The organism is Rhodothermus bifroesti, from assembly GCF_017908595.1.
Taxonomy (GTDB): Bacteria; Bacteroidota; Rhodothermia; order Rhodothermales; family Rhodothermaceae; genus Rhodothermus; species Rhodothermus bifroesti.
Map to the genome: position 1 here is coordinate 721,459 of NZ_JAGKTL010000001.1, position 56,108 is coordinate 777,566.

The 56,108-nt window shown below is 56.3% G+C and carries 53 protein-coding genes (1 of these 53 running past the window's edge); 23 read left to right on the forward strand and 30 right to left on the reverse strand.

Annotated features, from left to right (window positions below):
• The 7 genes from J8E65_RS03090 to ybeY form a co-directional block, all read left to right on the forward strand.
• Window positions 1–90, forward strand: the end of a protein-coding gene (locus J8E65_RS03090; RefSeq protein WP_210373895.1) for a cytochrome c oxidase subunit 3 family protein. The gene continues 591 nt to the left of window position 1, outside the view; the window shows 90 of its 681 coding nt (coding positions 592–681); the start codon falls outside the window, past its left edge; the stop codon is at window positions 88–90.
• 13 nt (window positions 91–103) lie between these two features.
• Window positions 104–475 (forward strand): cytochrome C oxidase subunit IV family protein, encoded by a 372-nt coding sequence (locus tag J8E65_RS03095; protein ID WP_210373896.1) that lies wholly within the window; start codon window positions 104–106, stop codon window positions 473–475.
• Window positions 476–588: 113 nt separating this feature from the next.
• Window positions 589–876 (forward strand): hypothetical protein, encoded by a 288-nt coding sequence (locus J8E65_RS03100; protein ID WP_210373897.1) that lies wholly within the window; start codon window positions 589–591, stop codon window positions 874–876.
• Between the two features lie 159 nt (window positions 877–1,035).
• A complete protein-coding gene (metF, locus tag J8E65_RS03105; protein ID WP_210373898.1) occupies window positions 1,036–1,992 on the forward strand; it encodes a methylenetetrahydrofolate reductase [NAD(P)H] in 957 nt (318 codons plus the stop codon).
• Window positions 1,993–2,215: 223 nt separating this feature from the next.
• Complete coding sequence (locus J8E65_RS03110; protein ID WP_210373899.1) at window positions 2,216–2,512, forward strand: cold-shock protein; 297 nt, start codon at window positions 2,216–2,218, stop codon at window positions 2,510–2,512.
• A 77-nt stretch (window positions 2,513–2,589) separates the two neighbouring features.
• Window positions 2,590–3,060, forward strand: coding sequence for a hypothetical protein (locus J8E65_RS03115; RefSeq protein ID WP_237181569.1), 471 nt, complete (start codon window positions 2,590–2,592; stop codon window positions 3,058–3,060).
• Complete coding sequence (gene ybeY, locus J8E65_RS03120; protein WP_210373900.1) at window positions 3,057–3,491, forward strand: rRNA maturation RNase YbeY; 435 nt, start codon at window positions 3,057–3,059, stop codon at window positions 3,489–3,491. The genes J8E65_RS03115 and ybeY overlap by 4 nt, the downstream gene beginning before the upstream one ends.
• Window positions 3,492–3,494: 3 nt before the next feature.
• Here the strand turns inward: ybeY and J8E65_RS03125 are convergent, their stop codons facing one another.
• The 5 genes from J8E65_RS03125 to J8E65_RS03145 form a co-directional block, all read right to left on the reverse strand.
• Window positions 3,495–6,350, reverse strand: a complete 2,856-nt coding sequence (locus J8E65_RS03125; protein ID WP_210373901.1) for a protein O-mannosyl-transferase family — start codon at window positions 6,348–6,350, stop codon at window positions 3,495–3,497.
• 65 nt (window positions 6,351–6,415) lie between these two features.
• Complete coding sequence (gene rtcA, locus J8E65_RS03130; RefSeq protein ID WP_237181571.1) at window positions 6,416–7,546, reverse strand: RNA 3'-terminal phosphate cyclase; 1,131 nt, start codon at window positions 7,544–7,546, stop codon at window positions 6,416–6,418.
• Window positions 7,501–8,235, reverse strand: coding sequence for a 16S rRNA (cytidine(1402)-2'-O)-methyltransferase (gene rsmI / locus J8E65_RS03135; RefSeq protein WP_210373902.1), 735 nt, complete (start codon window positions 8,233–8,235; stop codon window positions 7,501–7,503). Before rsmI ends, rtcA begins: the two co-directional genes overlap by 46 nt.
• Window positions 8,204–9,622 carry an LptF/LptG family permease gene (locus J8E65_RS03140; RefSeq protein WP_237181573.1) on the reverse strand — a complete coding sequence of 473 codons (1,419 nt, stop codon included), beginning with the start codon at window positions 9,620–9,622 and terminating at the stop codon, window positions 8,204–8,206. The genes rsmI and J8E65_RS03140 overlap by 32 nt, the downstream gene beginning before the upstream one ends.
• A gap of 23 nt (window positions 9,623–9,645) precedes the next feature.
• Entirely contained in the window at window positions 9,646–10,899 is a 1,254-nt protein-coding gene (locus tag J8E65_RS03145) for a metallophosphoesterase (protein WP_210373904.1), read from the reverse strand.
• 169 nt (window positions 10,900–11,068) lie between these two features.
• Between J8E65_RS03145 and J8E65_RS03150 the strand changes: the two genes are divergently transcribed.
• Window positions 11,069–11,716, forward strand: a complete 648-nt coding sequence (locus J8E65_RS03150) for an MBL fold metallo-hydrolase (protein WP_210373905.1) — start codon at window positions 11,069–11,071, stop codon at window positions 11,714–11,716.
• Window positions 11,717–11,722: 6 nt separating this feature from the next.
• Here J8E65_RS03150 and J8E65_RS03155 read toward each other — a convergent pair whose 3' ends face one another.
• Window positions 11,723–12,796: a hypothetical protein gene (locus tag J8E65_RS03155; RefSeq protein WP_210373906.1), complete on the reverse strand. Its 1,074-nt coding sequence runs from the start codon at window positions 12,794–12,796 to the stop codon at window positions 11,723–11,725.
• Window positions 12,797–12,802: 6 nt separating this feature from the next.
• A complete protein-coding gene (gene bshA, locus J8E65_RS03160) occupies window positions 12,803–13,948 on the reverse strand; it encodes an N-acetyl-alpha-D-glucosaminyl L-malate synthase BshA (RefSeq protein WP_210373907.1) in 1,146 nt (381 codons plus the stop codon).
• Window positions 13,949–14,050: 102 nt separating this feature from the next.
• Between bshA and J8E65_RS03165 the strand changes: the two genes are divergently transcribed.
• The gene (locus tag J8E65_RS03165) at window positions 14,051–14,668 is read left to right on the forward strand and encodes a porin family protein (RefSeq protein WP_237181574.1); all 618 of its coding nucleotides are present in this window, start codon (window positions 14,051–14,053) and stop codon (window positions 14,666–14,668) included.
• Here J8E65_RS03165 and J8E65_RS03170 read toward each other — a convergent pair.
• Window positions 14,663–15,685: an endonuclease/exonuclease/phosphatase family protein gene (locus tag J8E65_RS03170; RefSeq protein WP_210373908.1), complete on the reverse strand. Its 1,023-nt coding sequence runs from the start codon at window positions 15,683–15,685 to the stop codon at window positions 14,663–14,665. The genes J8E65_RS03165 and J8E65_RS03170 overlap by 6 nt on opposite strands.
• 17 nt (window positions 15,686–15,702) lie before the next feature.
• A complete protein-coding gene (locus J8E65_RS03175) occupies window positions 15,703–16,356 on the reverse strand; it encodes a cell wall hydrolase (protein ID WP_210373909.1) in 654 nt (217 codons plus the stop codon).
• A gap of 286 nt (window positions 16,357–16,642) precedes the next feature.
• Here J8E65_RS03175 and J8E65_RS03180 point away from each other — a divergent pair, with 286 nt between their 5' ends.
• Together J8E65_RS03180 and J8E65_RS03185 are read left to right on the forward strand one after the other, a co-directional pair.
• Complete coding sequence (locus J8E65_RS03180) at window positions 16,643–18,151, forward strand: TolB family protein (protein ID WP_210373910.1); 1,509 nt, start codon at window positions 16,643–16,645, stop codon at window positions 18,149–18,151.
• 23 nt (window positions 18,152–18,174) lie between these two features.
• Window positions 18,175–19,374 (forward strand): 4-phosphoerythronate dehydrogenase, encoded by a 1,200-nt coding sequence (locus J8E65_RS03185; RefSeq protein WP_210373911.1) that lies wholly within the window; start codon window positions 18,175–18,177, stop codon window positions 19,372–19,374.
• Here J8E65_RS03185 and era read toward each other — a convergent pair.
• Together era and J8E65_RS03195 are read right to left on the reverse strand one after the other, a co-directional pair.
• Window positions 19,368–20,285, reverse strand: a complete 918-nt coding sequence (gene era / locus J8E65_RS03190; RefSeq protein WP_210373912.1) for a GTPase Era — start codon at window positions 20,283–20,285, stop codon at window positions 19,368–19,370. The genes J8E65_RS03185 and era overlap by 7 nt on opposite strands.
• Window positions 20,286–20,296: 11 nt before the next feature.
• Complete coding sequence (locus J8E65_RS03195; protein ID WP_210373913.1) at window positions 20,297–21,022, reverse strand: pyridoxine 5'-phosphate synthase; 726 nt, start codon at window positions 21,020–21,022, stop codon at window positions 20,297–20,299.
• Between the two features lie 192 nt (window positions 21,023–21,214).
• On the opposite strand from J8E65_RS03195, the gene J8E65_RS03200 reads away from it, so the two are divergent.
• The 9 genes from J8E65_RS03200 (at window position 21,215) to J8E65_RS03240 (ending at window position 29,653) form a co-directional block, all read left to right on the forward strand.
• The gene (locus J8E65_RS03200) at window positions 21,215–21,673 is read left to right on the forward strand and encodes a hypothetical protein (protein WP_210373914.1); all 459 of its coding nucleotides are present in this window, start codon (window positions 21,215–21,217) and stop codon (window positions 21,671–21,673) included.
• 33 nt (window positions 21,674–21,706) lie between these two features.
• Complete coding sequence (locus tag J8E65_RS03205; RefSeq protein ID WP_210373915.1) at window positions 21,707–22,612, forward strand: hypothetical protein; 906 nt, start codon at window positions 21,707–21,709, stop codon at window positions 22,610–22,612.
• Between the two features lie 10 nt (window positions 22,613–22,622).
• Window positions 22,623–23,171 (forward strand): RsmD family RNA methyltransferase, encoded by a 549-nt coding sequence (locus J8E65_RS03210; RefSeq protein ID WP_210373916.1) that lies wholly within the window; start codon window positions 22,623–22,625, stop codon window positions 23,169–23,171.
• 5 nt (window positions 23,172–23,176) lie between these two features.
• Complete coding sequence (gene coaD / locus J8E65_RS03215; RefSeq protein WP_210373917.1) at window positions 23,177–23,665, forward strand: pantetheine-phosphate adenylyltransferase; 489 nt, start codon at window positions 23,177–23,179, stop codon at window positions 23,663–23,665.
• A 74-nt stretch (window positions 23,666–23,739) separates the two neighbouring features.
• Window positions 23,740–24,948: a pyridoxal phosphate-dependent aminotransferase gene (locus tag J8E65_RS03220; protein ID WP_210373918.1), complete on the forward strand. Its 1,209-nt coding sequence runs from the start codon at window positions 23,740–23,742 to the stop codon at window positions 24,946–24,948.
• Window positions 24,949–24,963: 15 nt separating this feature from the next.
• The gene (locus J8E65_RS03225; RefSeq protein WP_210373919.1) at window positions 24,964–26,157 is read left to right on the forward strand and encodes a site-2 protease family protein; all 1,194 of its coding nucleotides are present in this window, start codon (window positions 24,964–24,966) and stop codon (window positions 26,155–26,157) included.
• Window positions 26,158–26,260: 103 nt separating this feature from the next.
• Entirely contained in the window at window positions 26,261–27,070 is an 810-nt protein-coding gene (locus tag J8E65_RS03230; RefSeq protein ID WP_210373920.1) for a hypothetical protein, read from the forward strand.
• A complete protein-coding gene (locus tag J8E65_RS03235) occupies window positions 27,054–28,637 on the forward strand; it encodes a FlgD immunoglobulin-like domain containing protein (RefSeq protein ID WP_210374068.1) in 1,584 nt (527 codons plus the stop codon). The genes J8E65_RS03230 and J8E65_RS03235 overlap by 17 nt, the downstream gene beginning before the upstream one ends.
• Window positions 28,634–29,653 (forward strand): PorV/PorQ family protein, encoded by a 1,020-nt coding sequence (locus J8E65_RS03240; RefSeq protein WP_210373921.1) that lies wholly within the window; start codon window positions 28,634–28,636, stop codon window positions 29,651–29,653. The genes J8E65_RS03235 and J8E65_RS03240 overlap by 4 nt, the downstream gene beginning before the upstream one ends.
• A 37-nt stretch (window positions 29,654–29,690) precedes the next feature.
• Here the strand turns inward: J8E65_RS03240 and J8E65_RS03245 are convergent, their stop codons facing one another.
• The 18 genes from J8E65_RS03245 to fabF all read right to left on the reverse strand — a co-directional run bounded on the left by J8E65_RS03245 (window position 29,691) and on the right by fabF (window position 51,627).
• Complete coding sequence (locus J8E65_RS03245; protein WP_210373922.1) at window positions 29,691–31,976, reverse strand: S9 family peptidase; 2,286 nt, start codon at window positions 31,974–31,976, stop codon at window positions 29,691–29,693.
• A gap of 76 nt (window positions 31,977–32,052) precedes the next feature.
• Window positions 32,053–34,320, reverse strand: a complete 2,268-nt coding sequence (feoB, locus tag J8E65_RS03250; RefSeq protein ID WP_210373923.1) for a ferrous iron transport protein B — start codon at window positions 34,318–34,320, stop codon at window positions 32,053–32,055.
• Complete coding sequence (locus J8E65_RS03255; RefSeq protein ID WP_210373924.1) at window positions 34,317–34,541, reverse strand: FeoA family protein; 225 nt, start codon at window positions 34,539–34,541, stop codon at window positions 34,317–34,319. Before J8E65_RS03255 ends, feoB begins: the two co-directional genes overlap by 4 nt.
• Window positions 34,542–34,550: 9 nt before the next feature.
• On the reverse strand, window positions 34,551–34,781 hold the full coding sequence (locus J8E65_RS03260; protein ID WP_210373925.1) for a FeoA family protein: 231 nt from the start codon (window positions 34,779–34,781) through the stop codon (window positions 34,551–34,553).
• Between the two features lie 87 nt (window positions 34,782–34,868).
• Window positions 34,869–36,641 (reverse strand): single-stranded-DNA-specific exonuclease RecJ, encoded by a 1,773-nt coding sequence (gene recJ / locus J8E65_RS03265; RefSeq protein WP_237181575.1) that lies wholly within the window; start codon window positions 36,639–36,641, stop codon window positions 34,869–34,871.
• Window positions 36,642–36,690: 49 nt separating this feature from the next.
• Window positions 36,691–37,839, reverse strand: a complete 1,149-nt coding sequence (locus J8E65_RS03270) for a glycosyltransferase family protein (RefSeq protein WP_210373926.1) — start codon at window positions 37,837–37,839, stop codon at window positions 36,691–36,693.
• A gap of 91 nt (window positions 37,840–37,930) precedes the next feature.
• Window positions 37,931–38,767: a UDP-2,3-diacylglucosamine diphosphatase gene (locus tag J8E65_RS03275; protein ID WP_210373927.1), complete on the reverse strand. Its 837-nt coding sequence runs from the start codon at window positions 38,765–38,767 to the stop codon at window positions 37,931–37,933.
• A 101-nt stretch (window positions 38,768–38,868) separates the two neighbouring features.
• Window positions 38,869–39,876 (reverse strand): NAD-dependent epimerase/dehydratase family protein, encoded by a 1,008-nt coding sequence (locus J8E65_RS03280; protein WP_210373928.1) that lies wholly within the window; start codon window positions 39,874–39,876, stop codon window positions 38,869–38,871.
• Window positions 39,877–39,884: 8 nt separating this feature from the next.
• Window positions 39,885–41,291: a 23S rRNA (uracil(1939)-C(5))-methyltransferase RlmD gene (gene rlmD, locus J8E65_RS03285; protein WP_210373929.1), complete on the reverse strand. Its 1,407-nt coding sequence runs from the start codon at window positions 41,289–41,291 to the stop codon at window positions 39,885–39,887.
• Window positions 41,292–41,355: 64 nt separating this feature from the next.
• The gene (locus tag J8E65_RS03290; protein ID WP_210373930.1) at window positions 41,356–41,952 is read right to left on the reverse strand and encodes a Crp/Fnr family transcriptional regulator; all 597 of its coding nucleotides are present in this window, start codon (window positions 41,950–41,952) and stop codon (window positions 41,356–41,358) included.
• A 10-nt stretch (window positions 41,953–41,962) separates the two neighbouring features.
• On the reverse strand, window positions 41,963–44,299 hold the full coding sequence (locus J8E65_RS03295) for a BamA/TamA family outer membrane protein (protein WP_237181576.1): 2,337 nt from the start codon (window positions 44,297–44,299) through the stop codon (window positions 41,963–41,965).
• A gap of 128 nt (window positions 44,300–44,427) precedes the next feature.
• Window positions 44,428–44,649: a DUF2795 domain-containing protein gene (locus tag J8E65_RS03300; RefSeq protein ID WP_014068011.1), complete on the reverse strand. Its 222-nt coding sequence runs from the start codon at window positions 44,647–44,649 to the stop codon at window positions 44,428–44,430.
• Window positions 44,650–44,820: 171 nt separating this feature from the next.
• Entirely contained in the window at window positions 44,821–45,792 is a 972-nt protein-coding gene (locus J8E65_RS03305; protein WP_210373932.1) for a M23 family metallopeptidase, read from the reverse strand.
• 208 nt (window positions 45,793–46,000) lie between these two features.
• Window positions 46,001–47,020: an HPr(Ser) kinase/phosphatase gene (gene hprK / locus J8E65_RS03310; RefSeq protein WP_210373933.1), complete on the reverse strand. Its 1,020-nt coding sequence runs from the start codon at window positions 47,018–47,020 to the stop codon at window positions 46,001–46,003.
• A 20-nt stretch (window positions 47,021–47,040) separates the two neighbouring features.
• A complete protein-coding gene (locus tag J8E65_RS03315; RefSeq protein ID WP_210373934.1) occupies window positions 47,041–48,036 on the reverse strand; it encodes an AAA family ATPase in 996 nt (331 codons plus the stop codon).
• 64 nt (window positions 48,037–48,100) lie between these two features.
• Complete coding sequence (locus tag J8E65_RS03320) at window positions 48,101–49,327, reverse strand: galactokinase (RefSeq protein ID WP_210373935.1); 1,227 nt, start codon at window positions 49,325–49,327, stop codon at window positions 48,101–48,103.
• Between the two features lie 100 nt (window positions 49,328–49,427).
• The gene (gene fmt / locus J8E65_RS03325) at window positions 49,428–50,366 is read right to left on the reverse strand and encodes a methionyl-tRNA formyltransferase (RefSeq protein WP_210373936.1); all 939 of its coding nucleotides are present in this window, start codon (window positions 50,364–50,366) and stop codon (window positions 49,428–49,430) included.
• Window positions 50,356–51,627, reverse strand: coding sequence for a beta-ketoacyl-ACP synthase II (fabF, locus tag J8E65_RS03330; RefSeq protein WP_210373937.1), 1,272 nt, complete (start codon window positions 51,625–51,627; stop codon window positions 50,356–50,358). Before fabF ends, fmt begins: the two co-directional genes overlap by 11 nt.
• A gap of 148 nt (window positions 51,628–51,775) precedes the next feature.
• Here fabF and J8E65_RS03335 point away from each other — a divergent pair, with 148 nt between their 5' ends.
• From J8E65_RS03335 to J8E65_RS03345, 3 genes are read left to right on the forward strand one after another with little or no spacing between them, the layout of a single operon-like run.
• Window positions 51,776–52,312 (forward strand): O-acetyl-ADP-ribose deacetylase, encoded by a 537-nt coding sequence (locus J8E65_RS03335; RefSeq protein ID WP_210373938.1) that lies wholly within the window; start codon window positions 51,776–51,778, stop codon window positions 52,310–52,312.
• Window positions 52,309–53,115 (forward strand): Gfo/Idh/MocA family oxidoreductase, encoded by an 807-nt coding sequence (locus J8E65_RS03340; protein ID WP_210373939.1) that lies wholly within the window; start codon window positions 52,309–52,311, stop codon window positions 53,113–53,115. The genes J8E65_RS03335 and J8E65_RS03340 overlap by 4 nt, the downstream gene beginning before the upstream one ends.
• A gap of 36 nt (window positions 53,116–53,151) precedes the next feature.
• The gene (locus J8E65_RS03345) at window positions 53,152–54,834 is read left to right on the forward strand and encodes a CCA tRNA nucleotidyltransferase (RefSeq protein ID WP_210373940.1); all 1,683 of its coding nucleotides are present in this window, start codon (window positions 53,152–53,154) and stop codon (window positions 54,832–54,834) included.
• Here J8E65_RS03345 and J8E65_RS03350 read toward each other — a convergent pair.
• Entirely contained in the window at window positions 54,800–56,065 is a 1,266-nt protein-coding gene (locus tag J8E65_RS03350; RefSeq protein WP_210373941.1) for a class II D-tagatose-bisphosphate aldolase non-catalytic subunit, read from the reverse strand. The genes J8E65_RS03345 and J8E65_RS03350 overlap by 35 nt on opposite strands.
• Between the last annotated feature and the right edge of the window lie 43 nt (window positions 56,066–56,108).

Below are 56,108 nucleotides of genomic sequence, written 5' to 3' on the forward strand. Positions count from 1 at the left end.
TATACCCCTGTGGAAATCTCGGCGCTTTACTGGCACTTGGTCGATATCATCTGGATTTTCCTGTTTCCTTTACTATATCTGATTCACTGAGGCAAACGGAGTTATGGCGCACGCTACGCACCATCACATTATTCCTCGACCGCTTTTGCTCAAGGTTTTTGTCACCTTGGTCGTGTTGACCATTATCACTGCGCTGACAGGTCAGGCAGACCTTGGGGCGCTCAACTTTTTGCATGTTCCGCTGGCTGTGGGTATTGCTGTCATTAAGGCAACGCTGGTGGTGCTCTTTTTTATGGGATTAAAGTACGATCGACCGATCAATGCCCTTTCGTTTATCATCGGACTGCTCATGGTCGGGGTGTTTTTGGCTTTTACGCTCTTAGACATGCTCTATCGCGGCGATATTGGCAATCTAGATCGCCAGCCTATTCGTGGCCCACAACTAGAGCAGATGGCTCCCCCTTCAGCCCACTAAAGCGCGGCTTAAGTGTGCTAAGAACGCCTGTTTGCAAAGACAGGCGTTTTGTATGGGATCTTTTGCATAAACCCTAGCGTGCTTAAAAAGCAAAGGAGCCCGAAAAAAGCGACATGTACCTGCTTTTGGCCTGTACCTTTGTGCCCATTTTGTTTTTTATGCTGGTATGGGCTGTTGTGACAGCGGGGCGGATTCTATTTCCGGAACGCCCGATGCCTTTCGACCGGAAATTTTCATTGCGAGGTTGGCGCATGCGTCCCCGCTACCGTATACCTGTCCCGACAGCAGCCGTACGTTTGCAAATGGGGCAGGATGAAGCAGACGGCTATGCTTTTGAGGCAGGTCACTCCGAGGGGCTTCCAGCAGGGTGGTATACCGATTTGTGGGAGCGCCGTAATTAATAGACCTTCTATTCGACAGGGTTGCAACAGTTCACGTACTGCCGATAAGGTGAATAGGCAGCAAGCAACGGGAAGAGGCTTGCTGGCCGATTGAACCTGCTGAAAGCATTAGCGGTAAGAGGGTCCGTTTACCGGAGACGTTGTATCCGCTCTAAGCCCATGAAGGTCATCGAGATTTTAGAGCAAGCAGCAGGTCCGCTGATCTCGTATGAAATCATCCCCCCACGACGGGGTGGATCTTTAGAAGAAGTGATGGCGGTCGTAGCAGAGCTGATGCCTTTTGACCCCCCCTTTATTGACGTGACCAGCCATGCGGCTGAAGTAGAATATGAGCCGCTTCCAGATGGCACGTTGCGCCCGCGCATTAAGCGTAAACGTCCGGGTACGCTCAGCATTTGTGCAGCGATTAAAAGCCGATTTGGGGTAGAAACCGTGCCGCATCTCCTCTGCCACGGGTTTACGCGCGAGGAGACCGAAGACGCTTTGATTGAGCTGCATTACCTGGGTATCCAAAACGTCATGGCCTTGCGAGGCGACAGTCCTGGTTATCGCAAGCCTATCCCTCCGGACCGGACGGTCAACCTTTATGCTGTGGATCTTGTGCAGCAGATCGCGAACATGAACCGCGGCATTTATCTGGAACCACTCGAGGATGCCGTAGCTACCGATTTTTGCATTGGCGTAGCTGGGTATCCGGAAAAACATTATGAGGCGCCAAACCTGACCTGGGATATCTTGAATCTCAAGCGTAAAATTGAAGCCGGTGCGCATTATGTAACCACGCAAATGTTTTTTGACAACCGGCACTATTTTCGCTTTGTCGAGCGTTGTCGTGAAGTAGGGATTACGGTGCCCATTATCCCAGGGCTCAAAATCCTAACCAGCAAGCAGCATTTGCAGCTGCTGCCCAGTCGGTTTCATATCGAGATTCCTGAAGCACTGGCAGCCGAAGTGGAGGCGGCTAAGCCCGAGCATGTCCCGGAAATTGGGATTGCCTGGGCGCTTCGGCAAGCCGAGGAGTTGCTAGAGGCTGGGGTACCTTGCTTGCATTTCTACATTATGTTGCGGGCCGACTACGTACGCCGTGTGGTCGAGGCGCTGCGTAAGATGGCCTAAAAGTCGGCTAACGCCAAAAGGATGCTACCCCCTGCGTTTTTTGCGCAAAATCGGGGACCATCTTGCGCATCAAAGGGCTTCGATGTAGAATCCTTTAAGATTGACAAGGAAAAACTTGCAAACTATCTTTTTAGAAGATAAGCGTTTGCGCCTGTAGTCCCCGGTTCTTTGGCGGGGAGGCCGCAAAGAAAAACGTACTTTGCAGCTTGTAAGGAGGCCTCCCATGGCAGCACGTCGTGGCGTTGTTAAGTGGTTTGATGCCAAAAAGGGCTATGGTTTTATTGTGCACCCGGACGGCGGGGCCGACATTTTCGTGCACTTTTCGCAGATCATCAGTGAGCGACGTTTTAAGACGCTGCGCACTGGTCAATGGGTAGAGTTTGAACTGCATGAAGGACCCAAAGGCCTGCATGCCCGCAATGTTGTTCCGCTGGACGAAGCAGCGGCGCGGCGTGAGGCTTCGGGTTCGGCAACAAATCATCGGGGCGGTATCAGGCCTCAGCCGGTGGGCCGTTCTTGAACCCTTGCCTGGGCATTGTTTTTCGGCCGCTGTACGGCTATCTTGCAGCAGCTTTAGGCTGCAAGTAAGGGAGACAAATGATGTCTTTTGTTTTTTCTGACAAAGACATCCACCGCATTGCTGAGGCGTTGGGTGTGTCGCCAGAGATAGAAGGGATGCTGGTACGTTTCAAGCTGTTTGATGCCCATAGCGGCCGCCGCTTAACCTTAGAAATTCAACGCGCGCTTGCGCTTCCCCCCGCACTTGCCGAAGTGATGTCGCCAGCGCTGGTGTCGGTCTATACGCCCAGTTCCTTTTTGCAACTGCAAGGGTGTACGGGTTTCTTAGCCAGTGAAACGCTGGGAGAAGTGATCTTCTTTGGGCGGCAACAAGGAGTAGTGAGTGGACTGGTTGTGGAGCGCGAAGCCGGATGTTCGCTCTATGCCAATGTGCATGAACGCCTGCTGTCGGCCGACTTTATGCAGCTTCCGCCAGAGATGGTAATGAGCAGTGTCGCTCTATCGCTGGCTGAAACGCTTTTTAATGATCGGGACGAATCGTCTCTATGAAAAAAAGGGGTACGCTGGAAATTGTCCAGGCACATCCAGACTTACGCCTTCCTCGTACGCGTTTGCGCCAGCTTATCCATACAATACTTCGCGCTGAAGGAGCGCAGCTGGGCTATCTTAGTGTAGTACTTGCTGATCACGCTACCGTGCGGACGCTAAACCAGACCTATCTCGCCCATGATTACGATACTGACGTGCTTTCCTTTCCGCTGAGCGAGACGCCAGGGGTCATCGAAGGCGAGATTTACGTAGATCTCGACACCGCTGCCGAACGCCACGCCGAATTTGGGGCCTCTTTTTTACAAGAGGCTTGTCGCTACGTAGTGCACGGCGTGTTGCACCTGCTTGGCTACGACGACAGCTCACCCGAAGCCAAGGCGCATATGCATGCACTTGAAGATCATTACTTGGCCCTCTGCCAGATAAGTTAAGCTTTAAGGCCGGTCGCTGGTGTCGGGCAAGCCCATCAGTTGTTGCATTTCCTGACGCAACTCCTCAGGCGTTTTGCGGAAGCTGTCGTCGCCGATGGCATCAGCCAGCCGGTTACTAAAGTCGGCTGCAGCCTGGTAATCGCCGGCCATTAAGTAGGTCATTCGAATAATTTGCACAAACTGCGCTGCCATTTCCGCCTCGCGCTGAGAGCGGGCTGTACGCAGCGTAAAGAGTACAAGCGGTTCGGCTCGCTTCCAGAGGGCCACTGCCCTGTCGGGTGCGCCCACTTGCTGATAGGCCTGGGCAAGAAAATAATAGGAGCGCAGGTCAGCTGGGATGGTCTCTAACGGTATGCGGGTCATGATCGTGTCCAATACCGCACGTCCTTCTTGCGCCCGCCCTTGCTCGGCAAGCTGGATGGCGATGTGGGCAAAGATGCTCCGGTAGTTGTCCACCATGCGCCGCGTGTTTTCGTCAAAATAAACTTTGGGATTGTCTAGGTTAGTAAACCGGAATTGGCGCAGTCGCTCCAGCGTGATTGAAGGTACGACGCGGCCCAGGGTAACGCCATGGCGGACGGGGACCACCCGGTAGGCTTGTCCTTCGAGCTGAAAGAAGTTTTGCAGGTTAAGCTGGCCGTCGGGGCTGGTTGTGACGGCAAAGTAGATCGGACGCTTCCAATCCTGCTCTGCATTGGTGCGTAGCATATCGAGCACAGCCACGTCGGCCGCGTAAAGCAGGCGCAGGTCGCGTGTGTAGGGGCGACCTTCCAGGCGCCAGCGCATGGGCCGCATGACACGTGCGCTGTCTTCAGGGGCAATGCCTAGCTGGGCATAGTCCGTGGCTGGATTTAGCCGAACAGGCAATTCAATTTCCCGCGGTTCCCAAGCAATCACGGTGAGACGGTCAATTTGCGCGTCGTTCAGCGAGATCGGCAGGGGCTGCGACTGACGAGCCCATTGGTGCTTGAGCTGTTTGATGTACCATCCTGTGTTCAGCAGCGAGAGGTTGGCCACGCGCACGTCCTGGCGCACCCCTTCGACCTCTTGCAAGTACCAAAGGGGGTAGGTGTCGTTATCCCCGTTGGTGAAAACGATAGCCTGCTCATCCAAGCTCATAAGCAGGTTCCAGGCGTAGTCGCGAGCTACGTAGTTTCCCGAGCGGTCATGATCGTCGTAGTTCTCCAGCAGCATGTGCAGTGGTACAGCCGCAAAGATGATAGCGGCTGTAGCACCAAGCAGCAGGCGCTGCAACGCAGGGGTTCGGTAGTTCAGTTTTTCGCGGGCCAATTCCAGTAAACCAGCGGCGCCAATGCCTACCCAGAGGCTAAAAGCGAAGAAGCTGGCTACATAGGAGTAATCGCGCTCTCGGGGTTGTAGAGGCGTCTGGTTGAGGTAGAGGATAATGCCCACGCCGGTGACCAAAAACAGGATCAGTACACTGAAGGCGCGGCGCCAGTCGCGCTTAAAATGAACTGCGGCACCAAGCAGGCCTAGGATTAGGGGGAGGGCATAGTAGACGTTTCGTGCAGCACGTTCGCTAGGCGTCTGGAAAAAGTAAAGGTCTTTCTCTCCGGGTAGAAAGCCCGTAATTGCAGGAGCGTCTTGCACGTCGCTGGCTTTTCCGACAAAGTTCCATAGAAAATACCGGACATACATGTGCCCGAGTTGGTAGCGGAAGAAAAAGTCAAGGTCAGATGTATACTGGGCATACACGCGCAGGTGGCTAGGGTCGGGGGACCATCGACGTGGGAAAAGTACTTCGCGTGAAGGGTCGATCTGGCCGGTACGGTCATTATAGGTAGCGCCACGCAAGAGCGGGGTTTCTCCATACTGCTCACGCTTTAGGTAAGAGACAAAAGCTTGTGGCGTTTCTGGGTCATTCAAATCAATCGGGGGATCGACGCTGCTCCGAATAAGGATATACGCATAGCTGGAATAGCCTAGCAGCACCATAGCTAGGCAAAGCATGATCAGATTGGCTGCAGGCTTTTGCTTGTGCTGCGTATAGTATACGCCAAAGACGACCAGGATCAGTACAAACAGGCCAAATACCAGCGGATCGCCACTTTGACCAGCCCAGTCAGGTAGCTCCTGAATAATGATAGGGTAGATAATGAGAAAAGCGAGTGCGGTAAGTATTAAGGCTCCTAGGATGCGGAGCGCACGTTGTGCAGGGCTCCACGCTGGACGATCAAATTCGGTAAAAAAGATCAATAGGCCTACAAAGAAAATAGCCAATAGACTCAGCAGGTGTACGCCGATAGCCAGGCCAAATAGGTAGGCAATCAGCACCAGATAGCGATTGGCCGAGAGGGCCGAAAGCGTGCCGCCGCGGCGCAGGGTAGCGATTTCACGCGAGGCCTGTTCGCTCCACCGCAAGCCTAGCCATACCACCAGAGCGGTAAAGAGCATCGACATGGCATAAACTTCGGCTTCGACCGCATTAAACCAGAACGAGTCGGTTACAGCAAACGTGCAGGCACCGACGACGCCGCCAGTCAAAGCCGTTAGATCGTCCATCCAGGTTCGCTGATCAGCGGCTGGTTGCCAGAGGCGGATAAGGCGTACAATGATCAGATAGGTTAAAAGCACAGTAACTGCACTGGAGAGCGCCGAAACCCAGTTGACCGCCAGCGCGACCAGCTCGCGCGAAGGAGCGAGCATCGAAAACAGGCGGGCAATCAGCACGTAAAACGGCGCTCCCGGTGGATGCATGACTTGCAGTCCAAAGACGCTCGCGATGAACTCTCCTCCGTCCCAGAAAGGTACCGTAGGCGCAATGGTCAGCCCATAAAGTATGAGCGCATACAAAAAAACAGCTGTGGCGACCAGGCGCTCGAGCAGCGAACGATTCATGGGTATGCGGTTTGATCTTTTAGCAAACGCCTCTCTAACGCGTTGCGGGCAGGGGGGTGCCCTCTCTAGGTCAGTTTTGCTGGCTTGCGTATAGGATAGGGAGCTTGGCCGATGCCATCGACGCCAAGACGATGATCCTCAAGGTGCACAACCGCGCCGGTAAGATAGGCCACAAGCCACTGGCTGGAAGCTACGTGGTCGGTAACCGCCGGTATGTAGTACGCAGAGTTTCCTTGGGCCAAGGCAACATAGGGCAAAAGCTGATCGGCCAGGAAGCGATCGACCGTAGCGCCTCGCTGCAGGTCTTCAAGCAGCTGATAAGCCACGTCGTCGGCGATAGCCTCGGAAGGACGGCCGGGAGCGCCAGCACGGTCGGCGCCCAGGCGCGCTCCGGTATTGGTTTCAATAAAAACAGCTAAAGCAGCGCCAGGTTGGTAAGCGCTGGTATCTTCGAGGATTTCAAGTTCAGGTTCGGGTAGACCAGCTGCCCTGAGGTGTTGGCGACAACGTTCGGCCATACGTTGTGCAACGCGGCGGGCTTTTAGATGAGATGCCAGTGCGTATCCAAACACACGTACTGGTCGGCCCTGTGCAGTTAGCTGCAGCGGTTGGAGCGGTTTGCGTAAGGGCGTTACATGCAGTAGCACCTCGCCTCCGCCACGGGGAACATAGCCCGGACGCATCATTTCCAAGTGGGCTTCTATGCCCATGCGGGCCAGTAGGGGCAAGAGGGCATGGCGTAGATGAAAAAAGGTTGGGGCAAAGTCTTGAAACAATCCACCGCAAACACGTGCCTGTGTAGGTGCATCGGCAAAAGCTAGCACCGGCAGAACCGTCCCAATCAGCAGCGTGGCTGAGCCAGCAGTCCCGATATCCCAATGATACGTACCGCCGCGAGGGGGGCGGCGTGGTACGAACCAAAGTTGGCTGCTGTCCACCCGTGCGCCCTGCACGTCGGCGTCGACCAGTTCAGCAACAGCTTCTACGGCTTTAAGGTGTTGCGGCCGCAGCCCTGGGGGTTGGCGACGCACGCGGATATTGTAAAGCTGCAGTGGTCGACCTAGTATAGCGGCTAGTGCGATTGCTTGGCGCACTAGGGTGCCACTTCCAGAATGCTGGCTGCCGTCTAGCGCGATTGGAGCTAAGTGGCTCATGGGGTTGGTGGAAACGCAGCGGTTACCTGCACGCGGTCGCATGGCCAGTGGGGGTCACTTTTGTAGTCGGTTCCGGCTACGACAAGCACAAGCTCTCCGCGAATGCGGGGTTGCGCTGCATAGTAGGTGTGCAGGGTGCGGAGCGTGCCTCGGGCCAGCTCTTCAAACGTTTTGGTCAATTCGCGTGCAACGACAGCCGCGCGGCTGTCGCCGAACGCCTGGGCCAGATCGTCAAGGGTCTTAACCAGGCGGTGTGGCGCTTCGTAGAACACCAGCGTTCGCGGCTCCTCAGCTAGGGCCATCAGACGCTTTTGACGTCCTTTCTTTGAGGGCAGAAAACCTTCAAAGACGAACCGATCGGTTGGTAGACCACTGGCAGCTAAGGCAGGAACAAAAGCGGTAGGGCCAGGCAGCGCCACCACGGGTAGGCCTTGCTGGATACAAGCCCGAACCAAAAAAAAGCCTGGATCGCTGATTCCTGGCGTTCCGGCATCGGTGATGAGGGCTATGCGCGAGCCTGCTTTTAGGCGGCCGATTAGCTCAAGCGCTTTGCGGGCCTCATTGTGGGCATGATAGCTTGTTGTCGGTGTGGTGATGCCATAATGCTTGAGAAGCCGTGCCGAAACGCGCGTGTCCTCGCAAGCGATAAGGTCAACTTCGCGTAGCACGCGCAGGGCACGGAGCGTGATGTCTTCCAAATTACCGATGGGCGTGGGAACGAGATATAGCATAGGAAAGCTGCCTAAGGGTTTCACAAAGCCATGCTATGGGTCGTGTAGCGTGCAGGTCCAACGCTACGTAAGTTACCAGGCCTATGCCCACTAAGCCCATAACGATGTTTGGCAGCCACATCCCGATCCAGGGTGCCAGAAACCCGCGATCGGCTAGTTTTTCGCCTTGTACTAGTGTAACCCAGTAGAACAAAAAAATCCCCAAGGCTAAACCGGCAGCCAGGCCTAACCCGCCCCGCCGAACGCTTAGGCCTAAGGGAATGCCCACAAACACAAAAATCAAGCAGGCTACAGCAATAGAAAACTTTTTGTGGATTTCTACGCGGTAGCGGTCGGCGCGCTGCTGGGTCCAAGTGATCATGCGCTGCAAATCTTCAATCTCGGTCTGACGCCGTTGCACTTCTTGTAAGGCCAAACTGTAGACCTGGGCTTGCTGTGCTGCCGAAAGGCCTTGTAGGGCCAAACGTCGAGGTGGTTGCAGGCTGTCGATAAGTGTCGGTAGCGTAAAGCTGCTCGCAGCGGTCTGCACTGAAACCGAATCGTAGTGCAAGAGAAGCTGTCGGATGCGCTCTTGGCTGCGCTGCACGTCTTGCATCAGCGAATCGACCAAGGCGATCATCTCTGGGGTAGGCGTCGTACGGTCGGTGCGGTAGCCTTCTTCCTGGCTGCGGGTAAAAATGAAGTCCGACAAATCCAGGCGCATGCGGTACTGTCCAAAGGCTAACCGTTCATAGTGCTCGCGCCCTTCCAGGCGTCGCAGGCGATGAAACTCGCCTGCTTCTAGAACCAAGTCGATAAAACGACCGCCAGCGATTGGACGCAATGCGCCGCGTTGTGCCTTCAGAACGCGCTGCTCGCCACTGTAGCGGTAATCGTAGATTGTGATGCCATAAAGCGAATCGGTTCCCGGAAGCCTGCGTTCTACAAGGATACTATAGCCATCGATACCATCGTAAAAAACCCCAGCCTGAAGCTGAAAACCTGGCTTTTTGCGCTGGATATCGATCCACAGGTTGCGGGCGCGGTAGTTGGCTTCTGGCAAAATGAAGTTGTTGAAGTACATCATGCCGCCGGTCAGCAGCAAGCCCACCACCGCCACAGGCCAGGCCAGCTGCCAGAAAGAAATGCCAGCACTTTTAATCACCGCATAGGCATTAGACTCCGCCAGCCGACCAAAGGTCATGAGTGTGGTTACCAGGGTGGCCATGGGTACGGCCAGCACCACCATGTAAGCCAAATTGTAGGCAACCAGCTCGACCAGGATGTTTAAGGGTAACCCCTTGCCCACCAGTTCGGGCAGGTATCGGATCAGGAATTGCATGAGCAAAAGAAACATCAGCATGCTCAACCAGCCTAGAAACGGGCCAGGTAGCATGCTGAGCGTCATACAATGGAGGCGTTTTAGGCCGATCATGCGCGGCGCAAGGTGATCAGGGTGATTTCAGGTCGAATGCCCAAGCGCAGTGGAGGCCCGACGGTACCTAGGCCGCGGTTGACGTAAAGGTGCTGGCGTCCTCGAGGCGCAACAGCAGGTTCAGTGTACAAGCCTGCCCAGCGCGGATAAACCAAGCTGGCCAGGCCCCAGCGTAGTGGTCCCAGCTCGATGCCAATTTGGCCGCCGTGCGTGTGGCCGCAAAGCATAAGGTCAATGTCAGGGTAGCGAGGCCGCACCTCTAGGTCCCAAAACGTCGGATCGTGGGCCAACAGGAGCCGAAATTCGTCGCCGTTGGGGTCGGTATCGAGTCCGTGCAAGGCTTTGGGTAGGTCGGCAAAACGCTGGCGAAAGCCGGTGTTATCAGTGCCAATGAGATGCAAGCGGGCCCCGTCGATGTAAAAAGTATGATGGGCATTAATTAGCAGTCGAAGCGGTGTTTGGGCATGCAGCCGGCCTACCACATCGGGCGTGTGTGCATAGTGTTCGTGGTTGCCCAAGCAGCCCCATACGCCCAGCTCAGCCCGCAACTGCTGAAGGGCAGGAATGATGATCGGTAACTCGTCAGCATCGTGGTTGACGTAGTCGCCAGTCAGGACGATCAGGTCAGGTTTTTGTGCCAACAAAAGCGTGATGGCTTCCAAGACCGGTTGGGGGCTGAATAGTGAACCTGCGTGCAGGTCTGAAAGTTGGCCAATGGTTAGCCCGTCGAGGGCTGGGGGCAGATTGGGGATGGGTAGCGTGACGCGGTAGAGCACAAAGTCGTAGAGTGTGCGGAGCACGCCGTGAGCTACAGCCACAAAAGGAAGTGCTGCGGCGGCCCACCCTAACTTCTGCAGAAATGCCGCGCGGCTCATGCTATGTGACGGTTGCGTTGAAAGGGCTGTCGAAGCGGCTTGGGGTCGAAGCCGTTGAAATACGTAGCGGAATACGCGGATACCGTCCTTAACGGCCAGTGCTAAGGCAATGGGCACCTTCGGCACATAATACACTGCCCAGAATCCAAAAAACAGCGCCCGGGCCAACTTGGGCTCTACTTCCCACCAGCGAAACAGCAGAAAGTAGACCGGTAAGGCCAGCGGCATAAGAACGAGCAAAATGCGATAGACTGTAAGCGTCCATCGCAAGGCAGGCCGCACTTGAGCAAAGCGACGCCAGTTCAGGTATACGTAGCCATCAATCGTCAGCGTTAGCAGAGCCAAAGCCACTGAAAACAATACAAACCGCCCCATCGCTTGCTTCGGCTAAGTATTTAGGCTTGGGTAAGCAGCACGGAATCCGTGCAAAGATGTTCCAGAGGCGCCCCCTGGAAGATTCCAGTGAAAAAAAACTGCCGCCTTTTTGAAATCCCAAGGATGTGCTAAGTTTTTTTGGGGAAAGTGCCAACCCAAAGCATAAACGATGACCGTTCAGCGCTTTACGTTCAATCCTTTTCAGACGAACTGCTACGTATGTCACGATGCGGGTGAGGCCGTGCTCGTCGATCCTTCATGCCATACGCCTGCTGAGTGCCAGGCTGTGGTCGATTATCTAGAGCGTAACGGGCTGCGCTTACGGCATCTTTTACTGACCCACGGGCATATCGACCACATTTTTGGCTGCCGCTTTTTTAGCACGTATGCGGGGATGGGTTTTGGGATGCATCGGGCAGATGTTCCTTTTTTAGAGGAAGCGGAAGCCCAGGGCCGCTTTTTTGGTGTGCCGATAGAGCCGCCACCCCTGCCCGCGTATTACTTGGACGAAGGCGATTCGATTTCGTTTGGTCATACCACCTGGCAGGTGTTGCATACGCCGGGGCACTCGCCGGGATCGCTGAGCTTTTACGATGCAGCGCATGGTCTAGTGATTGTAGGTGATGTATTGTTTTTGGACTCCATTGGCCGCACCGATTTGCCAGGGGGGAGCCTGCCAGAGCTTATGCAGTCGATTTTCCAGAAGCTGTTGCCTTTAGAGGATACCACCCGGGTGTATCCGGGGCATGGGCCGGATACCACAATTGGCCGGGAGCGTCGGCACAATCCATTTCTAACCGGTGCTTTTCCGTTGTAAGCAGCCTTAAAGCCCTGTTGCCGCGCGCAGGTAAAAGGCGATAGCGGCTGGGCGGCTGCGTTCATATACGACTTGCGTGGAGCAGGCCACCAGTTCTCCCATGGTGAGACAGCGCTCAAAGCGCATGTCGCCGTAGTGCGCTGCCAGTTGCGCGCCAAGCTGGCGCACGTGCGTTTCGGGCGCGATGAGATCCTCTTGCATCACTTCCATTAATGCCTGAAAGCGGCCGTGTGAAACCCGCATACGGTTGGCAATCAGCGCCCGCTCTTCTTTTTGATACTGCAGGACCGTTTCGTCTGGCAGGTATTCTGCCACCAGGGCTACAAAGGGTTGATTTTGGGGATAACATTCGGGCAGGTAGACTTCTTTGCGCCAATGATGGCTTTGCTGATCAAAGTCGATAGGCCGCATGCGGTAGTGCCATTTTTCGAGGTCGGGTGTAGCATCGATCACAAAGTTCCCCGCATGCATGTCGCCTAAGAGGCGCACAAAGCAGCGTTCGTTAAATTTGACGAACTCCTTAGCCAGGCGCACGCGGTCAAAGCGGTTGTCGGGCATGTAGTCCTTGAGGAAATGGTCGCCTGGGATGCCGATGATGTGCTCTTCGATGATCGTGTCGCCCCAGACGAAGTAATTGATGCGGTTAGGGGAGAGAATATGCTCTAGCTCCAGGCCGTAGATGCGGTTGGCGTCGACGCGTTTGACGTAGAAGTAGTCGAAGTTATCGTTCAGGGCGTTGACAATGCGTACGCGAAAGGGTGAAGTATTGCCGTAGAGGCATAAATCAATGCGGTCGATATAGAGGTGATCTGCAATCGACAGGTCTCCTTCGGCTTTGAGCAGGGCATAGGTTAGGCGTAGACGGTCGTGGATTTCGCGCTGCTCTAATTGCGGATAGAAGACCGTAGCCCAAAGTGTGTCGTTGCCGCGCTCGTCGTATAGCGTGATTGCGTTGTCGTAGCGCAGCAGGTCGTCGTAACGGATGCCGCCATCGTAGATGCGGCCGTAGCGTTCGAGGTACGCGCGCAAAATATCGCTGATCGGATAGGCGGGCTTTTTGCGGCTGATCAGGTGGGGCATAACCGCTTAAAGCATGCGTGGTGCGGCTTGGGCAAGCACCTGTTCGTAATAGGCCTCGTAGCGTGGAACGATGCGGCTGGTATCGAATTCTTCGGCGCGGCGACGCGCGGCTTCGCTCATGTGTTGCTGCAGCGCTTCATCGGTCAGGATGCGCCAAGCGCGATCGGTAAAGGCCTCTACATCTCCCAACGGACACAAGTAGCCTGTTTCGCCCTCTACAATCAGTTCGGGAAGGCCGCCGATATTGCTGGCTACAACGGGCACACCGCAAGCCATGGCCTCAAGGGCTGCTAAGCCAAAAGTTTCCGAGCCACTGGGCATGAGGAAAAGATCGGCAATGGAGAGGATTTCTTCGACCGGTTCTTGCTTGCCCAAAAAGCGCACGTCTTCATAGACGCCCAGCTCACGGGCTAGATGCTCGGCAGGGACGCGGTCGGGGCCGTCGCCAACAAGCAGTAGCTTTACGGCCAAGCCTGCGGTACGCAGCCGGTGAAACACCCGGACTACATCGGGCGCGCGTTTGACCGGTCGAAAGTTGGATACGTGTACAATGACCTTTTCCCCATGGGGACACAGCGCCTGCTTGAAGTGGGATTTATTCTGGCGACGGAAACGCCGGGTGTCGACAAAGTTAGGAATGACGGCAATGGGGTTCGTAATTTCAAAATGTGCCAGCGTTTCGCGACGTAGGTACTCCGAGACAGCCGTTACCCCGTCGGATTCGTTAATCGAGTAGGTGACCACCGGGCTAAACGACGGGTCTTGTCCCACAATGGTGATGTCGGTCCCGTGCAGCGTAGTAATCACCGGCACGTAAAGCCCTTGCTTTTCCAAAATCTGGCGGGCTAGTACGGCACTGGTAGCATGCGGAATGGCATAGTGGACGTGCAGCAAGTCCAGTTTTTCGTACTTTACCACGTCCACCATAGTGCTCGTTAGGGCAAGGTCGTAGGGCGGATATTCAAACAAGGGATAAGTGTTGACGTGCACTTCATGGAAATAAATGCGCTCAGTAATGTGGCTCAGGCGAAATGGCATGGAATATGCGATAAAATGGATCTGGTGTCCGCGTGCGGCTAGCGCTTTGCCCAGTTCGGTTGCTACCACGCCGCTGCCGCCATAGACCGGGTAGCACGTGATACCGATTTTCATGGAGGTAGCGGATTAACATTCGGGAAAAAACCCGTCATTGCATGAACCCGAAAGCTGGGCCGAGGTTGCACGCGGTAAGTGTCACCAAACGAAAGGAGCGTTATGCCTCGATTACTGCTGCAACTTGGATACCTCGGCGTGCTGCTTTGCTTTGTGGGTTCTGCTCAGGCTCAGCTTGGCGCCTCGGTGGGGCTCAACTTTAATCGCCTAAGTGATATTCATACCGGCGATACGCGGGCCACGTTCGAAAACAGCCAGGGTTGGCATATTGCGCTTTGGCTCGATATTCCCTTAGGGCCTGTAGCTGTTCGTCCCGGACTTCGCTATATGGATGCAGGTGCGCTCTATCAAGGCGCTTCGGATGAGGTGCCGGGTATTTGGGACAACTTCAACGTGTCGCTGCTGGAAATTCCAGTTGACCTTCGCTATCGCCTAACCTTTCCTTTGCTTACGCCTTATGTGATGGCTGGTCCTGTGCTGCGCTTTCCTACAGGAGCAGACCCAGAAATTAAGGATAATTTAGAGCGGCTCAGTTTGGCTGGTAGTCTGGGGGTAGGCGTTGAGGTTAATCTGTTAGGTTTACGTCTGTATCCGGAATTGCAATACACGTTTGGCGTTTCGCGCTTTACAAAAGGTTTTGCTGTAGGTGATGTGACCATCGAGCCCGATGCGCGTCAGCACTTGAATGTGGTCATGCTGCGGTTAGGGATTGGGCTATAATCCACGGGGGGCTAGGGTCACGATCACAGGAAAGTGGTCGGAGACAGTGCGGGGGTCATGGGCCTGCACGTAGTGTACCTCTTGCAGTCGTGCTTTAAGCTGAGGAGAAAGCAGAATGTGGTCGATGGCCGAAAGCTCTGGCCATGCTACTTGTCCATCTTCGTCGCGGTCGTCGAATGCCGTATAGCGGTCAGTTTGGGGTACGGCAGCAAGCACATTGTACAGGTCGTCGGTGGGTCCTGGACCAGCGGCTTTGATGATCGCCAGAACACGGCTAATTGGCCGATTGCCGTTTAAATCGGGCACGGTTTCGTCAAAGTCATTCAAGTCGCCTAGTACAGCTACGGCACGTCCTGCTTCTAGTTCACGGACTACCAGGCGGCGGATCACTTCAGCCTGAGCTTCTCGCCTGGGCCGGCGGCTGGGGTCGTTAGGTCCTGCCAAAAAATGCACGCCGATAAGTGTCACGGGCAGGTCGCCAAGATACATGCGGACCCAGATGTTTTTGCTCACGCCATAGGTTTCGCTACTGCCTTCAACCGGTACGCGTTCTTCGGTACGGCCAATTTTTTCCACTGGCAGGCGTGACAGCACGGCTACATCCTGCCCGGTAAACGTGTCGTTTCCTTGTACAAAATAGACCTCGTAGCCCAAATCAGCCAGGTCTTCCTTGACCATGCGGCGCAGCACTGCCTCGTGTTCCACTTCCTGGAGTACGACAACGTCTGCCTGCAGCATGCGTAGTACCTGGGCAATGCGCGCGCGGTGCTGGCGTGCAGCTTCTGGATTGCCTTTATGGGGAAAGGTTGCCTGCCCTTCGTCGCCGTAGCCGTCAAAGAGGAAGAACGTGTTGAAGGTAGCAATGCGGATGCCTTCAGCCCGGAACTGCGGGGGCGACTCCGGTACAAAAAATCCGGTAGTTGGGTATTCCAGGCGGTCCGGCTCTGGTCCGGTTTGCCGGCATGCTGGAAGCAAAAACAGGCAAAGGAGCAGGCTCTTAAGCAGACGCGTTCGCATAGGCCTGGATAAGCTCCTCATGAGATGTCTTCGTAAAAGCGAAAGCGCCGCTCGTCAATTCGGTAGCGTGCTGGACGCACAGGATGAACGCCCTCAGCCCAGATGGGAAATAGCTGATCGGTCATGGACTGTTCACTATAAAAATGGCGTGTGCGGATCGAAAACGGCCGGTATTGGGGATCCGCAAACCGCACGTAATAGGCGATGCTGAGTGCCTGCTGCCAACCTGGAGCCTTGCTGTGTGGCGTAAGACGCATGTAGTAAAACCGGCGAGGATTGTAGGGTAGAAATGCGCTGAACTGGTAAGGATCCAGAATAACTTCTCGGTAGGTGGCCTTCCCCCGATAGCGAGTTTCTACACGATTGCGCACCACCCAAGCGATCAGCTCCATCTCCTCAGGGCGCTTGGTCTCTGAATAAATAGCCCGAGCCAGCCAGAGCGTTTCGGTATCGATAGCCTCCGGAGGTAGCGGTGGAAGACGATGCACCCCTAGACGGATGAGGTGGGCACGGACCTGATCCAGCGAATCTAAAGTGGGAGATGGCGCAAAAGAGGCTTCAAAGGCTATAGGTTCATCAGAGACGCCTAACCATCGATCGGCTTTAAATGCCAAGATCCCGGTGAACATGAGCAGCGTCAGCAGCAAAACTGCCGTTCGTCTGCGTTGCATAGGCATGCCGGGTTGGTTTATAAAACACACCGGGTCGTGGGCAGCCAGATCGTTTATGATAAAGACCGCCTGCGACCCGGTCACTCGACGGGCAGTTCAACAGCCTGTTTTTAATGCAGTTTCGCTTTTTATGAACAAGTTATGCACATCTGGTGAAGCTTAGGCGAACAAGTCATATGCTTTTCCCCAAAAGCCATAGCGGCTGCCATTTCGGATGGCTTGTTTTCTGATCAAAAGCACCGTAAGCTATAAGCAGTAACGTGTAGGTTTTCTGCAAGCAGAGTCTATGATCAAAAGTGGATTGCTTTTATGTGCTTTGGGGTTAACCACCTCAGGGCTTGCGATTGCCCAAATTGGGCCTTTGGGAATATTTGTGGGGCATGGCGATGTGGGCGAGGTGCAGCAGGCCGGATCGGTCCACTATGACCCAGAAGCTCAGGTGTATTTCTTGGAAGGTAGTGGGGCGAACGTTTGGGGGCGTCAGGATGCGTTTCACTTTGTTTGGCGTCGTTTGCAAGGAGCGTTTGCATTGCATGCGCGGGGGCAGTTTTTAGGTCCAGGTGTAGATCCGCATCGCAAGATGGGATGGATGGTGCGGGCCAGTCTGGAGCCGGATGCGCCTTATGTCGACGTTGTGGTTCATGGTGACGGGTTAGCCGCACTGCAGTTTCGCCGTGTAGCGGGTGGTCCCACCGAGGAAATGCGGTTTGCGCTTTCGGGGCCGGACGTGTTGCAGCTTGAGCGTCGCGGAGACACCTACATTGCTGCGGTAGCCCGTTTTGGTGAGCCGTTGATCTCGCAAACGCTTACCGGCCTTGCGTTGGGCGATACGGTCTACGTGGGGTTGTTTATTTGTGCGCATAACGATACGGTGCTTGAGCGAGCCGTATTTGACAACGTGCGCATTGTTGTGCCTGCTCCGGAAGGGTGGGTCCCCTACAGAGACTATCTGGGTAGTTTGCTTGAAGTGCTTGATGTCCAAACTGGCCGGCGCAAAATTCTGCACGTCAGTTCAGGCTCTCTACAAGCCCCTAATTGGACGCCTGACGGCCAGGCGTTGATTTACAACCAAGACGGGTTGCTTTATCGCTTTGAGCTGGCCACGCAAGCCGCTACGGTCATTCCCACGGGATTTGCGAATCAGAACAACAATGATCATGTGCTTTCGTTTGACGGACGCTGGCTAGGCCTCAGCCATCATGCTGCAGAGCATGGCGGCCAGTCGATCATTTATGTGGTGCCTACTGAAGGCGGAGTGCCCCGGCAGGTTACGCCTACCGGCCCTTCATACTTGCACGGCTGGTCGCCCGATGGCCGCTATCTGGTTTACACTGCTCTGCGCCAAGGTGATTACGACATCTACCGCATTCCTGTAGAAGGGGGTCCAGAAGAGCGGTTGACCGATGCACCAGGGCTTGATGATGGACCGGAGTATTCGCCTGACGGGCAATACATTTACTTTAACTCAGTGCGGAGCGGTACCATGCAGATCTGGCGCATGCGGCCTGATGGAAGTGGGTTGGAGCAACTCACCGAGGATGCTTTTAACAACTGGTTTCCGCATCTTTCACCCGACGGTCGCTGGGTGCTGTTTTTGTCCTATTTACCTGATGTAGATCCCAGCGATCATCCTTTTTACCGTCCGGTTTACTTGCGCATGATGCCTGCCGAAGGGGGCAAGCCGCGTGTGGTAGCCTATCTCTATGGAGGTCAGGGTACCCTTAATGTAAACAGCTGGGCGCCCGACAGCCGCCATGCGGCTTTTGTGAGCAACACAGACGTATACAAACCTTAAGTCGGACCAACAGGACAACGCTTATGCACTTGCTTCCGGGCATTCCCCGTCCGCTGCGCATTTTGGCCGATGAAAATATTCCATTTGTGGCTGAAGTCTTTAAGGGCTTTGGGGTTGTGCGGCCACTGCCAGCCAGTCAGATTACGCCGGAAGCTGTGCGGAACTGCGATGTGCTGCTTGTGCGCAGTGTAACACGGGTGGATGCTGCGCTGCTGGACGGCAGCCGCGTGCAGTTTGTCGGGTCTGCTACGGGAGGTATTGACCATGTCGATCTCGAGTATTTACGTCAGCGAGGTATTGCTTTTGCCTATGCCCCAGGGTCTAATGCTGACTCGGTCGTAGAATACGTGCTGGCGGCACTTTTTGAGTTGGCGGTGCGCCGGGGGATTTCGCTGCGTGGACGGGTGGCAGGCATTGTCGGTTGTGGGCATATTGGCGGTCGGCTAGCTCGTCGGTTGCCGGCATTTGGGCTCGAAGTGCTTTGCTGCGATCCTCCGCTGGCAGAGCAACGCGGGTTTGCGGATTTTGTCTCGCTGGAACGGTTGTTGCAAGAAGCCGACGTGATCACGCTGCATGTGCCCTTAACGCAAACAGGGCCCTATCCGACCTATCACCTGATCGACGCCGCTGCTTTGGCGCATATGCGTGCTGCGGCTTGGTTGCTTAACACCGCACGTGGAGCGGTGGTGGATAGCCAGGCCCTGCTAACAGCCCGTCGTCAAGGCCGGCCAGCTGCTGTGGTTTTAGATGTCTGGGAAAACGAGCCTGCGCCTGATCCAGAGCTGATCGCCTATGTTGATCTGGCTACCCCACACATTGCCGGTCACTCTTTTGAAGGGAAGCTCCAAGGTACCCTTATGCTGGCGGAGGCCTTGGCGCATCAGCTTGAGCTTCAGCTTGAGTTAAACAGCTGGGCTTTTCTACAAGAAGATGCCCAAACGTGCTGGGAGCTTATTCCGCCTGATCCAGGCCTTTCAGAAACCGAATGGTTAGCTAACCTGGTGCGGCAAATGTATGATATTGCTGCCGACGATGCCCGCTTTCGCACCCTAATGCATCAGGCTTCTACTACGCAGCGGGCTGAACGTTTTCTCCTGCTACGGCGCAATTATCCACGCCGTCGCAGTTTTTCCCGATACCGTATCGAGCGCGCCCGCGTTCCTGAAGCACTCCGTGAGGCAGTGGCCCAGGGTTTGGGCGTTCAGCTCATCGACGCTCAGTAGCCATAAGCACGCAGCAGCGCATCTCGATTGCGCCAGTCTTCTCGTACTTTGACGTGCAGCTGTAAATAGACCGGGCGGCCCAGAAAAGCTTCAATGTCCTGACGTGCTGCCATGCCTAGACGTTTGAGCGCTTGTCCCCCTTTGCCAATGAGGATAGCCTTTTGCGTGGGGCGCTCCACGATGATTTCGGCGTCGATGAAGTCTTTCCCTTCTGGCCGCTCTTTGTAGTCCACAATGTTTACCTGGGTTGCATAGGGAATTTCCTCGCGGAATTGCTCGAAAATTTTTTCTCGGATGATTTCGGCTACAAAGAACCGTTCTGGATGTTCGCTGAGCTGATCTTTCGGATAAAAAGGAGGGCCGGCTGGCAAGTGCTGAATGATTTCCTGCAGCAGCACGTCTAGGTTATACCCTGTCAAAGCCGAGATGGGCACCACTGCTGCAAAGGGATGCAGCTGGGTGTACGTTTGCACCAGCGGTAGCGCTTGCTCTGTGCGGACGAGGTCCATTTTGTTGAGGGCTAAAATGGCTGGTCGCTCGCCTAAATAGCCGAGGCTAAACGTATCTGGCGCTTCCTGCGTAGCATCGGCCATAAAAACCACCAGATCGGCGTCGGCTATGGCTTGGCTTACCGTACGCATCATGTGCTCATGCAGCTTATAGCGCGTTTTTTTGAGCACACCGGGCGTGTCGAGGAAGACGATCTGATACGTGTCGCCTGAGAGGATGCCCAGTACGCGATGACGGGTTGTTTGCGGCTTAGGGGTGACGATAGAGAGCTTATGGCCTAAGAGCGCGTTCATGAGCGTGCTTTTGCCCACGTTGGGCTTGCCCACAATGGCCACATAGCCGCTCCGGTGCTCGGGAGGCAGTTGGGAGGGATCGATGAGTAAAGGAGAGGGACTGGTCATTTACGTGTCGCTCAAAAGCCTTTTACCAGCCGACGCATTTCACGCACAGCAGTTTCCAGTCCAACAAGCACTGCACGGGCAATGATGGCAAAGCCGATTGATACTTCATGGACATGGGGTACGATTTCCCGGAAGAGCAAATAGTTATGGTAATTTAGGCCATGCCCTGCGTGAACCTGGAGCCCCAGCTCGTGTGCCAGCTGTGCTGCATGGGCGAGTCGCTCTGCTTCAGCACGCTGTGCTGCTTCAGTGGGCGCATTGGCAAAGTCACCGGTGTGCAGTTCAACGGCATTAGCACCTAAAGCATGTGCTGCTTCAATTTGTTTCGGATCTGGATCGACAAAAAGGGCTACTTCCTCAATGCCTGCCTCAAAAAGTCGCGGGATTACCGTTTGCAGACGGGCGCGGTTGGCCACTACGTCTAGGCCTCCCTCGGTAGTAATCTCTTCACGCCGCTCTGGCACCAACGTGGCCAAATGCGGCCGCACCTGGCAGCAGATCGAGACAATTTCTTCGTTGGTGGACAGCTCAAAGTCCAACTTTCCCTGAACGACTTCTTTGAGGCGAAAAGCATCCCGATCGGTAATATGTCGCCGGTCTTCTCGTAGGTGGAAGACAACGCCATCTGCTCCGGCCAGCTCGCAGAGCACGGCGGCTTGGACGGGGTCAGGGACGGTCTCGCGCCGCGCATTCCGTAGGGTAGCTACGTGGTCGATATTCACCAATAGGCGCGTCATGCACATGCTTTGTTTGGAGAAACCAGCTTGCTTTAACCGAAGGGCTTATGTAGAGGTTGCGGCGTGACGAAAGGATGATGGAAAGCAAAAGACATGTTGCATTTCCACGAGGCGTCCTGTATTTTCGCGCTCGGCGGGACAAGTTGCTCGCTGCGTTTTCACAGGTAAGTTTTCATCAGGAGCACGACACGCATGGCTGACCGTCGTCACACCACACGCCTACTGTTGCAGCTGGTTTTGGGCTTGGTGATTGTGGTATTGGCGTATTATCTGTACGTATCGATTACAGAACCCTACCAAGCGGTACGGCGTGAGCAGGCGCTTACGCGCCTGACGCGTGATCGCATGATTGATGTGCGTACAGCGCTGATTCGGTACCAGTCGCTTTATGAGCGTTTCCCTTCGACCCTAGATTCTTTAGTGCTTTGGGTCCGAGCGGATTCGTTTATGATGGCTAAGGCCGATAGCCTTTTTGGGCCTGGCTTTATTGTGGATTCTATGATTTTTTCGCCACGTGGGGGAAAGTTTGAATACGTTGTGAACGATACGGGTCGGGTAGATATCTATTACCTGAAAGATCCGCATTCTGACGATCACATTGGCGCATTGGAGCCGGATGTAACGAAACTTAACGCCGCCAGCTGGGAATAAGCGGTTGTGCGGTTGCAGGTCTAGAGGGGCACTATGGAACGGCCTCGGGCGGGTATTGAACTGCAGGGTAGCGTGCTGCGCTATGCCGAACTAGAACGGCAGGAGGCTAGGTATCATTTGCTACGGCTAGGAAGTTGTGATTTTGACTTTGATGTCGTAGCCGAGTTGCAGTCTCAAGCACCGCGTTACCTGGATGTTGTGGCCGAGGCGTTGTGTGATGTGCTGAGCGGCACGCGCGCTTCGGAGATCGAAGTGGCGCTCCATCCTCTCCAGGTGCTGACGTTTGGCAGTCTTCAGCCCGAACCGATCGATCCAGGGGTTCTTCACCAGCGTCTAATAGCAGAAAGTGTTTGGCTCAGTGGGCAGGAAGCCACTGTTTTTCGCCTGTACTTTGAGTCCGGTTGGGTGCAAACGCTGCCCGAAGGGGAACGTCTGCGTTGGTATCAGGTGCTGGTGCTACCGGCGCATGTGGAACAAAACTTAGCGCAGGTGTTGCGTCGGGCTCCCTGCTCGGCTTTTCGCATCCGGTTGAGCACGGCTGGTGTAGCGAAAACGCTTAGCCGCATGCCTGGTCCAGAGCCTGGGCTTCCGCCAGAGGTGGGCTTGGCTATTGGGTGCTATGAAACGCACACCGAGTACACGCTTTGCCGCCGTGGCTCCTGGATGCTGAGCCATTACATGCAGGGCCCTGCTGCCAATGCGTCTTATTTTAGCCTAGCGCTTTTGCATAAGCTAGGGTTAGCAGCGGGAATGGTAGAGCAGCTGATGCTCTATGGGACGCACGTGACCGATACGTTGATGGAGGCGCTGCGTCCACTTTTTCCCGTTGAACCTGTGCGCTTAAACCCACTTGTGCTCACAACGCTGGATCCACGCAGCCTGGCGAGCTCCTTTGAGGTTGAGGCCTACGTCCCCTGCATTGGCGTAGCCCTGAGCTAAGGGTTGACCTATGCGGATCATTGCCGGACGCTTCCGCCGCAAAAGTCTGCGGGCGCCTAAAGGGCACCTGACGCGCCCTACGACCGATCGTACGCGCGAGTCGCTTTTTCATTTGGTGGAAAGCCGCATGGAGCTCGAGGGTGCCGACGTGCTGGATTTGTTTGCTGGCACAGGAGCTCTGGGCTTAGAGGCCATCAGCCGAGGTGCTGTTGCGGTAACGTTTGTGGAGTTGCAAGGGCCGGTGCTAGCCTACGCTCGGGAAAATGCCCGTGCTCTAGGCGTGGAGGATCACTGCGTTTTTCTCAGGGCGGATGCTGTAGCGTACTTGCGTCGCTATAGCGGCCCGCCTTTTGACCTGATTTTGGCTGACCCTCCCTACGATCTGCCTGAGCTGCCGCAACTACCTGAGCTGGCTTTGCCCCATGTAAAACCTCATGGGTTGTTTGTCTTAGAGCATGACAAAAGGCATCGCTTTGAGGGGCATCCTTATTTAGATACCAGCAGAGCTTATGGCCGCACGATCGTTTCGGTGTTTCGTCCGCAAGCCATCCCACGTTGACTTCCATGTCTACCCGATTGGCCCTCTATCCCGGGACGTTTGATCCGTTCACCTATGGTCACCTAGACATTGTAGAGCGAGCGCTGCGCATTTTTGACCGGGTTGAGGTAACCGTGGCGGTCAACGTGGGCAAGTCGCCCCTGTTTACCATAGAGGAGCGCTGTGAACTCATCCGTCAGTGCACAGCTCACCTGGAGCGTGTCGAGGTGGTTGCCTTTGAAGGGCTGCTGGTAGATCATGCACGTGCCCGGGGGGCAACAGCACTGGTTCGGGGCTTGCGGCAGGTCAGTGACTTCGAGTACGAATTTCGCATGGCTTTTGCTAACCGTCGTCTTTATCCTGAACTGGAGACGGTTTTTTTAATGACCTCAGAAGCCTATGCAATGATTAGCTCTTCGATTGTGCGCGAGGTGCACCGTTGGGGTGGGGACGTAAGCCTGTTTGTGCCGCCGCCTGTTGTTGAAGCGCTCCGGAAGAAACGCCTAGCCCATTGAAGCCGAAGCGCTGGTGATCTAACTTTCTTTTGTGTCGTTAAAGCGGGCAATCCTTTGTTTCATCTGAGTAAGCTATGGCTGTGCAGGTCGAAGTTTTTAATCCCCGGGTAATGGCCATGCAGCCTTCGGCGACGCTGGCCATGAGTGCCCGAGCCAAACAGTTGCGCCGGGAAGGCAAGCCGGTGATCAGTTTGAGTGCGGGAGAGCCAGACTTCCGTACGCCGGCACCGATTGCCGAGGCTGCTATTGCAGCTATCCGCGAAGGGTTTACGCGTTACACGGAAAATGCCGGCATGCTGGAGCTGCGGCAAGCCATCAGCCGCAAGCTTGCCGAAGAGAACGGTCTAGAGTACGCTCCAGAGCAAATTCTGTGCACCAATGGCGCCAAGCAGGCCGTGGCCATGGCCATCGAGGTGCTTTGCCGTCCGGGCGACGAAGTACTCATCCCAGCCCCTTACTGGGTGAGCTATCCTGAAATGGTACGTTTAGCGGGCGCAGAACCGGTAATCCTGTCCACCTCGGTGGAAACCGGTTATCGAATCACGCCGGAAGCGCTCGAAGCAGCCATTACGGAACGCACGCGTCTGCTTATTTTGTGCTCGCCTTCGAATCCGACCGGCACGGTCTACACCCCTGAGGAACTGGAAGCCTTAGCGGAGGTGCTGCGGCGGCACGAACATGTTTACGTGCTTTCGGACGAAATTTACGAGTACATTGTGTTTGATGCTGAGCATGTATCGTTTGCCCGCTTGCCTGGCATGAAGGAGCGGACGATCACGGTGAATGGCTTTTCTAAGAGCTTTGCCATGACCGGATGGCGTTTGGGCTATTTGGCTGCCGAGTTGCCGATTGTCAAGGCTGCTGCTAAAGTACAGAGCCAGTTTACTTCGGCGCCGTGCAGCATCTCTCAGAAAGCTGGTCTGGCGGCACTCCAAATGGACAAAGGCCCGATTCAGGAAATGGTAGCCGCTTTTCGCCAGCGCCGTGATTTTCTGCTGCAGCAGCTGGGCAGTATGGAGGGTATTACATGCCCTAAGCCTGAAGGGGCTTTCTACCTGTTCCCACAAGTTTCGGCCTTCTATGGACGGCGCACGCCTGAAGGTCAGGCCATTACCGATAGCGAGTCGCTATGCATGTATCTGCTGGAGCAGTGCCACGTGGCCTTAGTGCCTGGCCAGGCGTTTGGCGACCCGAACGGAGTGCGCATTTCCTACGCCGCTTCGATGGAAGACTTGGCCGAAGCCATGCGCCGCATCGAAGCTGGCCTGAAGGCCCTGCACTAAGCCTGCACGTAACCGTTGGAATCCAAACCCCTTACGCAGCAGAGCGAAGCCTTTACCCCTCAGCCGCACCGACCCCAACGGCTGTGGCTGCATCTGTTGCTCTTTTTTTTAACCCTTCTTTCGACGACCCTGACGTGGCCCGAGTGGGCGGGGCGGTGGCTCCTTTACGAACACGTAGGCTATAGCGCGCTCCTAAGCGATGGCCTGCGTTTTAGCGTGCCGCTGCTTTTAATTCTAACGGTGCACGAACTGGGTCACTACCTAGCGGCGCGTCGTCACCAGATCGATGCCACCTTGCCTTACTACATTCCTTTCCCCTTCAACGGGATCGGCACCTTTGGAGCTGTAATTCGCATCCGGGAACCGATTCCTGATACCCGTACGCTGTTTGACATTGGTGTGGCTGGTCCACTCGCCGGCTTTGTGGTAGCCGTACTGGTGCTGCTTTATGCATTGATCACGCTGCCACCGCCTACGTATTTGCTCGATGTACCAGGCCACGAAGCCTTAAAGGCTTATATTCAAGCACATGGACGTTTCCCCGTGGCTCCTTTACCCTCTGACGATCCCACCAGTACCACGCTGGTGCTAGGCCCTACGCTGCTTTTCGACACGCTGGCACGCTTGTTCCCCAATGTGCCTCCCATGTACGAGCTGTACCACTATCCCACGCTGTTTGCTGCCTGGCTGGGGTTGTTCTTTACCGCACTTAATTTGCTGCCGGTCGGTCAGCTCGACGGTGGCCATGTGCTTTATGCTCTTTTTGGATCCCTTTGGCATCGACGTCTTGCGCGAGCCTTTATGGTGCTTCTGCTCGCTTCAGCTACCATCGGCTTTGCCCTGGAAATGCTGCCCGCACTGTTGGCCGAGGGTATCTGGTGGCTAGAGCCAGCTGCCTGGTTTGGCTTAGCCTTCACGCTTTACCTGTATCTTCATCGGCTTTTTGCAGGAGATCATCGCTGGATTGCACCGCTGTTGCTAGGACTAATGATTTTGGCGGCTTTAGCACCGCGTTGGGCAGAGCTTATTGGCTGGCTAGGACACAGCGGCTGGTTTCTCTGGGGCTTACTCATTTTATACCTGATCCGCGTGGATCATCCCCCGGTTTGGTTTGTGCAGCCCCTTACGCGCGCGCGACGCGTGCTAGGTTGGATAGCTATTGCTATTTTTGTACTTTGCTTTAGCATTCGACCGCTGCATCTACTTTAAAAGGGTGCGGTAAAGCGCACGATTTACTATTAATTTCTGCTAGTGCCCATGCGATAGTGATACAAAACGCGCACAATTACGCAAATGAATCGTTATGGGGTGCATGGGGCGCCTAGTGTGGATCATGGGCCTAGCAGGCAGCTTGCTTTGGGGTTGCGATACGCTGCCGGGAGCTCCCTCGCTTGAGGGAAGGCCGCCGGTGGTTTCCAATTTGAGCTTTTCGCCCGATTCGGTGGATGTGGCCGCGTTGCCGCCCGATCAGGTCCAGGGAGAGGTCGCCTTGGTGCCACTTTCGATAGCCGTTACGGCGCGCGATCCCGATGGCTCTGTTGAACAGGTCGCGTTTGTGGTACGGGCTCCCTTGCAAGCGACGGAGCCGGTGGCTACAGGGACGTTGCGGGCTATAGGCGAGGATCGCTACGCCGGAGAAATAACCCTACAGCTTCAGCGGGCCCACGTTGGCCCCTATACCGTGCTCGTCTATGCTGTAGACAACGAGCAGCGCCTAAGCAACCAAGTTCGTGGAATTTTGTGGTTTTGGGCAGCAGGAGGGCCCCCGGTGATCGAAGAAGTCCTGGTACCTGACACGTTACGTCGTCCCCCGCATGGAGCTCCTCCCGTTACCTTCCGCGTTGTGGCGCGGGTGTCTGACCCCGACGGCCTGGCAAACATCTTGCGCGTGGAGCTGCGTGTTGCCGGTGGAGCGCCTATTTTGCTCTGTGACGATGGAGGAAAAAGCAGTTGCGGCGGGGTTCCGAGCAGTGGCGACGAGGTGGCCGGCGACGGACGCTTCACCATAACGCTTGCTTTGTCCAGCGACAACGCACCGGGCGTTTATCCCTTCGTCTTTCAAGCCATAGACCGAACTGGACTGACCAGCGAGGAGGTGCGTCGTGATGTGGTGGTGGAATAAACAAATCTGCTGGGCCGCCTTGCTTAGTCTGCTGCCGCTGCTTCCGCTCTGGGCCCAACCCAAAACCGACTGGATGCACCGCGTTGCCACGCTGCTTCCCGTTCCGGGTATCGCCGACAACTTTGTCAGCAACTTGGCTGCCCGGGGAGATTCGCTCTGGATTGGTCCGCGTTTGGACCTTACCTTTGATGGCGGCCAGACCTGGTACCGCGCCAATGTCGACTCCATTACGCAGGGGCGCGGCCGTGTTTATGCGTTGCTGGTCATTGGCGACACGGTTTGGGCAAGCCTAGGCACACGCTATTTGGCCGACTTAAATGGCGATGGCATCGACGATGACGTCTTTGAGGCCGTCGGCCTGGTCGTCTCGACCGATGGTGGTCAAAGCTGGAGCTTCCGCTTTCCGCCCCTGGATGCGCCTGCCGACACTGTGATCCTCTATGGCAGCTCCCGCCTTCCCGCTATACCCATCGTTTCTCCACAGCTGACAACAACTTTTGATTTGGCTTATGATCGGCTTAGGCATCGACTTTGGGTAGCTAGCTGGTATGGAGGGTTGCGCTATTCCGACGACTGGGGTCGCAGCTGGCATCGTGCCGTCTTGCCTCCCGATACGCTTGATGCTCTGCGCCCCGAACGGTCTTACTTTTTCCGCGTTGGGCCGCCTACCAGTGCACAAGATCGCTATGACAACTATTTCGCTTTTGCTGTGCACGTGGATGGTGCAGGAGCGGTCTGGGCTGGGACAGCTGGGGGCATTAACCGCTCTGAAGATGGAGGTCTGAGCTGGGACCGGTTTGCCAACGAAGGCTATCCGAACGCCCCAACGGGCAATTGGATTGTGGCGATTGCAGAACAAGTGCGGCCAAACGGTCAGCACGTGTTGTGGTTTGCCACGCGTCCGGCAGGACGCACGCCGGGCGAGACGTTTGGTATCACGCGTACGGCCGATGGCGGTCGCACTTTTGAGCAAGTGCTGCTTGGGGAGCGGATCAACGACTTTGCTTTTCGGGGCGATACGGTTTACGCCGCCGGTGACAACGGCCTGTTTGTCTCAACCGACCAGGGCCGCACGTGGCAGACGATCCGGGATTTCTACGATCCTACTTCACGTCGCGTGCTGCGGCCCGACGTGCGTGTTCTTGCTGTGGCCACTACGCGCAGGCATCTGTGGATTGGAACGTCTGACGGGCTGCTGCGCAGCGACGATGGCGGCCGCACTTGGCGCCTGTTCCGGGCTGAGGTTCCTGTGAAGCCTACAACCCCCTCACCCCAAGTTCCCCGTGTGGATACCTATGCCTATCCCAATCCATTTTCGCCTATGCTGGATGCATTTGTGCGCATCCGTTACGATCTGGCGCAGCCTGCCTCGGTACGCGTGCACGTGTTTGACTTTGGCCTGCAGCGCGTGCGTACCCTCTTTGAAGGGATGCAAGAAGCCGGGGCACACGAGGTGATTTGGGACGGGCTTGACGCGCGTGGCGTGCGCGTGGCCAACGGGGTCTATTTCTATGCCGTAGAGACAGATGCAGCCACCTATTGGGGTAAAATTCTGGTGATCGAATGAAACACCTCGTCATTGGGGTAATGCTGGGGCTTAGCGCTGGCGCGCTTCAGGCGCAAGAAGCCGGTATGTTTGCTCGGCTTGCGCTGGATGCGCGTGCCCTGGCGCTTGGGCAAGCCCTAGTGGCCGACGTTGAAGGTGCCTCGGCCTACTACAATCCTGCCCTTGCGGCCTTTACTAGGCGGCCTACGCTGGGGTTGAGTGCGGCGCTTATGGCGCTCGATCGGGAGCTGCAAAGCGTGCACCTGGCTGCAAAGATGCCGCCACAGGCCGGTATTGCCGCTATCCTGCGCCATGGAGGGGTGCGCAATATCGACGGCCGCGATGCCAGTGGCTACCATACACAAACCTACAGCACCGACGAATACACCCTGCTTGTCGCGTTCGGAACGCAGGTGCATGAACATTGGCTAATGGGTATCGGATTGCAGTTCTATCGCACCGATTTGTTCGAAGGACTAAAGCCAGTTCAAAGCATTGGCCTGGATTTGGGGATAATCTACCGTGCTACGGAAACGCTGCATCTGGGGCTGGTTATCGATGATCTATTGGCCCGCTATACCTGGAATTCGTCCACGCTTTACGGGCCTCAGCAAGGCAGCACTACGTCGGATCGTTTCCCAGTGCGCCTACGGCTAGGGGCCTCTTGGTTAGGGATGGCAGGTCGGCTTCGGGTGCTTGCGGAGTACGAAACAGCCTTTGCCTCAGTCGAAGTGCGGCAGCGGGCGGTTCGCCTTGTGGGGGATGTGCCGCGAGAAGGGCTGGTTTCCGAGCGCCGATGGGCGCGTAGCGGGCAACTCCGTACAGGTGCGACGTACCGGCTGACCGAAGCCTTTCAGGTGCAAGGGGGGCTTGACCGCATCGGTCGGTTGCCAGAGGCCGGGGGGTGGCAACCCGCTTTGGGCTTCGCACTGAGCTCTCAGTTGGGCAACTTGCCTTTTCAGGCTAGCTATGCCGTGCAACTTGAGCGCTACGGCCTGCCTCCGCTGCATATGCTTTCGATGCAGGTGTTTTTTTAAGCTGCTCGTCAACTGTGCTTACAACCGAGCACCCCAACTACTCTGAGGCCATCGGGGCTTGAGGCGTCAGGTAGCGCATAAAAAACTCATAGATGCGCAAGATGCGATCCATGCGCCGTTTGGGATCGCCAGAACGCGACAGCTCGTGCCCCTCGTTAGGGTAGCGGACGTATTCGACAGGGCGGCCTAGAATTTTTAGGCTTTTGTAGAGCATTTCACTTTGCGAAACTCCCGTGCGCAAATCCTGGTCACTGTGCAGAATCAGCAGCGGCGTGCGGATCTGGTGTACCCATGTAATGGGGGAGTTATGCAAGATGAGGTCGCGTACAGCAACCGTATCGCCGTGGAGCAGGGCCAGCGTTTGGGTATCCCAAGGATAGCCGCCGAAGTGCCAAGGCACCAAGCGCCAGGCATTCCCTTCGCCGAGGAAAGTTTGCAGGTCATAGACGCCCCGCTGGGCTACAGCAGCTTTGAAACGGTGATCATGCGCTACGATCCAAGCGGTTAAATAGCCTGCATAGGAGCCGCCGGTAACCACCTGGCGTTCTGGATCGATCCAGGGCAACCGGGCAGCCGCGCTGGCTGCGGCCAGTACATCCCCTGCTGGTCCCTCTCCCCAATCTTGGTAATTGGCCCGGCGAAAAGCGTAGCCATAGCCCTCGGAACCTCGCGGGTTTGAGAAAACGACCGCAAAGCCCTGGCTGGCAAAAAATTGAAACTCATGCCACATGGTGGCTTCGCCGGGTCCCCACATGGCGGCAGGTCCACCATGGATCTGCAACAGCAGTGGATAGCGTTTCCCTCGCTCAAAGAAGGCCGGTCGCATAACCCAGTACTGAATGGTTAGCGTATCTCGGCGCACGGTAAAGGCTTCGGGTCGGCTTAGCCGCTTATGGCGTAGCCAGGAGGCGTTGTGTTCAGTAAGGCGTTGCGGTCGTCTAAAGGCCAAATCGGCCGCATAGAGTTCGTAGGGGTTGGTCGCTTCGGTGAGGATGTAGTAGACGGTAGCGGCGCTCAAGTCGTATTCTCGCACGCCTTTATCAAAGTCCAATAGACGTTCAATCTTAGGCTCTAGACGTACGATTTCGTTGGCTGAAAAGCGAGCCCGCGAGACTGCGGTGGTGTCGGGCAGCCCTTGCCCAGGCTGAGGAGGATGCAAATCGAAAAACGAAATGCGGTAAAGCGGGAACCCACCGTTTGAGGGCGCCACAAAGTACAGGTAGCGCATATCGGGCGCCCATTTCAGAAGGCCTGCTGTGCGGTCAAAGTGTAGCGTAAGGAACTCTGGGGGATGGCGGCCGTCGAGCCGGAACAGGCCAATTTCGGTTTGGGCGTAACCGGAATCAGCCAGCGGTGAAGCCAGAAAGGCAACCCATTGGCCGTCGGGCGAAGGCCGAGGTGAAAAAAGGGCATAGCCGTCGATATGCAGCAGCAGATGCAGCCGTGTTGAGTCGACATCGATCAGGTAAAGATCACTCCCGCGCGCACGATCCGGGTGGCGTGTAGAGTCCAGCAGCGCTGCAGCGATAACCTGCCGGCCGTGCGGCAACCATTCTGCATCTGTAAACGAAAAGAACCCTTTCGTTAGGGCTCGAGGTTGCGCATGGGGATGCGGCGCTACGACGTACAAATGCTGGAAACGGAGCCGGGGTTCAAGGACTTGTTCTCCTTGCAGGTTAAGCCGATAAAAGACGCGCGGGTTATCCTCTGCTTCATTTTGGGCCAACCAGGCGCGCATTTCTGCTAGCGAGCCATCCGGATGTGGACGGGCTCCGGCCGTGTCGGTTGCCGCGCGCGCTGGGCGTTCCTCGGGCCAAGGCGGCGAGCCTTCTGAGCGACGCACTTCGTTTTCAGTAAGCGAGGCCGAAAAAAGTAGCAACGAGCCATCGGGGCTCCAGCGAGGCCGCGAAGCGCCATGGCGAAAGTCGGTGAGCTGATAGGCTTCCCCACCAAAGACCGAGATTAAAAAAATCTGAGATTTACCATTGATCGGTCGAACGAAGGCAATTCGGTCGCTGTCGGGGTGCCAAGCCGGCTGGCTGGCGGTTCGATCGCCATAGGTATAGGCACGTGCAGGACTGCTGCCATCGGTAGGCAGCACGTAGAGATGCGTGTGGTAGACGTAGCGAACGGAGGGTTCGGTCGCCGCTGTATCGATCTGCCGTACGATGTAGGCCACAAAGCGACCGTCTGGTGAAACGGTCAGGTCTTCAAGCTGACGAATGCGAAGCAAATCGGTAACGCGGATGGGCTCATGGCCTTCTTGCGCATAGGCTGCAAGCCCAATCAGCCATAAAGCAACCAACAGCCAACGTCTACGCATGGTGGCTTATCCCTCTTGAGTACACCTTGGAAGGGCAAAGATACGATCTATAAGTTAAAAAAGGGGCAATGGCGGCTTAGGCAAGTCCTAGCAGACGGCCGCCTTGGTAGACCAGTAGCGAGAACAGATAGGCCAGTGCAAACATGTAGCCCCACATGACCGCTGGCCACTTCCAGGTGTCCAGCTCACGTCGGGCTACCGCAAGCGTGCTCATGCATTGCAGGGCGAACACGTAGAAGACCATCAGACTGACAGCTACCAGAGGCGAAAAAGCCGGATCAGCTCGCAGGGCATCGCGCAGGATGATTTCATTTTCCCCTGCGTGGGCAACGCCATAGATTGCAGCCATCGTGCCCACGATGACTTCTCGGGCTGGGAAGGAAGAGATGATGCCGGCGGTGATTTTCCAGTCGAAGCCCAGTGGTCGCATAAGGGGCTCTAGCGTATGGCCAAGACGCCCAATAAAGCTTTGGCGAATTTGCTGTGCAGCTTCAGCATCGATAATGGGAAAAAGCTGCTTTTGGTAGGCAGCCTCCAGCGCTTCGAAAGCTTCCGCAGGAGCACCTGTGGCGCGGAGGCTATCCTGAGCCTGTAGGTACCAGGCTTCTAGGGCTTGGCGTTGGGCTAAGAGCTCAGGATCTAAAGTTGCCTTGGGGAAGCTCGCTAAAAACCAGATTACAATGCTCAGGCCAAAGATGATTTTGCCTGCACGGGTGACGAACGCTTTGGCGCGTTCGAGCATTCGGTAGAAGATTTGCTTGAGCTGAGGGGCGCGGTAGGGGGGCAGCTCCATGACAAAATAAGCACTTTCCCCTTTGAACACGAACGTTTTGAGCACCCAAGCGGCAACGAAAGCCATGCTGGTACCCAGCAGATACAGGCTAAGCAAGGCCAGTCCCTGAGCATTCAGTGGGCCAAGTACCGGTATATTGGGGATAAAGGCTGCAATGAAAAGCGTGTAGACAGGCAAGCGCGCTGAACAGCTCATGAGCGGCGTGACCATGATCGTAATGATTCGGTCACGTTCGTTATCAAGCGTGCGGGCAGCCATGATCGCTGGGACGGCACAGGCGTAGCCGCTGAGTAGCGGCAGGACCGAAGCGCCACTTAAGCCCAGCCGCCGCATAAGCCGATCCATGATAAATGCCGTACGGGCCAGGTAGCCGGTGTCTTCCATAAGGCCCAGGAAGAAGAACAAAAGCAGAATCTGAGGCAAAAAGACGAGCACGTTCCCCACACCGGTAATGGCTCCGTCGACGACCAGATCCTCTAAGAAGCCGTCGGGCAGTAGCACGCGCGCTTGCTCTCCAGTCCAGGCTACGGCGCTTTCGATGGCTTCCATAAAGGGCACAGCCCAGCTAAAGATGGCCTGGAAGATAAGCAGTAGGATGCCTAGAAAGATGAGCGGACCGGCAATGCGATGCGTGAGTACGGCATCTATGCGGTCTGAGAGTGTGCGCTCTCGGGCATCGGGCCGTTTGCGCAGCACTTCGGCCACCAGCGGGCTCAGCCAGGCGTAGCGGCCGATCATTTCGGCTTGGCGATAGGGGACTTTGCGGGCTTCAAGCGTTTGGCGGGCAGCCAGCACAGCCTTGTAGAAACGCGGCGCACGCAGGCGCCATTCGTCCAAAAGGGTATCGCTGGTAAGCGCACTCAGGGCTTCGAAAAAGCGCTGGCGTTCGGGTACATCGGGTGCTTCTTCCCCCAAGTGTTGGGCTAGCGTCTCAACGACCGAAGCCACTGCCGGCATTAGCGTCCAGCGTCGCTCAGGCGAAGGTAAAGGCACGCCGCGCAGCAGAGCTTCCTTGAGCTGATCAATGCCTTGGCCTTTGCGGGCCACCATAGGGACGATGGGGACCCCCAGGCGTTTGGCCAGCGCGTCAACATTAAGTTCTAGGCCATTTTCAGCCAAGGCGTCCATCATGTTGAGCGCGATCACAACCGGCCGCCCCAGGTCCATAATCTGCGTGACCAGGTAAAGATTGCGCTCCAGGTTCGTGGCGTCAACCACGCAAACAACCACATCAGGGGCCGGCTCACCCCGCATGCGGCCTACAAGCACGTCGTAGGCTACGCGTTCGTCGATCGAGCGTGGGTTGAGGCTGTAGGTGCCCGGCAGATCAACGATCTCAACAGCTTCGTGCCCTACTAGGCGGCCGCTTTTGCGTTCAACGGTTACGCCAGGATAATTGGCAACCTTCTGGCGCAGGCCAGTAAGCAAGTTGAAGACAGTGGTTTTGCCAACATTCGGGTTTCCAGCCAACGCAACGCGGCGTACAATAGCTGGGGCCTGGCCATCTAGGGCAGAAACAGTGGTAACGGGCTCGTGACAGCTGCCGCTCATAAGCGCTCGACCAGGATCAGCTCAGCCTCGTGTTTGCGGATGGAGAGGTGAAAGCCTCGGACTTTAAGATCAATCGGGTCGCCTAAGGGGGCTAGTCGAACCAGCTCCACAACGGTGTCGGGCAAAAGCCCCATCTCAAGAATGCGGGAGGGCAGGTGATCTGTCACATAGCCCACGACACGACCCCGCTCACCTGGCTGGAGATCTCGAAGCGTGGCCATCGTTATTGTTTAGGCGGGTACAGCAAAAAGCCGCATGGCAATTTCTCGTTGAAGAGCTAACCGGCAGGCACCAACGCCCAAAATGCACTTGTCAGTATTGAGCATCACGCATGCTCGGCAGCCTTCACGCACACCCAGTTCGCGCAGCCGCTGCGCCTGCGCATCGTCAAGGGCCAACCAGGCAATTTCTACGTATTGCCCCTGTTGAAAACACGTCAGCGGGACGGCCTCACGCACCATGACGCTGCTCCAGCCAGTCTCTTTTTAGACAAAGTCTAAATGATCATGCGTAAAGATGCAACGCTCGGATAGGGCGGAGTTTCCTTTTCAAGAATTATTGACGGCGGCTTCGACAGGTTGCAGCTTGAGGTCGCGCAGGCGCAATTGCACGCGCGTTTGGCCCTGCCAATGGTTTTCGTGAATCGAGAACGCCAGGGCCAGGGGGTATCCTTTTCGGCGGCTGCGGGTCACAAGGGGTAGGAGTTTGCCTAGTCCGAAGCCGACCACTTCAAAGGGGGGATCCTCCGGATAGGCCCGCTGGCGTACGTAGAACTTTAGGTGTTTGTTTTCAGAACCGACCAGCTGGGGCTCGCCGACCACTTCTAGATCGCGCGCCATAAAAAGTGGCTCTTCGTTTTCTGGGCCGTAGGGTTCAAATTGCCGCAGAATGCGGTAGAAACGCTCGTCGAGCGCGTGCAGGTCGACCAAGGCATCGATTTCCAGTCGGGGGGTGAGTAGGTCTGGCGTTAGGCGTGCCCCAACAGCTTCGTTGAAGCGTTCGCGAAAGGTTTCTAGGTTTGCTTCTTCCAGGGCCAGTCCGGCAGCATAGGTGTGGCCTCCGAATTGGAGCAGCAGGTCTGCGCAATCGTGCAGTGCTTCGTAGATGTTGATGCCGGCTATAGAGCGTGCTGAGCCCTTTAGAATGGAATCAACAGCGCAGAGCAAAATGGTGGGACGGTAGAAGTGTTCGACAATGCGGCTGGCTACAATACCGATAACGCCCAAGTGCCACTCGGGCCGATAGAGCACCAGGGCGTGGCGATTTTCACATGCCGTAATTTGGCGTTCGGCCTGTGCAATCGCTTCACTGAGCGTCTGGCGGTCGAGTTGTTGCCGTTCGCGGTTAGCGGCATCCAGCTCAGTAGCTAAGGCTTCGGCCACTGCTTCATCGGTGCTTAGCAACAGGGCCACAGCCCGGTTGGCATCGCCCAGACGTCCAGCCGCATTAATGCGCGGGGCCAAGCCAAAGACCAGGCCATGCATGGTGAGCGTTTCTAGGGGCCAGCGAGCCTTTTGGGCCAAGTATTTTAGGCCTGGGCGTGTGCTTTGGCGCAGGTGGCGTAGCCCTTCCGCCATGAGGATGCGGTTTTCGCCGGTTAGCGGCACGATATCGGCTGCTGTCGAGAGGGCTACCAGATCGAGGTAGGCAAAGGCGGCTGCCTGAGATTGCCCCAGCACATGGAGTGTGGCCTGTACAAGTTTGAAGGCTACCGCACAGCCAGAAAGTTCAGGGAACGGATATGGGCAGTCGGGGCGTTTGGGGTCGAGTACAGCAACAGCTTCGGGCAGCTTGGCCCCAGCCGTATGGTGGTCGCAGATAATGAGATCGACGCCTTGGGCGCGTGCATAGGCTGCCTCTTGGGCAGCGGTGATCCCGCAGTCCAATGCGATAAGGAGGCGGGTGCCTGCTTCCAAGGCTTCTTCAAGAGCTTTCTGGGTTAGGCCGTAGCCGTGCCTGAAGCGGTTGGGAACGAAGTAGCGGACAGGTACGCAGTGCTCTTGCAGAAATGCTGTCATCAGTGCGGTGGCTGTGGTGCCGTCTACGTCGTAATCGCCGTAGACGAGCACAGGCTCCCGGTCCGTAATAGCACGGGCCAGCCGATGAGCCGCAGCTTCCATATCGGCCATCAGAAAAGGGTCGTGCAACGCCTCCAAACGGGGACGGAAAAAGCTGCGGGCCGCTTCAAAGCTCGTAATACCCCGTGCAACCAGCGCGCGTGTGAGCGGCTCTGGTAGCTGGTTGAGGGCTGCACTAAGGGCCGTAACAAGCTCTGGACTTGGACTGGCCTTTCGGACCCACCGGTATTTGTGCATGCGCATGCAGCAGGAATATCAAGGCTAACTCTCCCAAAGTTACCGGTAGGGCCCTTTACAGCGCAACGGGAAAATAAGGCTGTCGGGCAGCTTCGAGCAGGCGAGGTAGGATGCGTACGGGGGCTTGCTTTGCCCAGGCGCGGAAGCGGGCGGTAACTTCGGTGGTTTTGACAGGTACGTCCTGCGGTGGCAGCATCGCCAGCAAGGGATCTAGGTCAAACTTCGGGCTCCATAGGCCTCCACCCAGCGTGACCAGGTCATGCGCATTACAGCGCTGCTCAAAGTGTCCTTCAACTGGTACAACCAGCAGGGGCTTGCCCAAGTACAGCGCTTCGGAGACGGTTTCGAAGCCCGCCGTCGTCACAACCGCTCGGCAACGGGCCATGTGCTCTAGAAAGCGTTCCGCATGCAGGTGATAGAAGACGATTCCGGCTTGAGGAGACCAGCCATCGGGTTGGTCTGTGTTGTCCCAGAAAACGTGCAGTTTAAGCTCAGGGTGCTGCTGCTGCCAGCGGAGGAGGTCTTCGGCGTAGCCGCGATTGAGCAAGTAAACCAGGATAAAAGGTTCTTCGAGCCCTAAGGGCTGTTGAAACAGCTCAGGACGCAGCAGAGGCGGTACCACGTAGAGCCGACGGTGGGGCAAGTCAGGCGTTTCGTAGAAAGAAAGCGCCAGATGCAACGCGCTGGGGGGCGCTGTAAGTCGCGTGTACGTGCGCAGCAGATAGCGTTGGAGCTTTAGCCCGGGTGGAAACGGGTAGGCCGAATGCAAAAAGAAATATTGATGCCCAATGCAAACCAGCGGGGGTAGGGACTGCCAAGATCGGTACAGCAGCCCCGTAAGCACTTCGTAAAAATTCACCACCAGATCAGGTCGATAGGCCGCCAGCGCCTCGCGTAGCTGCTGCAGGCTATGACGAAATGCAGATAGGCGACGCAGGTTGGTTGCCACGGTAGAGCCCATCCGAATGCCCCGAAAGCGATGGTCAAACGCAAAATTAGGAGAAGCAAACGGGTGAACTGGCTCTGTAATGGCGTTAAGAAAGAAGGACGGAAGGGCGCGCTCTGGACTATGACCCACCAGCACGGCAGCGACTTCGTGACCAGCTTCGCGGAGCAAATGCCGCAACGCTAAGGCTTGCGTGAGATGTCCCCGTCCTTCCCCTTGGACAACAAACAGCACCCGCAGCGGAGCTTCAAGCGTCATGCTGACAACAGCTTATTAGGCAAGATACTGCCTAAACTTCAATAGGCATAGGGGGCTTGTCAAGGAATCCCAGCCAACAATAGCTACTTTATTACCTTTGGGCGTAGTTAGAGTTGGAGTAGCGGGACACCTGTACAACAGGGATGCGATCTTGCCGTTGATGTCCGTCGCCTACAGGTTGTGCAGAGACCGATTCCGCTGCCCAATACACGATCTCCAGCCGACCATCAAAGTGCTCGACCAGGGCTGTGCAGCTTTCAACCCAATCCCCGGTGTTGGCGTACAGAATCCCGTCAATTTTGCGCAGCTCGGCATGATGGATATGGCCGCACACCACCCCTTCGACGTCATACTTCCGCGCCTCGTTCACAATAGCCTGCTCGAAGTCAGCGATGTACTGCACGGCTTTTTTGGTGCGGTACTTCAGATAGGCTGAAAGCGACCAGTACGAAAGGCCCAGCCATCGGCGCACTTGATTATACCACCGGTTGAGCCCTAATACCAAGGCGTACACACCAGCCCCCAGGCGTGACAGCCAAGGCGCATACCGAATGATGCCATCAAATTCGTCCCCATGCAGGACCAAAAGCTGGCGACCGTCCGCCGTGGTGTGCAAAGCGCTGGGGCGTACAGTGATTTCGTCGAGCTTTAGGCCAAAATACTGCCGCGCAAATTCGTCGTGGTTGCCCGGGATGTAGATCACATGGGTACCTTTGCGCGCTTTTTGCAGAATTTGCTGCAAGACGTCGTTGTGATAGGAGTCCCAATACCAATGCCGCTTGAGCGCCCAGCCGTCAAAAATATCTCCTACCAGGTACAAATAGTCGGCATTGTTTTGGCGAAGAAAATCACAGAGAAAATCGGCTCGGCAGGAACGCGTGCCTAGATGCACGTCGGAGATCCAGATCGTACGGTAATAACCACGCATCGTATTTAGAGCGAAGCCTGTCGGCCTAAAGTTTAGGGGCGCAACGTTAGCAAATGATGATTAAAACATCAGTAAATGGTTGTCTTTTAGGCATCTATGCTTTAGAGCCAGCCTTGGTGGCGGTACCAAGCGATGGTTTCTTGAATGCCTTCTTCAAGGGGGACTTGCTGTCGGTAGCCGAAGTCTCGACGGGCCTTGTCGACGGTGCACATCTTGCAAGCATATCGAATTTCACGGGCTTTTTCGCGATTGAGGGGGGGATAGGTGCCCGTAAGATGTCCGGCAAATTCCACCAGTGCGCCAACAGGTTCAACCAGAAATGGGGGGATGTGGACTGTTAGCGCTCGGCGACCTAAGGCGTGTAGCGTAGCCTTGCGGATTTCGTGCCAGGAGTAGAACTGCTCGCTACTAATGAAATAGGTTTGGCCTGTGGTGACTTCCGACTCGGCAGCATCGACCATGCCGCGTACTAAGTCGCGCACATGCACCAGGCTTAGCTCGGGCTTTTGACCGCAGCCGATGATGGGGCAGATGCCCCGGCTGACCATCCGGAAAAAGGTGTAAATGTCAGCTTCGCGGGGGCCGTAGACGGCTGGTGGCCGCACCACCACGATGGGCAGGCGTTCGGCGTACACGATGCCATCGGTGCGTGGAGTCCACAGGGCCTGTTCCATGAGGGCTTTACTGCGGCCGTAAGCGCTGATAGGATGCAATGGGGTCTCTTCGGTAGCGATGCCTTTGGGGCAGTAGCCTACGGCAGCCAGGCTGCTGGTGATGAGCACTTTGCGCACATGAGGGTTGGCTTCAAGTAGCGCGCCTAGGAGGTTCAAGGTTGCAGTGATGTTGCCTTGCTCAAACGTTGCCCAATCGCGGGCCCGGGTAACGCCAGCCACATGAAAGACGACGTCTACGTCCCGAAGCGCATGCCACAGCACCTCGATACGGGAAAAGTCTCCCCGGACGGGTACAATGTCGAGTCCTTCGAGCCAGCGCAGTTGGTTGCGAACCAGGCAGCGCACTTCGCGGTAACCGCGGCGCAGCAGTTCTTCCACCAGGTGACTTCCAATAAAGCCGGTTCCGCCTGTAACAAATGCGATACCTCGGTGCATAGGGGGTGTTAGGCTTGGCAGGCGCGTAGCGCGACAACGCACTCAACGTGGTCGGTGTGTGGAAACAGATCCACGGGCTGCACGGCCTCAATGCGATAGTGTTCACGAAGCAGCTTTAGGTCGCGCGCCTGCGTTTGGGGATTGCAGCTTACGTACACCAAGCGCTCAGGCCGAAGCTGAGCAATGCGGCGCACCACTTGAGGATGCATACCGCCCCGGGGCGGATCGACAATGATCACATCAGGGCGACCGTGCATGCGCACAAACTCGGGCGTGAGCACCTGGAGCAGATCGCCAGCCACAAACGTGCAATTGGGGATATGGTTAGCCGCCGCATTGGCCCGGGCATTTTCTACTGCCGAAGCCACCAGTTCAACACCTACCACATGACGCACGTGCGGCGCGATGAAGATCGAAATGGTCCCTGTGCCGCAGTATAGATCGTAGACCAGATCCTCCGGTTTGACTTCGGCCAGCTCGCGCGTGACCTCATAGAGTCGCTCAGCCTGTTCGGTGTTGGTCTGGAAAAACGCCTCTGGCGCAATTTCAAACTGAAACGGGCCAATCTTATCATGAATGACTCCTGGGCCAAAGAGGATGTGCGTAGCTTCGCCGTAAGCAACCTGCGCAGGGCTGGTGTTGATGGTATTCACCAGTGTGGTGACTTCGGGAAAGCGTTGCTGCACGAAAGCCTTCAATTCGGCCATGCGGACTGTGTCGTAGCGGCTGGTGATGAGGTTGACCATCACTTCGCCAGTTCGGGTGCCGGTGCGGACAACCAGATGGCGCAAGTAGCCCGTGTGGCGACGGATGTCCCAGGGCTCCCAATGTTGTTCTTTGAAAAAGGTCCGCAGGGCATTAAGCAGGCGGACGGTGATCGGTTCAGGTAAGTGGCACTCTTCCAGATCGATGACTTTGTAGAAGTTGTTGGGCACGTGCAATCCTACAGCGAAGTGGCGGTCGAGCGGTTGCTGGCTAGCGATTTCCTCAGGTGTGAGCCAGCGCTCGGTGCTAAAGGAAAACTCCATTTTATTGCGGTAGCCGTAAATGCGTGGTGAAGGTAGGGTTGGGCGCACCGCTACCCCATCGAAGCCGCCGTGATGCACAAGCGCTTCATAGACGCGCTGTCGCTTGGCTTCGAGCTGGGCCTCGTAGTGCACGTGCTGCCACTTGCAGCCGCCGCAGGTGCCAAAGTACCGGCAGCGGGGTGCTGTGCGCAGCGGGCTAGGCTCAAGCAGCTGGACGATACGCGCTTCAGCATAGCTGGCCTTGCGCTTGGTGACGCAAACGCGCACCCGGTCGCCCGGTACGCCGCTTTCGATAAAAAGCACATAGCCGTCTACGCGGGTGAGCGACTTCCCGCGGTCGGCAAACTTTTCGATGCGCAGCTCCAGTTCGTCGCCTTGATGCAGCACGTCTCGTTCAAGGAAGCAGCAAAACAGGGCAACAGTACCCCGCAAGAGGGGTGCAAGTTCAGTCTTAATCGGTGAGGAGCGAGGGCAGCTGCCGTTCAGCTTGTCGACCGGCTTCCAGCCACCATCGCAAGGCCTGGGGACGGTCGGCGCAGGCAGCTAGAACGCGCACCAGTTCGACCTGGCGTGCAGCCACGTAGCGTGCCAGCGCTTGTAGAACGTTGGCGCCTTGAGCTGGATGGCGCTTAAGCAGCAGTTTAAGATCAGGGCGAAAGAATCCTAGTACTTGGACGTCGGTTACGGCCTGAGCTGTTTCCAAGCGTCGAAATGCTCCTAGTAGGGCAAGATGACCACAGGTGTCGTATTCCCCTAGGCGGGCCAATTCGTGGGGTGTCCCCGCGGCGTCTATCAGCAGGCGGACGGTTCCTTGCAGGATGATGTACATGCCTAGCCCTGGATCGCCTTCGTAGTAGAGCACTTCTTGACAACGATAAGTGCGCTGATGCAAGAGCGGGATTAAGGTGCGCAGCGTGGCTTGCGGTAAGTATTGAAAAACAGGAACGCGGCGCAGCACGTAGAGCAATGCTCGGGTGCGTTCTGCCTCTTGCGGACGCGCGACATGCTGGTAAACGCGTTGCAGGCTGTGCCAAAGAGGATGTAGCATGACAGTTCCGCTAAAACGTATGGCCGATGCCAAAGTGCAACATTGGTCGATGCAAGCCGTCAGGGAGCAGGACGGTTCCCGTGCGTGCAGGATCGTGGATGCGGTAAGCCAGGTCTAGACGCACAATAAGATATTCCCAAGCTAGGCGTAAGCCTAACCCGCCGCTCCAGGCCAGCTCGCGATAAAAACGGTTGAAGCGAAAACGCCCGGCATCAGGGCCTGGATTTCGGGGGCCTAGCCACACGTTGCCGACGTCGGTGAATACAGCACCGATCCAGTCAGCTGCTAAAACGCGGTGCAGCATGCGTTGCCGTAGCTCTCCGCTGAGTTCAAGTTTGATTTCGCCGCCCAGCAGGTTAGCGCCGTCTACGTTATCCGCAAAGCGGACGCGCCCAGGGCCTAATCCGCGTAGCGACCAACCGCGGATGCTGGAGGCGCCCCCGCTGTAGAAGCGGCGGTCGAAAGGAATAACATCCGCTTGGCCTAAGGGCTGCGCCCATCCGGCCTGCAGTTTCCAGGCTAGGACCGTGCTTTGGTGTAAAGGACGGTATTGCCTTAAATCGACAGCCAGGCGCACATAAGGGCGGTATAGCAGCCGGTTCCCTGATGCGGCTTGCCGAAAGAAGGGCAGCCCAGGTAGCGTACCTTCATGCATCCCCGGCGTAAAAACGTAGCGGTCTAGGAGCTCCGACAGCAATGCTCCAGCCTCGAAGGTTAACTCGTAAATATAGCCTCGGTCCCGCAGCAGTGGGTTCAGCCGGGCAGCCTGGAGCGTATAGCGCAACGCGTCGTTAATCTGAGGTACAGTGTAGTCATCCAAAAGCTGGGCACGCTGGACGGGGTCCTCAATGGGACGCAGCACCTCATCGAGAAAAGCGGCGCGAAAACCGCTTAGCGTATCTGGGTTGCTCAGGCTAATGTCGATCAGGTCGATCAGGGAAGTAAGCGCGGCGGTGTGCTGGAGTTCAAGCCGAAAGCGGGCTGTACCCCGACCGCGAATTGCCAAGCGCAACGCATCTCGGCGAGCAGTAAGCCAGCTAAGCGAAAGCCGGGTACGGGCATCGTAAAGCCGTAGCCAGCGTTCAAGCCCGCCAAAAGGGGTTATGGCGTAGGGGTAAAGCAACGAGGCCGTGAGCTCAATCTGGGCTGAAGTGAGGAGCCCTTCTTCAAAGTTGCCTGCAATGGAGCCAGAGGTGCGTAGGCTGAACGTTTCGGCATTGCCCAACAGGTTGGCATTTTCGTAAGTCGCGGCTACACCGGTTCCGAGTTCATTTTCAGTGCCGGTTAGGGGGCCGCTGCGTTGCAGCATGAACGTCTCCAGGCGCAAGCGATGGCGGGGCCGCGTTGTTAGCGTGATCGCCAATGGCAGCCGTGGAGCAGCTTCGCCAAGAAGACGTGTTGTATCGGTCCATAGCGGAGCAAAGCGTACATAGGTAAACAGGCCTGTAGCCTCTAGCCGACGGCGCGCATTAAGCAGTTGCGCATAGCTGTACCACTGTCCAGGCTGTATGCGGAGCATGCGGATTAAGAACGCGGACTTGAGTCGACTTTCCTGGCGGCGGGTAATGATGGCGTGCCCTGCAGCAAGACTGTCGGCTATAGGAGGAAGCGCAAGCGTATCTCGGTCGAGGTGCAGTTCAGGCTCTGGTCCATCGACTTCAATGTACAAATCCCCTAGGCGATAGCGGGGGCCTGTACTTGCTTGCAGGATAAGGTCAAACGAGTCTGGGCGAGCAGGTATCACAATAGCACGGATCGAATCGCGCGTTACCGCGGCAAAACCCGCGTTCCAGAGGAATTCCATTAGATGCCGACGTTCTTCCAATAGGGTCAGCTCTGAGTAGCGTTGCGCTTGAGCGCGTCGGTGCAGTAGCTGCTGAGGATCAACAGGGCGATGGCGCAGTGCCGAGCGCTGCATCAACGTGCGTTGCTCAATGGGCGTCAGGTGTTCTAGTCCAGCGTAGGTAATTTGCCGCAAGAACGTCGGGGGTCCTTCGTGGATGCGAAACGTAATGCGCAGCAAGCCTGGCCGTAGTGTATCATACTGGGCCTCGACGCGGGCTTGCGGAAAGCCTTCCTGGTGGTAAAACAACGTGAGGCGCTCCAGGTCGGCAGCAACCAAGGCAGTGTCGTGATAGGCCGGGGGTTCACCGCTGGCCATCAGTGCCCGGCTGAGCGCACCACCCAGGCGGCCGGAGGCGCCCAGCTCATAAAGCCAAAGCCACCAAGTCAGGCCAGGGATGCCCAGAAACTCTCTGTTGGCCGTGGTGCGCACGTAAAGCCGTAGCGTTTCGTCAGAGAAAGCACGGTTACCTTCCAAGCGCACGTCATGGACCCGCCAGGGCAAAAAAATTTGCTGCTGGGTTTGTCCCCACGTGGGGAAGCTACCCAGCAGCCCCCAGCTAAATAACACAAGGACAAGCACGTAGCGTAGACAGGGAGAGGCCGGATGACCGACGGGCGTCGATGCGCCGTCTATTCTTCCTCGTAGTAGAAATCGTCGTCGGCCGTAGGATAATCCGGCCATATTTCTTCAATGCTCTCGTAAGGCTCCCCGTCGTCCTCCAGTTCCTTGAGGTTTTCGATTACCTCGATGGGTGCACCCGTACGCTCGGCGTAGTCAATGAGTTCATCGCGGGTGGCCGGCCAGGGTGCATCCTCCAGGTAGGAGGCCAACTCCAGTGTCCAGTACCCCATCGTCGGCACACAGGTTTGGTTAATAATATTCACACACTCCCTTGGGGCCAGCACAATAGCATACCGACCCGAAAAAAGCAAGAGGCTAATGGGCTGCCTTGGCCTTTTTCCCTATCGGCGAAAAAGGAAACGGGTTCCCAAAATGACACCGCAACAGAGAAATTTTTTTGTTCAGTCTAGCGAAATCGTAGACCGTTCAGCAGCCTCCAGCAAACGCTGGTATTCATGGGGTGTCATGCTGGGGGCCACAAACTGCAGTGGATTTAATGGCCGTCCTTGACGATCGCGAACTTCGTAGTGCAGATGAGGACCCGTAGAATAGCCCGAGTTTCCACTCAAAGCAATTTGATCGCCACGTTGCACTTTTTGTCCAGGACGCACGAGGATTCTGGAAAGGTGCCCGTAGAGCGTTTGGTATCCCGTAGCCGGATGATCCACGATGATGTAGTTGCCGTAGCCGCTGTTACGGCCAGTTTCGCGGACAACGCCATCGCCTGGGGCATAAACAGGAGATCCGTAAGGCAGAAGGATATCAATCCCCTCGTGGACCTTGCGGACGCGTAAAATGGGATGCAGACGCATGCCAAAGCCCGAAACCACAGGGCCATCTGCCGGCAGAAGCGCGGGCATCTGGCGGCGCCAAACTTCACGCCGTTCAGCCAACGTTAGCAATTCGCGGAAGCTAGCATTCTGCAGTGCAAGCTGGCGTTCCAAGGCGTCCAGTTTTTGCGAGGTTTCCCGCAGTAGGGTGGCAGTAGGTTTGCTAAAACGGTCAAAAGCCGCATAGGCATCGCTTCCGCCTATACCGACCTGGCGTACGTCTTCTGAGATTGGCTCTGCCTGGAGCAACGTGCGATAGAGCGATTGGTCGTGCGCCGCTAGCTCGTTGAGCCTGTCGGCAAACTGATCCAGTTTTTGCGTCATGCGGCGAAGCTGAGCCCGAAGGGCTTCGTTTTCAGCTTCTAAGGCCAGCTCACGGGGTGTAGCCAGCCGACCCCCGATCTGCCAAACGATCACGCCACCTATCCCTAGGATAAGCACCAAACCGATCAAGATCCAAAGCATGCGCCGGGACGAAGGCGGACGCACCTCGACAAACGAGCACGTGGCGTGATCGAAGTAATAGTAGCGATTTTTAGACATAACAACAGCCTACTTACACCACGGCATCGCACTGGCCTTCTTTGCCAAAAAAATCGTACCCGAAAAGCGCTATCTCTGGGGTCACCCGGCGGGGCTATGCCTTAGAAGGCCAAAACGTTCAGGAAAATACAGGCCTGATCCTTTTCTGTCAACAGGGGTTAAGTGGACAATGCGATAACTTTGGTTTCTTTTTTACGCATCGGTAAGTTTATTCGTAATCTTGCTCAAAGTACTCCGTTCCACGAAGCGGCACTGAAGAGGCCTTTTGACGGATGCGTTCACTCAAGCGACGGGCAAACACCTCAGCCGGGTCGTAGCCGTAATGGCGCAACAGGTGGTTCATGGCGATTACCTCGCAAAGTACAGTGATGTTTTTGCCCGGGGTAATTGGAACTTTGACCATAGGCAGCTCCACGTCCAACAGGCGATAGGTCTCTTCCACCATGTCGAGCCGGGTGTATTCTGCGGTAGGATCCCAAAGCTCCATTTTCACAACAATTTCAATGCGCTTCTGAAAGCGAATGGCCCTTACGCCAAACATGGCACGCACGTCAATAAGCCCTAGCCCCCGTACCTCCATAAAGTGCTGGACCAGGTCGGTGCCGGTGCCCATCAGTACGGTTTCTTCCTTTCGGGTGACAATCACAACGTCGTCAGCGACTAACCGGTGGCCGCGTTCGACCAAGTCGAGGGCTACCTCACTTTTGCCAATGCCCGGTTTACCGATAAGCAGCAGGCCAATGCCGTAGACGTCGACAAGCGATCCGTGGACAGCCGTCTGCGGTGCAAACTGATCATTCAGAAAGTCGCGGAGCAGGGCCATAAAGCGCGTTGAGGGTACCGGCGTGCGATAAATTGGCACTCCGGCTTCGGTGGCCATCTGCACCAGTTCGGGATCCAGTTCGTTGTTATCGGTAAGGAAAATGCATGGAATGGGGAACTGGAGCAAATTTTGGAAGGCCTTGCGTCGCTGTGCTGGGGACAAGTGGCGCAAATAGCGGTTTTCAGTGTTGCCCAGAATCTGAACGCGCTGGTAGGTAAACAGCTCTGTATAGCCTGCCAGGACTAGTCCAGGGCGGTTTAGTTCGCTTTCGACGACCAGGCGCAGCGTGTCGTCGGCTGCGTTAACCCGCTCGATAGGAAGGCCTACGGTCTTTTGGAGATGTTCGACCATGAAGGCCACCGTGATGGAGTCTTTGCGGTAGACTTTAAAGGGCTGGTAGGGCATGGCCGGCAAAAGGCTGGTGGTTAAGGCACCGGAATGTGGGCTAAGAGCTGTTGAACGATGTGATCGCTGGTGATGGACTCAGCTTCGGCTTCGTAAGTGAGCACCAGGCGATGGCGCAGCACGTCGGGGGCTACGGCGCGCACGTCTTCGGGGGTTACAAAGGCGCGGTGTTGAAGAAAGGCATGGGCACGTGCCGCTAGGTTTAAATAGATTGTAGCTCGGGGGGAAGCACCAAATTCCAGATAGGGGCGCAGCATGCTCAGCCCGTAGGCCTCTGGGTCACGTGTAGCTACGATGAGATCCACCATGTAGTGTTCCAGGCGTTCATCTACATAAAGCATGTTGAGTGCTTCTCGGGCGCGCAAAATGTCGTCTCCAGAGGCTATCGGCTGTACGACGGGTAGACCATTGGTACGGGCCATGCGGCGCATAATAGCCAGTTCTTCTTCGCGGCTAGGGTAGGGTACGTGAAGCTTGAGCATGAAACGATCCAGTTGTGCCTCGGGCAAGGGATAGGTCCCTTCTTGCTCAATGGGGTTTTGCGTGGCCAAAACTAAAAACGGTTCAGGCAGGCGAAAAGTGGTATCTCCCAAAGTGACCTGCCGTTCCTGCATGCTTTCCAGTAAGGCACTTTGCACTTTAGCCGGCGCGCGATTGATTTCATCGGCCAAAATTAAGTTGGCAAAAATTGGGCCTTTACGGATCGAAAAGGTTCCTTCCTTTTGATTGAAGTAAAGGGTGCCCAGCAGATCTGCTGGGAGTAAGTCGGGAGTGAACTGGATGCGCTGGAACGATAGTTTTAGCGCGCGGGCTAGGGTGCTGACGGTTAGGGTTTTGGCCAAGCCGGGTACGCCTTCCAAAAGCACATGGCCACCGCAAAGCAAACCGATAAGTAGGCGGTCAATGAGATAGTGTTGGCCCACAATGACGCGCCCGATCTCTGTGCGTAGCGCATCAAGGAAAGCGCTGGTGTGTTCAATGTGGGTGTGAACGCGAGCCAGGTCAAAAGCGGACATTGAGCACAGCGTATAAACGTTTTGCGTCGTGTCTACCAAGTCTTGGGGTGCAGTTGGGTTCCCTTTAGAACAGTAGGGTTGCCGGGCAGCGTCCGAAATGGGTTTCGCAGCTTTGCTGCATGCGTTCAAGAAAGAGGGGTAACTGAAAAGGACGGCCGGCCACCAGCACACCATGACCGTAGCCGTTCATTGAAGCCCCAAAGATACCTTCCAGGCTCATAGATTCGGCCACGGAAACAATTAGATCGGCTTCAGCGCATGAAGCTTGCCAGTCGTGCCGTAAAGCGGCATGCGACATGAGCAGCAGCGTGCCTAGCATTTGCCAGTCTTGGTTCCGAATAGCAACCACCATGCGTTGCACCCGCTGGTTTTCAGTGACCAAATAGCGTACTACAGGACGAAGGCGATGAGGTAAGAGTGCTTGGGCCCGGGGCAGGTCGCGGTGGGCCAATTCTCGCAAGGAAGTGAGCTCCCGGAAGCCGCGGCGTCGCAGGATTTCAACCACGCGCTGGGCTAGTTCTTGTTGTTGAAGATGGAAGGCTGGGGGAGGCAGCAAGGTGCATCCTGCATCCACCATGAGCCACCGAAGGACCTCAGGAGCTGGGCCCTCTAGGGTGAGCAGTTCAAGCGTCTCAGTATCGATCAAGAGAAACATTCCTGGCTGGGCTGCAGGTGCGGCAGCACCCAAGAGATAAGCTACGCTAAACGGAGCGCCTAAGCAGGAAGACACCATCGAGGCTAAATGCCGCGGCTGGACGCTAAGCATAGGCTCCGCTGCCTGCAAGCAACGCAGCAATGCTATGCTCAGTGTGCTTAAATAAAGCTCTTGGCTGAACGCTGGTGCGCTGCTGTAGACCGCAATGTCCAGGGGCTGCTTCTGCGGGGTCAGTTGACGCAGGAGGGAAAAGATCAACACCACGTGAAGCGGCCAGTCGGGTGGGATGGGCTGGTCGACCCTGAGCGTCCATAGGGTTTGTTCTTGATGGAAAAGGAGGCGACTTTCGGGACCCGGGGCAGGGCATGCAGCTACGGCAACGCCTTGAGGGATAGAGAAAAGCAGTGCAAAACCGTTGAAGTAGTGCGTGTGGGCAGCTAAAAGTCCTGCAGCCCCATGGGCAAACCCTACGACAGCCTGATCGGTCTGCTCGGGTGCCAGATGGGCTAGCAATGTGCGGCTTTGTTGCTGGTGCGCTTCGGGCGTTGGTGGCACTTCATGCTGCCAACGCGTCATCGCTTCTCGATAGGCCCGCACAACAGGACTCTCCCCACCGTTCCACGTAAACGGTTCCATACCGCGTTCGTTCAGATCATCTGCTCAACATGCCCGTATAGAAGTAGCAACGGAGGGTTGCTTTGATAGGAATACGTTTAGTTTGGCATGGGGGTTCGGTTTAGCACAGCCGATCGCCTGGATGCAGCGTATATCCTCTTAAAAAAGCGTCGGCAGGTAGGGTGCGACGACCTTCCTGTTGGAGCTCCAAAATCTCTACGGCACCCTCGCCGCAAGCCACAATGAGCTGTCGATCTGCTTTGAGGACAGTGCCTGGAGCACCACTGCCTTCGGTTGGACGAGAGCGATACAGCTTAAGGAGCCGGCCCTCGTGCAGTGTCCAGGCACCAGGGTTAGGAGAAAGGCCTCGGATGTGGTTGTGGACCATAAGCGCCGGGCGGTCCCAAGGAATGCGGGCCTCTTCGCGCGTGAGCTTAGGGGCTAGTGTGGCTTGGGCCTCGTCTTGCGGCTGCGGATGCGCCTGGCCGTGTTCGATCAAACGTAAGGTTTCGACAACCGCCTCAGCGCCCAACAGCATCAGCCGATCATGGAGCTCCCCCGCTGTTTCTTCAGGACCAATAGGAGTGCGTTTTTGCAGGAGGATTTCGCCTGTATCGACCTGGGGCTTGAGGAAAAACGTGGTCACCCCTGTTTCCGTTTCTCCTGCCATAATTGCCCGGTGAATCGGTGCTGCCCCCCGATAGCGGGGAAGAAGCGACGCATGCAGGTTAAAGGCGCCCAAGCGGGCTTGGGTGTAGACTTCCGGTGGCAGGATTTTGAAGGCGACCACCACAATCACGTCCGGCGCTAGCCTTTTGATCGCTTCAGCAAAGGCTGGATCGCGCACGGATTCGGGTTGTAAAATGGGCTGCAGTCCTAAGCGCTGGGCTGCGATTTTTACGGGGGGCGGCGCTACGTGCAGGCCTCGGCCACGCGGACGATCGGGACCTGTGACTACGGCTACAGGTCGGTAGCCGGCTTCGACCATCCGTTCCAGTGAGGGCACGGCAAATTCCGGTGTGCCCATAAAAATGATGCGCAGCGTCGCGCTATCCTTCATAGCGCCGGAAGGCTATGGTTGCATTGTGTCCGCCAAAACCAAAAGCATTAGACAGTGCTACGCGGATTTCGCGCCGGCGCGGCACGTGGAGCGTGTAATCTAAATCGCAAGCAGGATCCAAGGTTTGGACGTTGATCGTAGGGGGTACGGTTTGGTGCCAAACGGCCAGCACCGTAGCCACGGCTTCTACAGCACCTGCCGCTCCCAGGAGGTGGCCTGTCATGCTTTTGGTGGCCGAGCAGCTTAGGCGATAGGCATGTGCTCCAAAGACAGCCTTGATGGCCTCCGATTCGATTGGGTCGCCCAGAGGGGTCGAAGTGGCGTGCATGTTAATATAGTCCACTTCTTCGGGCGCAATGCCGGCATCTTGCAAGGCATGCAGCATCGATTGGCGAGCACCGCGCCCGCTCGGCTCTGGTGCAGCAAAGTGATAGGCATCGTCCGACATGCCAAAGCCAATAAGCTCGGCATAAATACGTGCTCCTCGGTCTAAAGCATGTTCGAGGGTTTCCAGAACCAGTGCGCCAGCGCCCTCGCCGGCCACAAAGCCATCCCGGTCTTTATCGAAGGGGCGACTGGCCGTTTGCGGATCGTCGTTACGCGTTGAGAGTGCCTTCATTGCGTTAAAACCTCCAATGCCGAGCGGCGTGATCGGCGCTTCGCTGCCGCCGCACAGTACGACGTCGGCATGTCCGTGCCGCAGCAGCATGGTCGCATCGATCAGGGCATGGTTGCTCGTGGCGCAAGCTGAAACAACAGCATAATTGGGTCCACGCAGGTCGTGTTCAATCGCAATCAAGCCAGCGGCCATGTTTGAAATCATCATGGGCACAAAAAATGGCGACAGTCGCTGCGGTCCTTCTTTTAGATAGAGGGCAGTTTGCTCCTCAAATAACCGCAGGCCTCCAATACCAGAGCCAAACACCACGCCAAAACGTTCCCGCGCCTCATTCGACAAGGTGCTGGTATCGATACCGGCATCCTGAAGTGCTTGGCGAGCAGCTGCCAAGGCATACTGTGCATAAGGATCTAGCCGCCGTGCCAGCTTGCGATCCATGTAGTTAAGCGGGTCAAACCCCTTAAGCTCGCAGGCAAACCGCGTGTCGAAGCAGGAAGCATCGAATCGGGTAATGGGGCCAGCACCGCTTTCGCCACGCATCATCGCTTCCCAGAAAGCCTGCGCAGAAAGCCCAATAGGGGTTACCGCACCTAAGCCGGTAATGACAACACGCCGTGGCGTAATTTTATGGGTAGGAACCATAACCTTTGAATCGTTCGTTCGAATAATTGGCTCATTTGTACGTTATGCAGCTTGCCGGGCTTCCATCGCTTCAAGCCAGGCCGCTGTAAAAAACAAAAAAGTCACCTAAAAGTCAGCATGTAGTTTATTGTGTCTTGGGACAAACACGATGCGCATGCAGCAAGGACCGCTCCGTCTTGAGCTCGTTCAAGGCGATATTACGGCGCAGGCCGACGTAGACGCCATTGTCAATGCCGCTAATGCTCAGCTTATGCCTGGAGGTGGTGTAGCTGGTGCCATCCATCGTGCGGCTGGACCCGAGCTGGCAGAAGCCTGCCGACCGCTGGCCCCGATTCACCCCGGCCAGGCGGTAATTACACCAGCTTTCCGATTGCCCAACCGCTACGTGATCCACGCGCTGGGACCGGTTTATGGTCGTGATGAACCCTCGGATGCCCTATTGGCTGCTGCCTACCGCAATGCCTTGCATCTGGCCGATGCGCATGGTTTGCATAGCGTAGCATTTCCAGCCATCTCTACGGGAGCTTTTGGTTTTCCTTTGGAAGCTGCTGCACGAATTGCCCTAAAGACGGTTCTGGAAGAAGGCCCGAAGTTGCAGCATCTACGCCTGGTACGGTTTGTACTTTTTGATGCGCCAGCGCTTGAGGTGCATGTGCGTGTGCTTAAGGAGCTTATGGCAGCATGAAAAACGTATTACGCATTGGGCTGATTGGAAACGGGCGTGAAGCGCAGCGACGCCTAGCTACGGTGCGGGCAGTTTGGCCTCAGGCTCGGGTGACGCGTCTGGCACAAAACACGCTGGACTTTCCCGAAGCAATGCTGGTCGACTGGCTACGGGCGCACGATGTGGTTTTGGTGGCTGTGCCCCCGGCCGAACGTTACCGCGTGTTGGAGCTGGCTATTCGCGAAGGCGTGCACTGTTTTGTAGACGGACTGCCAGCCCCCTCGTTGAAAGACTTGGAACGGCTGGGGCGGCTGGCCGAAGAAGCCCACGTGGAGGTTGGCGTTAGCCGTCCCTGGCGATTCCATCCCAAGCTGCACGCAAGCACGAGAGGCGTTCCTCCATTGCTGCTCGTGCAGCAGCGCATTGGGGGTGGAGGGGTTGTTCCTTGGCATGCGCGGCTGGCAGAAGCGATTGATTTATGCTGTGCGCTGGCGCGTTCCTCCAGCGTGCTTCAGATCGATGGAGAGGCGGTGCGTGGCAAATCTTGGATAGAAGCTGTGGCGTGCAACGTGCGTTTTCACAGTGGTACCTACGCCCAGATCCTGTTGTGGCAAGAAGCAGGCCCATCGCTTTTGGAGTTGTACTTAGGCTGCACTGGTGCGCCTTGCCGCCTGGTGCTAGAACCTGCAGCAGCAGCTTCTGAACAAGCTGAGATGCAAGCCTTTCTAACTGCCTTAGCGATGCAGCAGCCCGTTCCCGTCTCTTTGTTGGAAGCCTTGCAGGTGTTGCATATCGTTGAACGTTTGATGCCCCGCCTGCGTTAAGCAGGCGACAAGGAGTTGGACGTTCCTTTTTGACCTATGACAACGTTGCCCAAGCGTGTACAAGACCGGCTGGCCCAGCGCCCTTTTGCCACACTGCTGGCACAAATTGGCCAATTAGGCGCTCAGGTGGGCATTGAAGTGTATGCCGTGGGAGGGGTCGTACGCGACTTGTTTCTGGATCGCCCGACAACCGATATCGATTTAGTGACGATAGGTGCCGGAAGTGGCATTCGGCTAGCGCGCCTGGTGGCGCAGGCGCTAGGAGGCTATACGGTGCACGTTTACGAGAATTTCGGCACGGCAGCGATTCGCATTCCAGCGCCCGACAAGCAGCGCACATTTGTACTGGAATTCGTTGCAGCCCGCCGGGAAAGCTATCGCAAAAACTCCCGCAAGCCCATCGTCGAAGATGGCACGCTCGAAGACGACCTGCAGCGCCGCGACTTTACAATTAACGCGATGGCCTTCGACCTGTGGCCGGAGCGTTTCGGGAGACTCATCGATCCCTTCTGCGGTCGACAAGATTTGCGCCGACGGTTGCTGCGCACGCCACTGGACCCACTGCAGACCTTTGAAGATGACCCCTTGCGCATGATTCGGGCAGCCCGTTTTGCAGCCCAGCTCAGGTTTCATGTGGCTCCTGAGGTCTTTGCAGCCATGCATGAAAAAGCCCACCGGGTCGATATCCTTAGCCAGGAGCGTATCACCGATGAACTCCAGAAGATGCTCTGCGCACCGCAGCCTTCTGTAGGCTTTAAAATTCTGGAGGCAACGGGTATTTTAGAGCGCATCTTGCCAGAGCTGGTCGCCTTAAAAGGGGTGGAGACGATCGAGGGCCACCGGCATAAAGACAACTTCTATCATACCCTGCAGGTGGTCGATAACCTTGCTACACTGGATGCCAGCCGTGCTTGCGAAGAAGACGGCGTTTGGCTGCGTTGGGCAGCGTTGTTCCATGACATTGCCAAGCCTGTCGTCAAACGTTTTGTCCCTGGCACAGGATGGACCTTTCATGGGCATGAAGAGCTGGGAGCGCGGATGGTTGCCCGCATTTTCCGGCGGCTTAAGTTACCTGTAGACCATCGGATGGAATACGTCCAAAAGCTTGTTCGCCTGCATCACCGTCCAGTGGCCTTGGTCGACGAACAGGTTACCGATTCGGCCATCCGCCGACTGCTCTTTGAAGCAGGCGATGCGTTGGAAGACCTTATGCTGCTTGTGCGGGCCGACGTTACCTCCAAAAACCCGCGCCGCGTACGGCGTTATCTGGAAGCGTTCGATCGGCTAGAGCAGCGCATGGCAGAGGTCGAAGAAAAAGATCGCATCCGCAACTTTCAACCGCCGGTGGATGGGGAAGAGATCATGCGCGTGTTGGGTTTAGCGGAAGGGGTGGCTGTAGGCCTGATCAAAGAGGCCATCAAGGAAGCAGTGCTCGAAGGACGCATTCCGAACGAGCATGACGCGGCTTTTGAATACATGATGGCGATCAAGGATGAAGCGCTTCGGCGGGCTGCCTTGTTTGAAGAGATGGTGGCAACGCTGCAGGGTCCGGAGCGAAAGGCACTGGGCGCAATTAAGGAGGTACTTTTTCGAGGCGATCTGCCGACCGACCATGAAGCGGCTTTGGCTAAGTTGCATCAGATTAAGGAAACCGTGCTGGCAGCATCGGCTGAAGCAACGCCTTTTAGCCCGGCCAAAGGGCCCGAAGCCGTTCGTTGAAGCCGATCAGGTTGAAAGCGTGGAAATACTTTTGCAAATAAGCCTTCAGTCGATCCCGCACATAGGCCTGAGCATCAATCCACGGAGCCAGCATCGCGTAAAGCTGGCGCCGTGCGGCTTGGACCGCGGGGTGCGTCCATACGTACCGACTACCCGTAGCAACAAGCCAGCGCTGTCGTTCTGGAGAGAGAGCCTCGAAGGGAAGATCTTTTTCTTCCGGCTGAAGCCATTTTTTCCAGCGGCCACTTTCGACAACGGCTTGCTTGAGTGCAATATCTAGCGTGACCGGCAAACCTCGGTGGCGGGCTTCGTGTATGAGGGTTTCTAAAGCCTCAAATTCTACCGCAGCCAGACCCGGACCTACGTTAGCTCCACCAATGCCAGCCTTGGGGTAAAGCTCAAGTCGGGTTACACCATCGGTATAGTGCCCTTTAATCAGGGCTCCATAGCGACGCACCAGGGCATCCAGCCGTTGGGCACGCTTAAAATCGAAATCCGAGGTATCGAGTTGCGTTCCGATGTCCCCTACGACAAAGACAGGATGGGGCAAGCCTTCCCGATCTAAAGCCTTCCAGAGTTGGTCTAAAAAGGCAGCCATCCGGGTTTCCGCCTCTAGGCCGCCGCCCACTTCCTCCGTGCCCACTTCATAGGCAACGGGAGGCAGTTTACGTGCTTGGCGATAGGATTCCGCATGCTGTAAAAGCGCGACCGTACGTTCAACAATGCGGTCAATCGGTATGGGAGATCCGGGCGACGCTTCCAGATCGACCGTAGGGTCTAGGTGCAGCAAACCGTAGCCGGCATCCAGGCAAGCCTCGATGGTGCGTAGCACCGAGCGAAAGGTTTCTTGAAAGGAAAGCCGATCGCGCGCATGTACGTCTTTTTTCCAGGGACCACCATGATCTAGCCCCAAAACCACGGGCAAATCCAGGGCAAGATGCTGGCGCTTTTGGGCTACAAATTGCGCTAACGTGTGGGGCGTCCAGCCGGTATAACCCCCATCTAAGTCTACCTGGTTCAGCGTAGCAGCAAAAAGCAGCGGCGCGTTGGCCTCGGCTGCAGCTTCAAGCGCAGCTTCAACAACAGCTACCGAGTTGGGACAGACGGCCAATAGCGTGTGCGCATAGGCCAGCGGACCGCGTAGCAGCTCAACTACCCAGTCAACAAAACTGCGATGACGCGCCCTCAAAGCGCGGACCAGCGCCTCACCATGTGGCACCTGTTCTCCCATAAGGCCGCTAGGGTTGCTGCTAATTTAATGTAAAATATTGAAC

Coding starts and splice junctions, on each gene's coding strand:
- fabF (WP_210373937.1), bottom strand. CDS start 51,627: ATGGTTCCTACCCATAAAATTACGCCACGGCGTGTTGTCATTACCGGC.
- J8E65_RS03255 (WP_210373924.1), bottom strand. CDS start 34,541: ATGGCCACGCTTCGAGATCTCCAGCCAGGTGAGCGGGGTCGTGTCGTG.
- J8E65_RS03230 (WP_210373920.1), top strand. CDS start 26,261: ATGGGGCGCCTAGTGTGGATCATGGGCCTAGCAGGCAGCTTGCTTTGG.
- coaD (WP_210373917.1), top strand. CDS start 23,177: ATGTCTACCCGATTGGCCCTCTATCCCGGGACGTTTGATCCGTTCACC.
- J8E65_RS03210 (WP_210373916.1), top strand. CDS start 22,623: ATGCGGATCATTGCCGGACGCTTCCGCCGCAAAAGTCTGCGGGCGCCT.
- J8E65_RS03095 (WP_210373896.1), top strand. CDS start 104: ATGGCGCACGCTACGCACCATCACATTATTCCTCGACCGCTTTTGCTC.
- J8E65_RS03185 (WP_210373911.1), top strand. CDS start 18,175: ATGCACTTGCTTCCGGGCATTCCCCGTCCGCTGCGCATTTTGGCCGAT.
- recJ (WP_237181575.1), bottom strand. CDS start 36,641: ATGCGCATGCACAAATACCGGTGGGTCCGAAAGGCCAGTCCAAGTCCA.
- fmt (WP_210373936.1), bottom strand. CDS start 50,366: ATGAAGGATAGCGCGACGCTGCGCATCATTTTTATGGGCACACCGGAA.
- J8E65_RS03270 (WP_210373926.1), bottom strand. CDS start 37,839: ATGACGCTTGAAGCTCCGCTGCGGGTGCTGTTTGTTGTCCAAGGGGAA.
- J8E65_RS03320 (WP_210373935.1), bottom strand. CDS start 49,327: ATGGAACCGTTTACGTGGAACGGTGGGGAGAGTCCTGTTGTGCGGGCC.
- J8E65_RS03100 (WP_210373897.1), top strand. CDS start 589: ATGTACCTGCTTTTGGCCTGTACCTTTGTGCCCATTTTGTTTTTTATG.
- J8E65_RS03240 (WP_210373921.1), top strand. CDS start 28,634: ATGAAACACCTCGTCATTGGGGTAATGCTGGGGCTTAGCGCTGGCGCG.
- J8E65_RS03245 (WP_210373922.1), bottom strand. CDS start 31,976: ATGCGTAGACGTTGGCTGTTGGTTGCTTTATGGCTGATTGGGCTTGCA.
- J8E65_RS03220 (WP_210373918.1), top strand. CDS start 23,740: ATGGCTGTGCAGGTCGAAGTTTTTAATCCCCGGGTAATGGCCATGCAG.
- metF (WP_210373898.1), top strand. CDS start 1,036: ATGAAGGTCATCGAGATTTTAGAGCAAGCAGCAGGTCCGCTGATCTCG.
- J8E65_RS03195 (WP_210373913.1), bottom strand. CDS start 21,022: ATGACGCGCCTATTGGTGAATATCGACCACGTAGCTACCCTACGGAAT.
- J8E65_RS03125 (WP_210373901.1), bottom strand. CDS start 6,350: ATGAATCGTTCGCTGCTCGAGCGCCTGGTCGCCACAGCTGTTTTTTTG.
- J8E65_RS03170 (WP_210373908.1), bottom strand. CDS start 15,685: ATGCGAACGCGTCTGCTTAAGAGCCTGCTCCTTTGCCTGTTTTTGCTT.
- J8E65_RS03110 (WP_210373899.1), top strand. CDS start 2,216: ATGGCAGCACGTCGTGGCGTTGTTAAGTGGTTTGATGCCAAAAAGGGC.
- J8E65_RS03150 (WP_210373905.1), top strand. CDS start 11,069: ATGACCGTTCAGCGCTTTACGTTCAATCCTTTTCAGACGAACTGCTAC.
- J8E65_RS03300 (WP_014068011.1), bottom strand. CDS start 44,649: ATGGGGTACTGGACACTGGAGTTGGCCTCCTACCTGGAGGATGCACCC.
- era (WP_210373912.1), bottom strand. CDS start 20,285: ATGACCAGTCCCTCTCCTTTACTCATCGATCCCTCCCAACTGCCTCCC.
- J8E65_RS03345 (WP_210373940.1), top strand. CDS start 53,152: ATGACAACGTTGCCCAAGCGTGTACAAGACCGGCTGGCCCAGCGCCCT.
- J8E65_RS03145 (WP_210373904.1), bottom strand. CDS start 10,899: ATGGGGCGGTTTGTATTGTTTTCAGTGGCTTTGGCTCTGCTAACGCTG.
- J8E65_RS03280 (WP_210373928.1), bottom strand. CDS start 39,876: ATGCACCGAGGTATCGCATTTGTTACAGGCGGAACCGGCTTTATTGGA.
- J8E65_RS03175 (WP_210373909.1), bottom strand. CDS start 16,356: ATGCAACGCAGACGAACGGCAGTTTTGCTGCTGACGCTGCTCATGTTC.
- J8E65_RS03235 (WP_210374068.1), top strand. CDS start 27,054: ATGTGGTGGTGGAATAAACAAATCTGCTGGGCCGCCTTGCTTAGTCTG.
- rsmI (WP_210373902.1), bottom strand. CDS start 8,235: ATGCTATATCTCGTTCCCACGCCCATCGGTAATTTGGAAGACATCACG.
- J8E65_RS03335 (WP_210373938.1), top strand. CDS start 51,776: ATGCGCATGCAGCAAGGACCGCTCCGTCTTGAGCTCGTTCAAGGCGAT.
- J8E65_RS03290 (WP_210373930.1), bottom strand. CDS start 41,952: ATGCTACATCCTCTTTGGCACAGCCTGCAACGCGTTTACCAGCATGTC.
- rtcA (WP_237181571.1), bottom strand. CDS start 7,546: ATGCGACCGCGTGCAGGTAACCGCTGCGTTTCCACCAACCCCATGAGC.
- J8E65_RS03165 (WP_237181574.1), top strand. CDS start 14,051: ATGCCTCGATTACTGCTGCAACTTGGATACCTCGGCGTGCTGCTTTGC.
- J8E65_RS03305 (WP_210373932.1), bottom strand. CDS start 45,792: ATGTCTAAAAATCGCTACTATTACTTCGATCACGCCACGTGCTCGTTT.
- bshA (WP_210373907.1), bottom strand. CDS start 13,948: ATGAAAATCGGTATCACGTGCTACCCGGTCTATGGCGGCAGCGGCGTG.
- J8E65_RS03140 (WP_237181573.1), bottom strand. CDS start 9,622: ATGACGCTCAGCATGCTACCTGGCCCGTTTCTAGGCTGGTTGAGCATG.
- J8E65_RS03260 (WP_210373925.1), bottom strand. CDS start 34,781: ATGGTGCGTGAGGCCGTCCCGCTGACGTGTTTTCAACAGGGGCAATAC.
- J8E65_RS03180 (WP_210373910.1), top strand. CDS start 16,643: ATGATCAAAAGTGGATTGCTTTTATGTGCTTTGGGGTTAACCACCTCA.
- ybeY (WP_210373900.1), top strand. CDS start 3,057: ATGAAAAAAAGGGGTACGCTGGAAATTGTCCAGGCACATCCAGACTTA.
- J8E65_RS03155 (WP_210373906.1), bottom strand. CDS start 12,796: ATGCCCCACCTGATCAGCCGCAAAAAGCCCGCCTATCCGATCAGCGAT.
- hprK (WP_210373933.1), bottom strand. CDS start 47,020: ATGCCCTACCAGCCCTTTAAAGTCTACCGCAAAGACTCCATCACGGTG.
- J8E65_RS03315 (WP_210373934.1), bottom strand. CDS start 48,036: ATGTCCGCTTTTGACCTGGCTCGCGTTCACACCCACATTGAACACACC.
- J8E65_RS03340 (WP_210373939.1), top strand. CDS start 52,309: ATGAAAAACGTATTACGCATTGGGCTGATTGGAAACGGGCGTGAAGCG.
- J8E65_RS03200 (WP_210373914.1), top strand. CDS start 21,215: ATGGCTGACCGTCGTCACACCACACGCCTACTGTTGCAGCTGGTTTTG.
- J8E65_RS03205 (WP_210373915.1), top strand. CDS start 21,707: ATGGAACGGCCTCGGGCGGGTATTGAACTGCAGGGTAGCGTGCTGCGC.
- J8E65_RS03275 (WP_210373927.1), bottom strand. CDS start 38,767: ATGCGTGGTTATTACCGTACGATCTGGATCTCCGACGTGCATCTAGGC.
- feoB (WP_210373923.1), bottom strand. CDS start 34,320: ATGAGCGGCAGCTGTCACGAGCCCGTTACCACTGTTTCTGCCCTAGAT.
- J8E65_RS03350 (WP_210373941.1), bottom strand. CDS start 56,065: ATGGGAGAACAGGTGCCACATGGTGAGGCGCTGGTCCGCGCTTTGAGG.
- J8E65_RS03115 (WP_237181569.1), top strand. CDS start 2,590: ATGATGTCTTTTGTTTTTTCTGACAAAGACATCCACCGCATTGCTGAG.